General features: G+C 41.2%; 51 protein-coding genes (1 of these 51 running past the window's edge). 40 read left to right on the top strand and 11 right to left on the bottom strand.

The window, feature by feature from the left end:
• Positions 1–164: 164 nt before the first annotated feature.
• The gene (locus KR50_RS05160) at positions 165–551 is read left to right on the top strand and encodes an Imm41 family immunity protein (RefSeq protein ID WP_041055824.1); all 387 of its coding nucleotides are present in this window, start codon (positions 165–167) and stop codon (positions 549–551) included.
• A 287-nt stretch (positions 552–838) separates the two neighbouring features.
• Here the strand turns inward: KR50_RS05160 and KR50_RS05165 are convergent, their stop codons facing one another.
• Both KR50_RS05165 and KR50_RS05175 read right to left on the bottom strand, forming a co-directional pair.
• On the bottom strand, positions 839–1,369 hold the full coding sequence (locus KR50_RS05165) for a cupin domain-containing protein (RefSeq protein WP_084215505.1): 531 nt from the start codon (positions 1,367–1,369) through the stop codon (positions 839–841).
• 249 nt (positions 1,370–1,618) lie between these two features.
• Positions 1,619–3,037: an NAD-dependent succinate-semialdehyde dehydrogenase gene (locus KR50_RS05175; protein WP_041055829.1), complete on the bottom strand. Its 1,419-nt coding sequence runs from the start codon at positions 3,035–3,037 to the stop codon at positions 1,619–1,621.
• 146 nt (positions 3,038–3,183) lie between these two features.
• Here KR50_RS05175 and KR50_RS05180 point away from each other — a divergent pair, with 146 nt between their 5' ends.
• The 12 genes from KR50_RS05180 (at position 3,184) to KR50_RS05235 (ending at position 15,167) form a co-directional block, all read left to right on the top strand.
• A complete protein-coding gene (locus KR50_RS05180; protein ID WP_041055830.1) occupies positions 3,184–3,564 on the top strand; it encodes an FAS1-like dehydratase domain-containing protein in 381 nt (126 codons plus the stop codon).
• 64 nt (positions 3,565–3,628) lie between these two features.
• The gene (locus tag KR50_RS05185; RefSeq protein ID WP_041055833.1) at positions 3,629–4,141 is read left to right on the top strand and encodes a GNAT family N-acetyltransferase; all 513 of its coding nucleotides are present in this window, start codon (positions 3,629–3,631) and stop codon (positions 4,139–4,141) included.
• 29 nt (positions 4,142–4,170) lie between these two features.
• Positions 4,171–4,824: an MOSC domain-containing protein gene (locus KR50_RS05190; RefSeq protein WP_052476803.1), complete on the top strand. Its 654-nt coding sequence runs from the start codon at positions 4,171–4,173 to the stop codon at positions 4,822–4,824.
• 57 nt (positions 4,825–4,881) lie between these two features.
• Positions 4,882–5,937, top strand: a complete 1,056-nt coding sequence (locus KR50_RS05195) for a DMT family transporter (protein WP_232304248.1) — start codon at positions 4,882–4,884, stop codon at positions 5,935–5,937.
• Between the two features lie 113 nt (positions 5,938–6,050).
• On the top strand, positions 6,051–6,839 hold the full coding sequence (locus tag KR50_RS05200; RefSeq protein ID WP_041055836.1) for an alpha/beta hydrolase: 789 nt from the start codon (positions 6,051–6,053) through the stop codon (positions 6,837–6,839).
• A 74-nt stretch (positions 6,840–6,913) separates the two neighbouring features.
• The gene (locus KR50_RS05205; protein ID WP_041055837.1) at positions 6,914–7,948 is read left to right on the top strand and encodes a LytTR family transcriptional regulator DNA-binding domain-containing protein; all 1,035 of its coding nucleotides are present in this window, start codon (positions 6,914–6,916) and stop codon (positions 7,946–7,948) included.
• A gap of 143 nt (positions 7,949–8,091) precedes the next feature.
• On the top strand, positions 8,092–8,940 hold the full coding sequence (locus tag KR50_RS05210; protein ID WP_041055838.1) for an ABC transporter ATP-binding protein: 849 nt from the start codon (positions 8,092–8,094) through the stop codon (positions 8,938–8,940).
• Positions 8,937–9,647, top strand: a complete 711-nt coding sequence (locus KR50_RS05215) for an ABC transporter permease (RefSeq protein WP_041055839.1) — start codon at positions 8,937–8,939, stop codon at positions 9,645–9,647. The genes KR50_RS05210 and KR50_RS05215 overlap by 4 nt, the downstream gene beginning before the upstream one ends.
• Positions 9,648–9,841: 194 nt before the next feature.
• Positions 9,842–10,606, top strand: coding sequence for a MerR family transcriptional regulator (locus tag KR50_RS05220; RefSeq protein ID WP_041055840.1), 765 nt, complete (start codon positions 9,842–9,844; stop codon positions 10,604–10,606).
• 342 nt (positions 10,607–10,948) lie between these two features.
• On the top strand, positions 10,949–12,790 hold the full coding sequence (locus KR50_RS05225) for an LTA synthase family protein (RefSeq protein ID WP_041055842.1): 1,842 nt from the start codon (positions 10,949–10,951) through the stop codon (positions 12,788–12,790).
• A gap of 87 nt (positions 12,791–12,877) precedes the next feature.
• Positions 12,878–13,732, top strand: coding sequence for a DUF1206 domain-containing protein (locus tag KR50_RS05230; RefSeq protein WP_041055844.1), 855 nt, complete (start codon positions 12,878–12,880; stop codon positions 13,730–13,732).
• A gap of 751 nt (positions 13,733–14,483) precedes the next feature.
• Positions 14,484–15,167: a Na-translocating system protein MpsC family protein gene (locus KR50_RS05235; RefSeq protein ID WP_084215500.1), complete on the top strand. Its 684-nt coding sequence runs from the start codon at positions 14,484–14,486 to the stop codon at positions 15,165–15,167.
• Positions 15,168–15,366: 199 nt separating this feature from the next.
• On the opposite strand, the gene KR50_RS05240 is transcribed toward KR50_RS05235, so the two are convergent.
• Positions 15,367–16,437, bottom strand: a complete 1,071-nt coding sequence (locus tag KR50_RS05240; RefSeq protein WP_041055845.1) for an ATP-binding protein — start codon at positions 16,435–16,437, stop codon at positions 15,367–15,369.
• Positions 16,438–16,823: 386 nt separating this feature from the next.
• On the opposite strand from KR50_RS05240, the gene KR50_RS05245 reads away from it, so the two are divergent.
• A complete protein-coding gene (locus tag KR50_RS05245; RefSeq protein WP_041055847.1) occupies positions 16,824–18,203 on the top strand; it encodes a Glu/Leu/Phe/Val family dehydrogenase in 1,380 nt (459 codons plus the stop codon).
• A gap of 385 nt (positions 18,204–18,588) precedes the next feature.
• Here the strand turns inward: KR50_RS05245 and KR50_RS05250 are convergent, their stop codons facing one another.
• A complete protein-coding gene (locus KR50_RS05250) occupies positions 18,589–19,851 on the bottom strand; it encodes a S8 family peptidase (RefSeq protein ID WP_408606142.1) in 1,263 nt (420 codons plus the stop codon).
• A gap of 418 nt (positions 19,852–20,269) precedes the next feature.
• On the opposite strand from KR50_RS05250, the gene KR50_RS05255 reads away from it, so the two are divergent.
• Positions 20,270–21,283: a S66 family peptidase gene (locus tag KR50_RS05255; RefSeq protein ID WP_041055849.1), complete on the top strand. Its 1,014-nt coding sequence runs from the start codon at positions 20,270–20,272 to the stop codon at positions 21,281–21,283.
• Positions 21,284–21,344: 61 nt separating this feature from the next.
• Entirely contained in the window at positions 21,345–21,836 is a 492-nt protein-coding gene (locus KR50_RS05260) for a DUF1648 domain-containing protein (RefSeq protein ID WP_041055850.1), read from the top strand.
• A 658-nt stretch (positions 21,837–22,494) separates the two neighbouring features.
• Here KR50_RS05260 and KR50_RS05265 read toward each other — a convergent pair.
• The 4 genes from KR50_RS05265 to KR50_RS05280 all read right to left on the bottom strand — a co-directional run bounded on the left by KR50_RS05265 (position 22,495) and on the right by KR50_RS05280 (position 25,554).
• Positions 22,495–23,145: an NUDIX hydrolase gene (locus tag KR50_RS05265; RefSeq protein ID WP_052476806.1), complete on the bottom strand. Its 651-nt coding sequence runs from the start codon at positions 23,143–23,145 to the stop codon at positions 22,495–22,497.
• A gap of 405 nt (positions 23,146–23,550) precedes the next feature.
• Positions 23,551–23,751, bottom strand: a complete 201-nt coding sequence (locus tag KR50_RS05270) for a hypothetical protein (protein ID WP_041055851.1) — start codon at positions 23,749–23,751, stop codon at positions 23,551–23,553.
• A 194-nt stretch (positions 23,752–23,945) separates the two neighbouring features.
• Entirely contained in the window at positions 23,946–24,380 is a 435-nt protein-coding gene (locus tag KR50_RS05275) for a peptidylprolyl isomerase (RefSeq protein ID WP_041055852.1), read from the bottom strand.
• 205 nt (positions 24,381–24,585) lie between these two features.
• Positions 24,586–25,554 carry an ABC transporter substrate-binding protein gene (locus tag KR50_RS05280; protein ID WP_041055853.1) on the bottom strand — a complete coding sequence of 323 codons (969 nt, stop codon included), beginning with the start codon at positions 25,552–25,554 and terminating at the stop codon, positions 24,586–24,588.
• Between the two features lie 179 nt (positions 25,555–25,733).
• Between KR50_RS05280 and KR50_RS05285 the strand changes: the two genes are divergently transcribed.
• The 13 genes from KR50_RS05285 to KR50_RS05345 all read left to right on the top strand — a co-directional run bounded on the left by KR50_RS05285 (position 25,734) and on the right by KR50_RS05345 (position 42,760).
• Positions 25,734–26,753: a FecCD family ABC transporter permease gene (locus tag KR50_RS05285; protein ID WP_041055855.1), complete on the top strand. Its 1,020-nt coding sequence runs from the start codon at positions 25,734–25,736 to the stop codon at positions 26,751–26,753.
• The gene (locus KR50_RS05290) at positions 26,750–27,760 is read left to right on the top strand and encodes a FecCD family ABC transporter permease (RefSeq protein ID WP_052476807.1); all 1,011 of its coding nucleotides are present in this window, start codon (positions 26,750–26,752) and stop codon (positions 27,758–27,760) included. Before KR50_RS05285 ends, KR50_RS05290 begins: the two co-directional genes overlap by 4 nt.
• Positions 27,761–27,836: 76 nt before the next feature.
• On the top strand, positions 27,837–28,757 hold the full coding sequence (locus KR50_RS05295; protein WP_041055856.1) for a proline dehydrogenase family protein: 921 nt from the start codon (positions 27,837–27,839) through the stop codon (positions 28,755–28,757).
• 151 nt (positions 28,758–28,908) lie between these two features.
• Positions 28,909–29,475, top strand: a complete 567-nt coding sequence (locus KR50_RS05300) for a superoxide dismutase family protein (protein ID WP_041055858.1) — start codon at positions 28,909–28,911, stop codon at positions 29,473–29,475.
• A 655-nt stretch (positions 29,476–30,130) separates the two neighbouring features.
• Entirely contained in the window at positions 30,131–30,424 is a 294-nt protein-coding gene (locus tag KR50_RS05305) for a WXG100 family type VII secretion target (protein ID WP_041055860.1), read from the top strand.
• 155 nt (positions 30,425–30,579) lie between these two features.
• A complete protein-coding gene (locus KR50_RS05310; protein WP_041055864.1) occupies positions 30,580–30,819 on the top strand; it encodes an EsaB/YukD family protein in 240 nt (79 codons plus the stop codon).
• Between the two features lie 13 nt (positions 30,820–30,832).
• The gene (gene essB, locus KR50_RS05315) at positions 30,833–32,170 is read left to right on the top strand and encodes a type VII secretion protein EssB (RefSeq protein WP_041055868.1); all 1,338 of its coding nucleotides are present in this window, start codon (positions 30,833–30,835) and stop codon (positions 32,168–32,170) included.
• Positions 32,170–36,627, top strand: coding sequence for a type VII secretion protein EssC (gene essC / locus KR50_RS05320; RefSeq protein WP_041055870.1), 4,458 nt, complete (start codon positions 32,170–32,172; stop codon positions 36,625–36,627). The genes essB and essC overlap by 1 nt, the downstream gene beginning before the upstream one ends.
• Positions 36,624–39,437 carry a type VII secretion protein EsaA gene (gene esaA, locus KR50_RS05325; RefSeq protein ID WP_041055872.1) on the top strand — a complete coding sequence of 938 codons (2,814 nt, stop codon included), beginning with the start codon at positions 36,624–36,626 and terminating at the stop codon, positions 39,435–39,437. The genes essC and esaA overlap by 4 nt, the downstream gene beginning before the upstream one ends.
• Complete coding sequence (gene essA / locus KR50_RS05330; RefSeq protein WP_041055874.1) at positions 39,424–39,906, top strand: type VII secretion protein EssA; 483 nt, start codon at positions 39,424–39,426, stop codon at positions 39,904–39,906. The genes esaA and essA overlap by 14 nt, the downstream gene beginning before the upstream one ends.
• A 181-nt stretch (positions 39,907–40,087) precedes the next feature.
• The gene (locus tag KR50_RS05335; RefSeq protein WP_041055876.1) at positions 40,088–40,894 is read left to right on the top strand and encodes an ABC transporter permease; all 807 of its coding nucleotides are present in this window, start codon (positions 40,088–40,090) and stop codon (positions 40,892–40,894) included.
• Between the two features lie 4 nt (positions 40,895–40,898).
• A complete protein-coding gene (locus tag KR50_RS05340; RefSeq protein ID WP_041055879.1) occupies positions 40,899–41,678 on the top strand; it encodes an ABC transporter ATP-binding protein in 780 nt (259 codons plus the stop codon).
• Between the two features lie 14 nt (positions 41,679–41,692).
• Positions 41,693–42,760 (top strand): ABC transporter substrate-binding protein, encoded by a 1,068-nt coding sequence (locus KR50_RS05345; RefSeq protein WP_041055882.1) that lies wholly within the window; start codon positions 41,693–41,695, stop codon positions 42,758–42,760.
• A gap of 46 nt (positions 42,761–42,806) precedes the next feature.
• Here the strand turns inward: KR50_RS05345 and KR50_RS05350 are convergent, their stop codons facing one another.
• Positions 42,807–43,481 carry a GIY-YIG nuclease family protein gene (locus tag KR50_RS05350; protein ID WP_041055884.1) on the bottom strand — a complete coding sequence of 225 codons (675 nt, stop codon included), beginning with the start codon at positions 43,479–43,481 and terminating at the stop codon, positions 42,807–42,809.
• 177 nt (positions 43,482–43,658) lie between these two features.
• On the opposite strand from KR50_RS05350, the gene KR50_RS05355 reads away from it, so the two are divergent.
• The 7 genes from KR50_RS05355 (at position 43,659) to KR50_RS05380 (ending at position 52,141) form a co-directional block, all read left to right on the top strand.
• On the top strand, positions 43,659–44,105 hold the full coding sequence (locus KR50_RS05355) for a DUF4385 domain-containing protein (protein ID WP_041055886.1): 447 nt from the start codon (positions 43,659–43,661) through the stop codon (positions 44,103–44,105).
• Positions 44,106–44,285: 180 nt separating this feature from the next.
• Positions 44,286–45,431: an HD domain-containing phosphohydrolase gene (locus KR50_RS05360; protein WP_041055888.1), complete on the top strand. Its 1,146-nt coding sequence runs from the start codon at positions 44,286–44,288 to the stop codon at positions 45,429–45,431.
• 23 nt (positions 45,432–45,454) lie between these two features.
• Positions 45,455–47,332, top strand: a complete 1,878-nt coding sequence (locus KR50_RS05365; protein WP_052476810.1) for an adenylate/guanylate cyclase domain-containing protein — start codon at positions 45,455–45,457, stop codon at positions 47,330–47,332.
• 114 nt (positions 47,333–47,446) lie between these two features.
• The gene (locus KR50_RS18215; protein WP_084215501.1) at positions 47,447–47,599 is read left to right on the top strand and encodes a YpzG family protein; all 153 of its coding nucleotides are present in this window, start codon (positions 47,447–47,449) and stop codon (positions 47,597–47,599) included.
• A 178-nt stretch (positions 47,600–47,777) separates the two neighbouring features.
• Entirely contained in the window at positions 47,778–48,224 is a 447-nt protein-coding gene (locus KR50_RS05370) for a MarR family winged helix-turn-helix transcriptional regulator (RefSeq protein ID WP_041055889.1), read from the top strand.
• Between the two features lie 3 nt (positions 48,225–48,227).
• Positions 48,228–50,888, top strand: coding sequence for an MMPL family transporter (locus tag KR50_RS05375; RefSeq protein WP_041055891.1), 2,661 nt, complete (start codon positions 48,228–48,230; stop codon positions 50,886–50,888).
• 308 nt (positions 50,889–51,196) lie between these two features.
• Positions 51,197–52,141 carry an acetamidase/formamidase family protein gene (locus KR50_RS05380; protein ID WP_052476812.1) on the top strand — a complete coding sequence of 315 codons (945 nt, stop codon included), beginning with the start codon at positions 51,197–51,199 and terminating at the stop codon, positions 52,139–52,141.
• Positions 52,142–52,339: 198 nt separating this feature from the next.
• Here the strand turns inward: KR50_RS05380 and KR50_RS05385 are convergent, their stop codons facing one another.
• Both KR50_RS05385 and KR50_RS05390 read right to left on the bottom strand, forming a co-directional pair.
• Positions 52,340–54,034 carry a methyl-accepting chemotaxis protein gene (locus tag KR50_RS05385; protein ID WP_041055893.1) on the bottom strand — a complete coding sequence of 565 codons (1,695 nt, stop codon included), beginning with the start codon at positions 54,032–54,034 and terminating at the stop codon, positions 52,340–52,342.
• Positions 54,031–55,158, bottom strand: coding sequence for an ATP-grasp domain-containing protein (locus tag KR50_RS05390; protein WP_041055896.1), 1,128 nt, complete (start codon positions 55,156–55,158; stop codon positions 54,031–54,033). Before KR50_RS05390 ends, KR50_RS05385 begins: the two co-directional genes overlap by 4 nt.
• 222 nt (positions 55,159–55,380) lie before the next feature.
• Between KR50_RS05390 and KR50_RS05395 the strand changes: the two genes are divergently transcribed.
• The 4 genes from KR50_RS05395 to KR50_RS05410 all read left to right on the top strand — a co-directional run.
• Positions 55,381–55,713, top strand: a complete 333-nt coding sequence (locus KR50_RS05395; protein ID WP_041055899.1) for a four-helix bundle copper-binding protein — start codon at positions 55,381–55,383, stop codon at positions 55,711–55,713.
• 271 nt (positions 55,714–55,984) lie between these two features.
• Positions 55,985–56,335 (top strand): VOC family protein, encoded by a 351-nt coding sequence (locus KR50_RS05400; RefSeq protein ID WP_041055901.1) that lies wholly within the window; start codon positions 55,985–55,987, stop codon positions 56,333–56,335.
• 27 nt (positions 56,336–56,362) lie between these two features.
• On the top strand, positions 56,363–57,028 hold the full coding sequence (locus KR50_RS05405; RefSeq protein ID WP_041055904.1) for a VOC family protein: 666 nt from the start codon (positions 56,363–56,365) through the stop codon (positions 57,026–57,028).
• Between the two features lie 63 nt (positions 57,029–57,091).
• A protein-coding gene (locus KR50_RS05410; protein WP_041055907.1) for an MOSC domain-containing protein crosses the window boundary here: on the top strand, positions 57,092–57,671 show its 5' portion. 152 nt of this gene lie beyond the right edge of the window; 580 of the gene's 732 nt are visible here — the first part of the coding sequence; the start codon lies at positions 57,092–57,094; the stop codon falls past the right edge of the window.

Consider the following 57,671-nt stretch of genomic DNA (forward strand, 5'->3'; position numbering starts at 1 on the left):
GAAACTAGCACGTTCGGTGCGGAGCAGGGGAAAAGCTGGAGATAACTTCAAATGCTTACCTATTGCTAACTTTACTTCAACAGGGGAAGCAGTCAAATGCATGGTTACTCCTTATGGTGTTATTAAAATAAAGGGCTAGATAGTTTTGGTGGAGGTAATGTGACATGATAAATAATAATGCTGTTATCTACAACAACTCCATATTAAGAGAAGGGTCTTTTCTATGTTCCTTAGTAGAAGAAGCGACTTTTGATGAACATTTGTTCTGGAGGTATTACAACAGTGTAATAACTTTAACAGAGGAAAATCTTAATAAAGATTATGATTGGGAACTAGTTAAGCAAGTTATTTGGACTCATAATCGGATAATAAAGTGTTTTCTTTGGCATCATGATGAAAAAGATGTGTACGAGATGGAGAACTTTCCTCAAGAAAGGGAAATGGATTTTTTAGAACGCCTTGATTTCATGTTTGATGGCTTCATAGGGAAACGCGCATATTCAGAAAAGGGGTTCGGAGATGATTTAGTAAATCCAGAATATGTTGATTAGTTATTAAACTAACGGTGAGCTTTAGTTGAAGAAGACTAACAAATATATCAAAAAACGCTCAGAAATTTGAGTATTTTTATTTGCTCTTTATATTATTAAGGTTGTGTAGAGATTACCCTTTTTCTCACAAATAATTATAGCGCTAACCGCTTATGTAACCATTGAAAACCCACACGTATCAACAAAAAGAGACCTGCAAATCAGCATACAATTTGTAGGTCATTTTTATATACATTATGATTGTGAGTACTCAACAACAGAACCCATTGCTAGGACTATAATGGTGTTTATGGGTATGTTTGATATCCTTCTTCAGCAGCTATAGCATCTGCTTTAGTGGCATGCACGGTTCCAAATGGGTGATTTGGCGGAGCATAAATGGAGTATAGCTTCAAAGGAATGCCACCCGTATTAATCAGATTGTGCCACGTTCCTGCTGGTATAAAGATGGCGGAATCATCCATTATATTACTCTGAAAGTCTACATTATCTTTATTATTGCCCATTTGTACGACTCCCTGTCCTTGTTCGACCCGTAAGAATTGATCCAAATTTGGGTGCATTTCCAACCCGATATCTTCACCGGGGTTAAGACTCATGAGGGTCAGCTGTAAGTGGGTCCCGGTCCACAAAGCGGTGCGATATGCATTATTTTGCAGGGTGGCTTCGTTTATATTTACGACATATGGTGCGGGTCCGTAATCAGGCATACGATGCCAGTGATCGGTATAAGAAGGATAGTATGGGTCGTATCTTTCTGTCTGTGCGTTTCCTGGATATTGGTGAGGCGCATAGTTTCCATAGGGATTATAATACATGTTCATCAGTCCTTTCCCGGCTTTATTAGTATCCTATGCTGTAGTTTGTAAGAGGTACTTCAAATTGTATTATTCATTTTTAAAAGGGGACCGGTTCATTTCCGCTCCAGTCGGAGACTTTCTTACGTGGCGGGAGGTGAGCCCATTTGATGCTTACGCATCTTCAGAGTCCATTTTTCACGAATTAAAAAAACAAAAAAGCCGCCGTACATTCCATAAGGATGGAGTATACGGCGACTTCGTATGTTCTTAAAGTCCAAGTGATATATATTTTGTTTCTAAATACTCGTCGATGCCTTCGTGTCCGCCTTCCCGGCCGAGTCCGCTTTGCTTGAATCCGCCGAACGGGGCTTGTGCTGCAGAGGGAAGTCCATCGTTTAAGCCGACAATTCCATATTCGAGCGCCTCAGAGATCCGAATGCCGGTTGAGATATTCTCTGTAAATACGTAAGCCGCTAATCCGTATATGGTGTCATTGGCCCGTTGGATCACTTCTTCTTCTGTGGAAAAAGTGGTAATCGGCGCTAATGGGCCAAATGTTTCTTCATTCATGCAAAGCATATCGTCTGTAACGCCTGACAACACGGTTGGCTCAAAGTATAAGCCTTCTCGCACAGATCCGCCAAGCTCTATATTTGCACCTTTTTCCTTTGCATCTTTAATATGCTCATTTACCTTATCTACCGCATCCTGATTGATCAGCGGTCCAAGGTCTACGCCTTCTACAAGTCCATTTCCGAGCTTCAGCTTATTCACTTTTTGTGTAAACTTTTGCGTGAATTCTTTTGCAATGGATTCATGAACATAAATCCGATTGGCGCAAACACACGTCTGGCCGGCATTTCGGAATTTGGTGGCAATCACTCCGTCTACTGCTTTGTCCAGATTACTGTCTTCCATGACAATTGCCGGAGCATGACCCCCAAGTTCAAGCGAAAGTTTTTTTACAGTTTCAGCGGCCCCCTTCATTAAGGTTTTACCTACTTCTGTTGAGCCGGTAAAGGTTATTTTGCTAACTCGTTTATCCTGGAGCCATTCTTCGCTGATTTCAGACGACTTCCCTGTTACAAGATTGATAACCCCTTTAGGGATGCCTGCTTTTTCTGCAAGCTGAACGAGCTTGATCGCAGTGAGGGGAGTCGAGCTTGCCGGTTTAATCACAACGGTGCAGCCGGAAGCGAGCGCAGGTCCCACTTTCCGTGTAATCATGGCAGCAGGGAAATTCCAAGGTGTGATCACAGCCGTTACACCAACAGGCTGTTTGTGTACGAAAATCCGTTTGTTTTCCTGTGAAGATGGAACCATTTCTCCGTAAACACGCTTTCCTTCTTCAGCAAACCACTTAATAAAACTATTAGCATACGTGATTTCTCCCTCAGCTTCTTTAAGCGGCTTTCCTTGTTCGAGGGTCATTGTTTTACCAAGCTCTTTCGTTTCCTCCTCAATCAGGGCAGCCCATTTTAACAGCAATTCACTTCGTTCATAAGCCGTCTGTTTTGACCAGGTCAGAAAAGTTGCATGAGCAGCATCTACTGCTTTTTTTGCCTCATTTTTACCGCCTTGAGGTACAGAAGCAAACACTTCCTGCGTTGCGGGATTTACGACTTCTATGACAGGCAGATCCTGTCCTGTTTCTTTTCCGTCAATCGTTAAAGAATAGCGTTCCACTTATATCCACTCCTAAACAAGTTTAATTACTATATCAATACCCTCATTTAGTATTCTAAATCATTATAAAGTTCAGTGAATGACAGTTCATTCTTTTGAAAATGTGAGCTATACTTAAAAGAATAGAAGAGCAGGAGGGAAATAATTTGCCGGTGCATAAAGGGGATCAGTTTACATGGGAACGAACTTTCACAGAAGAAGAAATCCGGAAGTTTGGTGAATTAACGGGCGACCTCGGCATTCATCATACTGAAAAAGATGAGAACGGAAGATTGATGGTGCATGGTTTGTTAACCGCAAGTATTGGGACGAAAATTGGCGGTGATCTGCATTATATTGCAAGAGAAATGACAAGCAGGTTTCTGCGTCCTGTCTTCTCAGGAGATACCATTACGTGTGAGCTGCAGGTGACGGACGTAACTCAAAAGGAGGGCTTCAGTTTGGTTGAAGTAACGTCCATTTACAAAAATCAAAATGGAAAAGAGGTTTTATCTGCATCTAGTGAAGGTATTATACGAGACAAATAGACCGTTATAAACCCGGGTAGTATAGAGAATGTGTTTATCAATGGTTTAACAGGAGGTTTTCGCAGTGATTAGAAGAGCTGAGCGAGGGGACGGACTTGAAATCAGCAGGGTTCGAATTGAAAGCTGGCGAACGACATATCAAGGGCAGATTGATCAAGCTTTTCTTGATCAAATGTCCCCGGATCAATGGGCGGAAAATTGGGAAAAAGATTTTGATCAAGACGAGATTTTTACCTATGTAGCAGAAATAGATAACGAGATCGTTGGATTTGCGATTGCAGGTGAATCAAGCGAAGAAGACTTTCCGAATCACCCATATGAATTAATGGCCATTTATCTGTTAAAACAACATCAAAACAAAGGGATTGGTCAAAAACTCGTCTCTAAAATAATCGAAACATTCGCACTAAAAGGAGACGCAGGAATCCATGTGTGGGCGTTTGATGATAATCCTTATTGCTCCTTTTATAAAAAACTGGGAGGCACTCCGATTACACAGCAGGTTTTAAAAATACAGGGAAAAGGTTATAACGAAACGGCTTACGGATGGGAAAGCATACGCGACATTCGACTATAAGCGTACAACTTTTTATTTGGAGGAAATCAATGGAGCGCATCGGTTACAAGGTAAACTCCCTAAATGCGGGGAAAATAGAAACATTGACATTCGGCAAAAAAACCTTTGATTCAGCCATACGTAAACAAGCCGTTGAGAATCCGGTATGGGTTCATAGTCTAGGGATTACAGGCGATGAGCAGGCATATAAGGACCACGGCGGAACTGAAAAAGCACTTTGTCAATATCCTTATGAGTACTATGATTACTGGAAAGACCTGCTTGGACACATGAATCAGCAGTCACTTTTTGGAGAAAATCTGTCTACAATTGGCTTAACTGAAAAAAACACGCATATTGGGGATGTCTTTTCATTGGGGGAGGCACGCCTGCAGGTGACTGAACCAAGACAGCCATGCTATAAGCTTGCAGCCAAATATGGCATTCCGGATCTGGTGATGAGAATGCAGGACTCAGGCTACACAGGATTTATGTTCAGGGTGCTTGAAGAAGGATGGGTATCACGGGATGATGAGCTGATCTTACTTGAACGTGATAAAAAGCGAATCTCGATTGCTCAGGTGAATCAGGTAAAATGGAACAAAAAAGCCACGGCAGAAGAGATCGATACTATTTTATCCGTTGAATCGTTGTCGAAGACATTGCGTGAGACATTGATTAAAAGAAAGAAAGCAGATAATTGATCGTATCACCACAAAGCTTGATCTCCTTGCATCAAACAAAGGAGATGCAAGCTTTTTATGTGGAGGTTTCCTTTTATTAACACATGGGGAATGAAACATGGTAGGATGGAAAAATCAATTCGATTCGCAAAACGAAAGAAATCAGGTGTGAAAATGAAAGCTTCTAATGTATATATATGGCTTGTTGGCCTTATGGTAGTATGGGGCCTGAATGTGGTGGCTTTGAAGATCCTCGTTCAGTCCTTCGATCCGATTGCGATGACCTCGATGCGAATTCTGACAGCTGGCAGCGGCGTACTGCTCATCTTGGCTTTTATGAAAAAATGGAGGATGCCAACGCTTCGTGAATTTGTGGTGATTACCGGAATAGGCTTGTTTAATGTGGTTGGCCACCATTATTTTTTGTCAATTGGTCTGACTATGACATCAGCTGTTAACGCAGGACTGATTTTAGGACTCATCCCCATTTTAACCGCAATTGCAGCGATGATCTTTCTAAGGGCTAGACTTACGCCGTTAAAATTAATTGGCATAATCATTGGTTTTGCTGGTGTCGCACTGGTTGTCATGGCTGGGAGCCAAGGGGCATTTCAAATTGCAGCAGGGGATTTGTTTATCTTCATGGCTGGATTGACCCAGGCCATCTCCTTTGTGTTAATTAAGAAAACGTCTACTTCAATGAGCATTGTGCTTTTAACAGGATGGATGATGATGATCGGGTCTGTCATTCTGATGGGAATCAGTTTTGCAACAGAACCTGGAGGCTTTTTTTCCTTGCTTCAAGGAGAGGGGTATCAATATGCGCTGTTTTTCTCATCCGCTATTTTTGCTACCTGTATCGGTCATATGATTTACAACAATTCCATTCGTTTGATCGGACCGAGCGAATCAGCCGTTTTTACCAATCTTAATCTTCTTTTTTCTGTCGCTGGTGCCGCTATTCTATTAAATGAAGATGTATATATCGAACAGCTGCTTGGCTTTTTGTTTATTGTAGCAGGGGTAGTATCTGGAAGCGGTGCGATCGATCACTGGATCCGTTCACGGAAAACACGAAAAATCAAACTGCAGGAAAAAGATTATCAAACGGAAAAGCACCGTCACTACTCCTGATAGATACAGAACGTTCTCTATTATTATTTATAAAAATAATGCTAGACTCCCTTAGATTTCCACTCAAGGTTAAGATAAACTAAGAGTATAGGAAAAAGAAGGGAGTTTTTTTAATGGCATTGATTCATTGTGATTTTTTCTCTGAAGCACTTGGTCTGAATACATCAATGAAGGTGATCCTTCCTCAGGAAACAACAAACCAAATTGGAATGACGGGAAAAAAGGCGAAGGGCCCTTATCCGGTGCTGTTTCTTTTACACGGACTTTCAGACGATGATTCAGCTTGGATTCGACGGACTTCAATTGAAAGATATGTATCGGAAATGGGAATAGCGGTCGTTATGCCGCAGGTTCATCGAAGCTTCTATACCGACATGGAATATGGCCAGCAGTATTGGACCTTCATAAGTGAAGAGCTTCCAGCTGTTGCACGATCTTTCTTTCCGCTTTCAAATAAACGGGAGGACACCTTTACAGCCGGTCTTTCAATGGGAGGCTACGGCGCCTTTAAACTCGCATTGCGTCATCCAGATCGGTTTAGTGCTGCAGCCAGTCTCTCCGGTGTCATGGACATAGCCGGATTTGAGAGCCGGTCAGGAGAACCATATCATGATTACAAACTAATATTTGGAAATAAAGAGGTCGCTCAATCAGATGATGATCTTTTTACCTTGCTGAAAAAAGTAAATTCAAGCTCTGGAGAAAAACCGAAGCTTTTTCAGTGCTGCGGAACGGACGACCATTTGTATGAAGAAAACAAACAATTTAACAAAGCCTGCGCAGAAACATCGTTTGACCATGTATACGAAGAAGATGATGGGCAAGGACACACTTGGGACTATTGGGATGAAAAAATTCAGAAGGTCTTAAACTGGCTGCCGATTGTAAAGAAAGAAGAATAAAATAGAAGTTTCCGAGAGAAAATCAGTTTTCTAGAGAGATTTTTAACGGTATCAATCATTCGGGGTGTATGTAGATGATCAAAATCATTAACGCAGAAAAAAGCAGTCATCATTCAGTTATATTTCCTTCCTTCAGTATGGAGGTTCAAACCCATGAAGCAGCAGCGATCCATTCAAGTCTGAATGTCCGCACCGTTTTAATGGACCTCCTATCAGGAAGCGCATCCCTATCAGGCGGCAGAATTGAAGTCTGCGGTCATTCTATTTTGTCTGACTTAAAAAATGACAACACGCATCTGTCATTTCTGTTTTTAGATGAAGCATTGTATGAGCGTTTGACTCTAAAAGAGCATATCCTCTTCTGGAAAAAATTATTTATTTCTTCTGTCAATTCAGATGAAATTCTTCGTCGCGTTCAGCTTGAGCATTTAAAGAAAAAACGAATTTCTACCCTGACTTTTTCTGAAAAAAAACGTATGCACTTTGCCCGGATTCTGCTCGAGAACAAGTCTGTTGTTATCTTAGAGGAGCCTGATCAAAACGTGGACCTTGAAACCCGGCGAGTGATTAAAAAGCTGATGGAGGGACTTAAAAAGGAAGGGAAAAGCATTCTCCTATTAACCGGTAACATGGAGAGCGCTTTATTTATGACAGATTGTATCCATCGTTTAGATGAAAAAGGATTGCATCAACTCGACGTTAAACTCGAGGAGGATGAACCTGGAGAAGTAAAGGAGGAGACAGAAGAAACGCCTCTTTATCAGCCGGTTAAAATAGAAAAAATACCGGCAAAGGTAAATGAAAAAATCATTTTGTTTAATCCTCCTGAAATTGATTTCGTTGAAAGCAGTGATGGGCAGTCGAACCTAAGTGTTCAAGGAGAAGTTTATCCTTGCATCTTTACGTTAAATGATCTTGAAAAACGTCTGGTTCCTTTTGGGTTTTTTAGATGTCACCGCTCCTACATTGTTAACTTACAAAAAGTAAGAGAGATCATTACATGGACACGAAACAGTTACAGTCTGGTCCTTGAGGGTTCGGAAAGTATCTCGATTCCACTATCAAAATCTAAAATGGCAGAACTAAAAGAGATGCTTGGCCTGAAATAGGGTCCGTTCACTGCTCCCATGGCGCTATTCAACCCTGTCCTACCTCCTTTCATCGTTGATTTAATGCGGTCTCGTTCGGACTTTTATAAGATGGAATCAGGAAATGAATAACTGAGTTCATCTTAATAAGCAGGAGGCGTATTATGGAAAACATTATTGAGGTAAAAGGGCTAGCTAAAATATTTGGAAATGAAGCAGCATTAAAGGATATTTCGTTTCAGGTAAAAAAAGGGGAGACATTTGGTTTTTTAGGACCGAGTGGATCAGGCAAAACGACAACGATTAAAATCCTGACGGCTCAATTAAGAGAAACGGATGGAGAAGCATATGTATTTGGCGTCCCGGCCGAAGAAGTAAAGCAGAATAAATACCGTCGTAGAATGGGCATCTTAACAGACAATTCCGGGCTGTACAGCAGATTAAGCATCTGGGATAATTTAAAGCTTTACTGTGACTTATATGACCTTCCATACTCCAGAATTGAAGAAGTGATCGACATGGTGAATTTAAAAGGCGAAGAAAAGAAAAAGGTTTCAGCCCTTTCTAAAGGAATGCTGCAGCGCGTGATTCTTGCCAGGACATTTTTACATAAGCCGGAGCTCTTATTTCTGGATGAACCAACTTCTGCTCTTGACCCTGTTAACTCAAGACACATTTATCGGGGCCTTGAAAAATTAAAAAGTGAAGGAACAACCATCTTTTTAACGACGCACGACATGAACGAAGCAGAGCTGTTATGTGACCGGGTGGCATTCTTGAACAATGGAACGATTCAGCTGCTTGAGGAGCCGAAAGTGTTAAAAAGAAGATATGGCAATGACATGCTGAAAGTAGAATTGACAGACGGAAGAGAAGTCATGATTGAAAAAGGGCCTAAGGGTGCTCAGCAGTTGTTTGATTATATGAGCATGAACAAGGTAGCGGGTATTGAAACGAATGAACCAACTTTGGGTGATATTTTTATTGAGGTGACGGGGAGGAAGCTTTCATGAATCATTCTATAAAACGGACAATGGCCATTTTTCAAAAGGATTATAAGGATTTCACCAAAAATTTATATGTTTCGTCGATGGTTTTCCTGCCCTTGTTCATGGCAGCCATTTATGGGCGGATGGGTGTTCAAAGCATTGAGATGGTTTTTATGATTTTTAACTTAACCTTAACTGTCATTGCAGCCTTTACGCAGTCAGCCCTGATTGCAGAGGAAAAAGAAAAGAACACACTCCGCGGACTTATGCTTTCTCCGGCTGGTACTGGAGAAATTCTGATTGGAAAAAGCCTTGTCAGCTTTCTGATTTCCGCCATCATTCTTCTATTGTCAGCAGTTTTAATCGAATATCGCCCTGGAAATACTCTGTTGATTGCTGCTGGTCTCTTTGTCTCAATTCTTTTCTACTTGGGCGTTGGCACGTTGCTGGGACTGATTACACGATCCGTTATGGAAGCATCTGTAGCTATTCTGCCAGTTCTCTTGTTTTTCTCTTTTAGCTCTTTTGCGATGCAGCTTTCAGCGGAGTATCCGATCTTAAAAGCCGCAGAGTACCTCCCGAATACGCAGCTTGTAAATCTTGGACACGCCGTTCAAAGCGGAGCCGGCTTCGCGGATGGCTTGCCTGCACTGCTTATTATTACAGGTTGGACCATTGGGATCTCTGCACTTGTGGTTGTGGTCTATCACAAGAAAATGGTCGACAATTAATCCCGAATATAAAAAGTCACCTTATGTATAAGGTGACTTTTTTCGATTATTTTCCGGGAAATAATTCTTTTATGCAACCAGTTGTCAAATGTTCAGCTATTTTGCCTTTAAAAGGTTTTAACAATTTGCTTAATTCTAATTGACTCTCACGTAACGTAATACCTTATCATGAAAAATGAAGGGAGGAAGGCAGGATGACATACAAAGTAAAAGAAGTAGCTGATCTGGTCGGGATCAGTGTGCGCACACTGCATCATTATGATGAAATTGGATTATTAGTTCCTGACCAGATTAGTGAAGCAGGTTATCGTCTTTATTCAGAGGATAATTTGGAAACGCTTCAGCAAATTTTGTTTTTCCGAGAGCTTGACTTCCCTTTGAAAAAAATAAAAGAATTGATGAATCGTCCGGATTATGATCGGCAAGAAGCACTTGAGCTGCACAGGAAACTGATCCTGGAAAAACGCAACCGCCTTGACAAGCTTCTCGATTTAATTGATAAGACGATTCTTCATGTGAAAGGAGAAATCAAGATGAGTCAAAAAGAAAAATTTGAAGGATTTGACTTTACCCATAATCCTTATGAGCAGGAAGCAAGAGACCGGTGGGGGGACAAGAAGGTTGACGAAGCCAAAGAAAAAAAAGGTAAACTGACGGACGCAGAACAAAAAGAAATGCAGAATGAAATGGAAGAACTGTATAGGCAGATGGCTGCTCTTCGTCATGGCGAACCTGATAGTCAGCAAGCACAGAAGTTAACACATGAATGGTACCTTTGGTTAAACAAAGTAGGAAATTACTCTCTTGAAGCCTTTAAAGGACTTGGTGAACTGTATACAGATGATAAACGATTCAAAAAAAATATTGATCAGTTTGGTGAAGGACTGTCTGAATTCCTGCGGCAATCGATGGCTGTTTATGCAGACCGGGAAATAAAAGAACGATCAGACCGTTCATAAATACAGATGTTGTAAAATGACTATTTCAACAAAGCTTTTAATGAGAACTGGGTCATATCCGTGTCCGATGGGCGTTTTCACCTGAACCCTACCCTGATTTTAAATCCAAAGCTTTTTTAAACAAAAGAAGGGCCGCATGAAAGTAAACTCATGCGTCTCTTTTAATTTATACGGGATGATTTTTGTCCCAACCACTTTCAAAAAGGGGCTCGTGCTAACTTGTATGTCAAATTAACAGACCATTCCACAAAGATCTTCTTTGTAAAAAGATTTAATCTGCTGCACATAGTTTTTTCATGGATGTGGGAGGGTATTAGTAGGGCAGGAAGATAGGGGGATTTTATGAAAGAGTTTGACCTTAAATATGGAGATTATATTCTATATGTAAGCTTTTTACTAATCAAATTGTACTTATTCAGTATTGCGACTACTACATACTTTAGTTTTTATATGTTAATTGTCAGTTTAGGCAGTGCATTTCTTTTATCGTTTTGGATTTTATTGATTGCTCCAAAAAAGAGAAGATGGATGCTTGTTGGTTTCAGTGTGCTTATCAGCTTTTTAATTGTGTCAAACGGCTGGTATTATCGGTACTTTACCGATTTGTTATCTGTGTCGCTGCTGATTCAGGTGCCGCAGATGGATGCTGTCGGAGGAGGAATGCAGGACATTATATACTGGTATGATTTTCTGTTTTTCTTAGATGCATTAATCATTCTGGTATTTCATATAATGAATCGAAATAAGCCCATACCCTCGTATAATAAAAAGTCCAGAATTACGGCAGCTTCAGCAGCTTTTGCCGCTGGACTTGTCCTATTTATCACCCCTTTGATGCTAAAACAGGATGGGGAGCTAATTGATAAGAATCCCTTGTCTAATTTAAAGAATTATTATCAGACGGGAATGATCGGCTATCATGCTGTAGACATCGTCAACGAAGTGGATGAAGCCTTGTTTCAGAACACAGAGCTTACCAGTGAAGAAAAGGAAGAAATCCGTACTTTCCAGGAGACTCAACAGCAATCTCAGCAAGCAGAACAGGTGGAGGAGCAGCCCAATATCATTGTGGTGCAGCTCGAATCTTTCCAGGCCTCAGTCATCGATCAGGAGATAGACGGTCAAATGCTGACGCCGAACTTAAATGAGTTTAAAGAAGAGGCGATGTATTTTTCGAATTTTTATCACCAAACGCATGAAGGACGTACGTCGGATGCAGAATTTATTATTAATACCTCTTTTTATCCTTTAAAATCAGGCTCGGTTTACACGAGGTATCCGGACCATTCTTTTGCCTCTTTACCAGAGGAATTAAGCAGTGAAGGATATGAGACAGCTGCCTTCCACGCTTTTAGACCGAATTTCTGGAACCGGGATCAAATGTATGAGAATTTTGGTTTTGATGCATTTTACAGTATTGATGATTTTCCAGATAAAGAACAAATTGGTCTTACGCTGAATGACCGTGATTTCTTTTTATCAGGAGTTGAAAAAATGGCTGATATGAAAGAGCCTTTTTACAGCTTTATGGTGGCTTTGACGAGTCATACTCCTTATTCATTTCCGGATGAGATGAAGAAGCTGGATCTTGATTTGTTTGATGAGGAGATTCTGCGTAATTATTATCATAATGTCCACTATGTGGATGATGCATTTGGTTCAATGAAAGAAAAATTAATCGAAGAAGATTTATGGGATCGTTCGATGGTTGTCGTTTACGGGGATCACGACAGCGCCTTATTCAAAGAAGACAGGGAAATGGCGCAATATGAAAATGCAGAATCCGCTGTTGATTACATGGAACTGGGAAGAAAGGTGCCACTCTTTATTAAACCGCCTTCAAGCGAAGAAGGAAAAGTTGTTGAGAAAAGCGGAGGACAAATTGATGTAGCGCCTACGATTCTTGCTTTGGCCGGAATTGAGCCGGATTTCATGATGGGTACATCTCTTCTAGCTGAAGAAAAAGCGATAACCGTATTTCGGGATGGATCATTTGTATACGATGGTTTTTACTATGAATCAAATCTCTGGAATGAAAGTGGTAATGGCACATGCTATTCGCTGGAGACTGAACAGGAGGTCGGAAACGATAATTGTGCTGCACAAGTGACAGAAGCCGAAAATCACTTGAGACTTTCCGATTTGATTATTAAAAAAGATGGAATTAAACAAATTAATGAATAGAACGAATATTGATTATTTATTCCAATAGGTTTTCAATTGATGCAAAACGGGCATCAAATACTAGATAGAATGGGAGAGGTGAGCGATTTGAGAAATACAACTACTCAACAGGCTAAGAGAAAAGCAGATGACGCTGGTGAAGAAGTAAAACCATGGATTAGAAGGCTCGGTAGATTCGGCTACATGGCTAAAGGATCCGTTTATGGTTTAATTGGTATTTTAGCCGTCATGGCAGCTGCCGGAGCTGGCGGTGAAACAACAGACACAAGCGGTGCGCTTCAATCATTGGCAGGAATGCCATTTGGAGAAATACTGCTATGGATTATTGGAATTGGTCTTATCGGTTATATTATATGGGAATTTGTTCGTGCGATCCTGGATCCGGAGCATAAAGGAAAAGATGCGAAGGGGATCGTAACAAGAATCGGTTATTTTATAAGCGGAATTATCTATGGGAGTTTGGCGTTTACTGCTATTAAAATTGCCATGAATGCCGGAAGCGGCGGTGGAAATTCTGAGCAGACCATTTCTGCCAGGCTTCTTCAGGAGCCCTTTGGCCAATGGATCATTGGTCTTGTAGGAGTCGTTATTATTGGATATGCTGCATATGAATTTTACAATGGATTGAAAGAACGGTTTATGAGTAAATTTATATTAAAAGACATGAACCAGCATGAAAAAAAGATTGCCAGAAATGCAGGGAAACTTGGCTTAATCGCCAGAGGAATTGTACTTGGAATGGTAGGCTTTTTCTTTATTCAAACTGCCTACACAGCTGATCCCGATCAATCGAAAGGACTCGATGGAGCACTTTCAGAACTTGCACAGCAGCCATATGGAATGATTCTTCTCGGAATCGTTGCAGTTGGATTAATCCTATATGGTATTTACGAAATTATAAGAGGAAGATATGCAAGAATGAATTTCGGTAAAAATGAGTAGGACTAGATGATTCTATCAATCTGAATCATGATTACCACTTTATGCAACAGACAAAAAGATCTTTTCAAGTATCTTTACTCTATTACACCATTCTAGTAAAATAGAGATGTAGGAAAACAGTAGAGTTTCCGATACAGCTGAAACAATTAAATTCCATGCCTTAATAACTTTCCAATCATAATTATTTATATATCAATAGTAGGTAAAATGAGTCGAACATTAGAGTCGAACATAAGCCGAAAAGAATCCCTTAGATTCTTTTCGGCTTTTTTTATTTTCTAAATTTATACATATTTGATAGGAGTCAGTACAAATTAAGAACCGGATATAGAAAATCTGAAGCATAGAGCCAGTATAAAAATGACATAGGGGACAAAGGAGGAAGGGAACGAAATGAATTATTTAATTGATCACGAAACGAAATCTATTCATCGAACATCCTTTGCAGGCGACTTATGTGGATTTCATACTAGTTCCTTGGAAAATCGTGAATTTACTCAAAGTATCGCTTATGTGGATCAGCTTATCAATGAAAGCCAATACAGTAAATGCGAATTTTGCGTATCTTAACTGTTGGTTAGGTGTTTTTCATTTTTTCTGAGATAAAAGCTGAAAAAGCTATTCTCATCTTTATAAAAAAGGACTTTACAGGAGCTGTTTTCCCAGTTTCTATACATTTCTTTTTTTCACTATAATCTGTACTATATATTTAAGCTGATAAGATGCCTTTGTGTGCGAGAGGAGACTTTATTTGAAGATAGAAGCAGAAATTTATTCGGATATGGTCAGGTATGTGGGGAAACTCCTGAGAGATCACTTTGGTAAAGGACCTACATCCATTTATATTACGTATCAACATCCATTAATCACCATTCATTTGAGGGAGTTTCTGGCCCCGATGGAACGGGTGCTGATGGAACGGAATGAAATCAAACGTGTGGAAGAAACAAGAGATTTAATTATGGAGAATATATTGCCGGATATGAAGGAATCCTTAAATAAAATGCTGCCTGTTCATATAAACAAGCTTTATTTTAATTGGTCTCTTGAAGATCAGTCTGGCATGATTCTGGGGGTTATGGATAACGGGGAGGAATCTTCTGTTCCCTGGCCTGAAGAGATTGATAAGGAAGCGTTCAGACAGGAAATTAACCTGCTGACGAAAAAGGGCCAGAAAACACCTGAAAAAACAGAATTGTATTGGCTAAGTGACCGCACCATTGTTGCGAAAAGAAAAGGAATTCTTGTGCGTATTGAGAAGGAATTAATCTCAAATGGCTATACTGAAGAATTAATTCTGACAAAACGTCCCATGGAAAAGCAGTTAGTTCGTGAAGCAAATCTCGAAGACATCCTGCACAAAAAAATACAGCAAATATTTGTCGATTGGGATTTCGAAGATGATGTTGGCTATATTATCTTAGTAACCGATTAGACTTGATTCTAAACCTTACTTTAACGAAACACTCCTGCCTATGATGATGAGTCATGGGTTTTTGTGTTTAAGAATTTTTTATCTATTGGTTTTTATTTACTGGCAGTGAGGTCTGCAATTTTTTTGAGTTTATGTTTCATATTGATAGTGTTCCAATATAAAAAAGCACACTTCCAGTTTCCGGAGGTGTGCGTTGACATTAATGAGAACGATGATGTTTAGTGGGAAGTTGAATATGAAAGGTAGTGCCGCAATCTACATGACTATTAATAGTCAGTGTGCCCCCGTGATCAATAATTGTGGTAAAAACCTGTGTCAGGCCAAGACCGGTACCTTGTGTTTTGCTTGTGTAAAAGGGAGTGCCAAGCAGCTTTATTTTATCCTTTGGAATCCCTACACCGGTATCATGCATCTTAATATGAACAGTATCGCCCAATATAAAGTGTTCGATCGTAATTTTTCCGTTTCCTTCAATCGCTTCAATGGCATTTTTAAATAAGTTAAAAAAAGCTTTTAAAAACAAATTTCTTTTTCCCAGAATATATATCTCAGTATCCTTCAAAAAAAGCTCTACTTTAATATCATAAAAACGATCTTGAAAAAGAAGCAGCAGTGCATCAACTTCTTTACACAAATAAATTGGAACAATTTCTTCTTCATATAAATCGGGTTTTGACACATGTAAAAGGTTAGTCAAGGTGTTAATGGCGATATTAAGTTCGCTTTTCATGGTTGTTAAATAGGCATGAGGATGAGATTCCTCAAGGAGCTGAAGGAAACCTTTAACAGCGGTGAGAGGATTCTTTACTTCATGTGCAATGCCGGCTGCAATTTGCCCCACTGATGCAAGTTTATCCTGATCTTTCATCCACCGTTCAGCTTCTTTTCTTAATGTAATATCCCGAAACACGCTTTGTATGGCTTTTTGATTTCCGTACATCACTGGATTGCAATAAATCTCAACAGCAACCTTTGTTCCATCAGAGCGGGTAATAATATCTTCTATCTTTCGTGGCATTTCAGCTCCGTTCATCGTCTGCTCCACTCTGTTTTGTACCGTTTTTTTGGTACCTTCCTCAAATAAATCCAGCACGCAGGATCCGTGTGCCCGTTCTTTTGTACATCGTAAAAAATGCGTACAGGCTTCATTTAAGTACAGCACTTCACAATTAGTATGTATCATAATGTTCTCAATAGAGTACTCTAAGATTTGCCTGTACATTTCCTGTTGATTTGTGACAGCATCAGTCTTGCTAAATGTTTTTTCCATCTTTTATCCCCTTATTTGAAAGGTATCAGGTCTTGCTTCTTTAGAAAATCAGTTTGCAATGATCAAGAACAAACGGTTGCATTAACTTTTCCATGCTCTTTATTCATATACGCTGTTCAAGGAAGACATACTATATCAGGGAATGATCGCGGCTATTGAAAACGACTTTGGAGGGCACTTCTGTATTAAAAGCTCCGATTCAATGAAGAGTAAGCTTTTTCATATCTTATAACATTATTTAGCAATTATAAATATATTTCTTTTATTTCATTTAAATAAATAAAAAGGATCACCAACTGGTAACATAGAACCCGTTTCAATTTTGTAAGCGCTTATTTTATGATACACTTTGTTCAGAATAAAAAGAAAAAGGTGGGAGAAGCAGCATGCAGGAACAAACAAGATCCATTGTACAGCTTTCTTTAGACGCCCTGATGCAAGATCCAACATTTATTTCTGATTTAGAAGGAGAAACGAGAGAAAAGGCCTTTGTTTCTCTGGCGGCAATTCTGTCTACACCAAATAAGATACATAAATCATTTTTACGAATTCCACTTGAAGACGGTCGGGTGGTTAGAATTCCTGCTTTTCGGGTTCATCACAACGATGCACTCGGTCCTTATAAAGGAGGAATTCGTTTTCATGAGTCAGTAAATGAAGAAGAAGTTATTAATTTAGCTTTTTTAATGACGTTGAAAAATGCTTTGCACGGCGTCCCTTTTGGCGGAGGAAAAGGGGGCATTGTATTAAACCCAAGAGAAAGAACAGAGAAGGAATTAAATCTAATTTCGAAAAAATACGTCCAATATTTTGCAGATGTAATTGGACCTGATAAAGATATTCCTGCACCTGATGCCGGGTCAGGAGAGCGGGAAATGGACTGGATGATGGCAGAATATAAAAGCATTAAACCGGGCCTGCCCTACAGAGGAAGTTTTACAGGAAAAAGCGTTTTAAATGGTGGATCCTTAGGGAGAAGAGAAGCAACTGGGAAAGGGGTATATTTTACCTATCGCTATATGATGCATGATTATATTAATAAAAATAGAGAAGAGTTAGCTTCTTTAAATAATCCGTTTGCTGTAACTGCTTTGCAGGCTTCAAATCGACCGTTAAAAATTGCTGTGCAGGGTTTCGGAAATGTGGGGTCTGTTACGGCGCTTGAAGCCTTTCAGTGTCCGCTTCTTCAGAATAAAGTTGTAGCTGTCAGTGACCGGAACATAACACTTTTCAATGAAAATGGACTTGATATTCCTTCTCTTATTGAGTTTACAGCTAAAAACAAAGGGGAGCTGCCTTCTTCAGGTCATGCGCTGACAGAAAGCGGAGTGAGGGCTGAACTCTTGGGGCGAGATGATTTATTGACACTTGATGTGGACGTACTAATGCTTGCTGCGCTCGAAGACCAGATTCACAGCGGAAATGTTGAGGAAATAAAAGCATCTATTATTGTAGAGGGTGCTAATGCTCCTGTCACATCTGAGGCAGATGACTATTTGAATAAAAGAGGCGTTATTATTGTTCCTGATATTTTGGCAAATGCAGGAGGAGTAATTGTATCTTATTTCGAATGGCTTCAAGGCAGGGAAACACAGTTTTACAGCGAAGATCAAATCTTTGAAAAGCTTTTTGAAAAAATGCAGCACACCATGGACATGATTCTCCCCCGTTATTTCGGAGATCCTCATCCGTTGAGGCAAAATTGCTATATTCATTCTGTCATGAAATTATCGACTATTTTGTATAAGCAGGGAAAACTGTATTAAAAACGAAACGGCCGCCATTTTACAAGCATAGCTTGTGAGATGACGGCCGTTTATTTATAGGGAGGGGGGAAAACTTTGAAAAAGTAATCTGCTTTGACCTTGGCGGGGTCATGTCCTTTGCTTAGTAAAACGGTTCATTGTAACGGATTCTGTAGATCCATATGCTTAATGGTATTCAACTACTTTTGCGTAAATGTTTTCAAAATTCATGCGCTAGTGCCTCGAGGTTTCGGGGCTGAGCGAGCGCCTTCAGCATCTTTGGGCTAGTCGAGCTTAAGGCGCTAGCCCCTCGAGGTTTTAAGTCACCCTGACTAGTTGGCAAAGGGCGCCAACTTGTCAGTGCGTCTTAAACTTGTCGGGGCTGGACGAGCGCCTTCAGCATCCTTTAGTTCACTCTGGCGAATCCGAATCCTGATGCGTAGTCGTCGCCTGTTGTGGCTCCGTAGCCGCCTTTGATGTCAACGGATTTTGCGCGGTTTTGCAGGTTGGTGCGGAGCTGGGTGTTGGACCAGCCCGGGTTTTGTGCCCAGATTTTTGCTGCAAGTCCTGCTACGTGCGGTGTTGCCATTGAAGTTCCGCTGATTGTGTTGTAGCCGCCGTTGTTCCACGTAGAGTAGATGGCTGCACCTGGTGCAGAGATTTCAACATCGCCTTGCTGGATCACGTAGTCGCCGTCTGTTGATGCGTAGCCGCGTGATGAAAAGTTAGCTACTCGGTAGGTTCCGTTTTGCTGGGTATTTTCAAGTGCAGCTACTGCAATTGCCTGTGTTAATGCGCCAGGGTATCCAATTGTTCCTTGTGAGTAGCCTGAGTTTCCGGCAGCAGCAACGACTAGTACACCTCTGCTGTATGCATAGCTGACTGCGCTTGAAATTAAGCTGTCATTGCCGGCAGATCCTAGAGACATATTGATGACTGTTTTTGTGCCGGTACTTGCTGCCTGGTCAGCAGCGTGGCGGATGGCGGCTGCGATATCATCTGAGTAGCCTGATCCGTTATCTCCAAGTACTTTGTATGCCCAAAGATCCGAATCCGGAGCAACTCCATATACGCCGGCTTTGTCACTTCCGCCGTCAGCAAGGGCAGAACCTGCAACATGCGTTCCGTGGCCATTTGCATCATTACACGTGCCGTTTGTAATCGGAGTCGCTCGTGTAAAGTCTTTACATTGTTCTACTGTATTCGTTAAGTCATAGTGGTTAACGTTTACTCCCGTATCCAGCACGGCGATATTAATCCCTTGTCCGCCTGAAGTTGATGTTTGGTTCGCGTTATTGTAGATGGCTTTTATGCCCCATGGTGTTTGCTGGGAAGGGTATTCAGCCGCGCTCACTTCACTGTTTGAGGCTCTGACAGCTGTATCCAATGAGACTTTCTGGACACGTGTCAGTTTTAAGTTTTTATTTTTTTGCAGCGCATTAAATTGCTTTTCATTCATTTCAGTGGAAAATCCATTTTCGGTTAGTTCCCAACGGGGTTTGTGCTGGCTTTTTACAGTATTCTTGGCAGCTTTGCTAACTGCCTCTACATAGACTCGAAACTTTTCATTTTCAACCTGCGGGGCTGCTTCTGCATCGGACGAATAAGCTGGAATTACAAGACTAGCAGTTAATAAGATACTCATAAAAAGCTTGTTCGATCTTTTCAAATGTTCCACTCCTCTTTTTTTTTAATATTTTTTGTTCCTGAGACTATCCTATCAGAGCCCATTCTGTTTGTTTATCGGGAAAAATGCATGAGTTTAGGGAAGTAGGAGGGAAATTCAGAAGATAAAAGAAAGTATAGTTGATTTTAAAATATCTTAAAGAAGGATAGAAGGCGCATGACTTTTTAGGCATTTGACTAGCTAAAATTGCAGATAATTAGAGTTTAGGGACTTGGGAAATTTCAATAGAATTTGAAAAAATGGATGTATAAATAGTTTAAATATTTAGATTTTTATCATAATTATTGCGTTATATCTCTGTTTTTTGGCTGAAATTACTATTTTTCTTCATATAAAGGATTGAATAAGATAGACTAAAATAAGGAAAACACTAAAATACTAAGGAAACGGAGTGGTTGGAATGATTTATTATCCATTGCTAGCAAAAGGGGAGACAATTGGCATATCTGCTCCTTCTTCCGGTGCTCCAGAAGCCCTTCATTACGTTGTTAGAGAATCAACCCTGCGCATGAATAAACGAGGCTTTCAAACGGTTATCGGTGAAACTGTCTGGTCTCAAAACAAAGCAGCTTCAGCGCCTGCTAAATTACGTGCTAAAGAGTTTAATAGCATGATGAAAGAGCAGTCGATTGATCATCTGATTCCTATTTGGGGCGGGGAGCTATTAATTGAAATGCTTGAGTATACTGATTTTAAGAAGCTTGATAAAAAGTGGATTCTTGGTTATTCAGATACGAGTGTGCTGCTTTTAGCGATTACCTTAAAGACGGGACTTGCTACTGCTCATGGTCCTAATTTTGTTGATGTACGAGGGGAACAAATGGATGAAACCACCGCGAAATGGATGGAAGTCCTGGCTACTAAAGAAGGAGATTCTATTGTTCAGAAGGCTTCTTCCAAGTACCAGAAAGAATGGGATCATGCCAATCCAACTTCCTGTATTTTTCATTTAACTGAGAATACAGAGTGGAAGACGATCTCAGGAGAAGAGGAATCTTTTAACGGAAGGTTGCTCGGTGGATGCTTAGATGTAATTCGCCATTTGGTGGGAACTCCTTATGGAGATGTTGCAGGATTTAGAGAACAATTCACCTTGGGGGAGCCGGTTGTGTGGTATTTTGAGAATGATCAAATGAATACGACTGAGCTGAGAAGAATCCTTGTTCAAATGAAGCTCGCAGGCTGGTTCAATGAGTGTGCAGGAATTATGTTTGGCCGAAGTGCAGCGAATGGACCTGTAGACAATTATGAAGTCAAGGACGTCTATTTAGCACTCGCTGAAGAACTGGGGATTCCGATTGTGTATGACATTGACTGCGGTCATCAGCCACCGCAAATGACGTTTATTAATGGCGCGGTTGCCGAAGTAACAGCGGGCAAAGGAACAGGCAAAGTAAAGCAATCGTTTAAATAATTCATGAATCCTTATAACCCTCATCTTAAAATACTAATAAGAAAGAAAAGGAGGGGAAGACATGGATAAGCGGCCTATTTTAAATTTGCCGAAAACATCGCTCGAAAAAGGACTCAATGCTGTTGGGATCCTTGCCTTCATGGCTATGGCAGTCTACCTTGTACTAAATGCCTCTATGCTGCCTGACCAAATTCCCACCCACTTTAATGCAGCAGGAGAACCGGATGACTGGTCTTCAATAGGTTTCATTTTGCTGCTGCCGGCTATTGGTGTGGTTTTGTGGATTGGATTAACGATATTGGAGCGTTATCCACATGTGTATAACTATATTAGACTGAACGAAGACAATGTTGAATTTCAATACCGAAATGCAAGAATGATGATCAATGTGATTAAAAACCTTATCTTGATTCTTTTTAGTTATTTAACCTGGCAAACCGTGCGAGTTGGATTAAACGAGACAGATGGGCTTGGAGAAGGTTTTATCTATCTATTTAATGGATTGCTGTTTGGTGCTACTTTGTTTTTTGTTATTAGATCACTAAAAAAATGATGCATAGTGAAACTTATAAGGAGACCGGTTCATTTCCGCTTCAGTCGGAGGCTTTCTTACGTGGCGGGAGGTGAGCCCCTTTGATGCTTTCGCATCTGCCGTGTCTCACCCTTCCCGCTGCATCACGCAGGAGTCCCCGCCTTACGCTCCAATGAACCTATTCTTATATACACTGTATTCTAAAGAATAAAAAAAACAGAGCGAACGATACTGCTCAGCCAGTTTTAAGATAGGATATTTAATAGGAGACCGGTTCATTTCCGCTTCAGTCGGAGGCTTTCTTACGTGGCGGGAGGTGAGCCCCTTTGATGCTTTCGCATCTGCAGCGTCTCACCCTTCCCGCTGCATCACGCAGAAGTCCCCGCCTTACGCTCCAATGAACCTATTCTTTTATCCACTGTATTCTAAAGAATTAAAAAAACAGAGCGAACGATACTGCCCAGCCAGTTTTAAGATAGGATATTTAATAGGAGACCGGTTCATTTCCGCTTCAGTCGGAGGCTTTCTTACGTGGCGGGAGGTGAGGCGGATCGTCCCGTTTCATGTCTTTTGCTGCTATTATTCTAAGCTATCATATATTTGTGAGAAAACGAAAGAAGATCTTCTTGAATAAATATCGTTCATGAAGACCTTCTTTTTGTCTCAATAGTATTGGCTTTTAACGCTGTTTTGAAGCGGCAGAGCCTTGTGGATAAGTGTAGAGGTCTTCGATTTTTTTAATAATGTAACGGAAATATTCTTGATCATGTGGAACAAAGTCGTTCTTATTCACAGTTTTATCCACATTGTACCGGCCGTTCTCATCTTCTTCAAATCCGGAAATCCACGCTTCTTCTCTTTTTTCTTCTATTAATTCTTTGAATGCGTTTAATTCAATTTGAACTAGACCTTTTACTTCACTCATTTGAAGTGTAAATGCCCATTCATGCTTTATTTCATAGGAAAAAACTCTGCAGATTTCAGCGTCAGTTACGGAACCATGCACTAATTTTTCCTTTATTGTCCCAAGCGGTTGAAGGGAGGTGAAGGGAAGTTTGAGACCAAGTTCTTCCTCGAGTTCTCTTGCTCCTTCTTCTACTGATTCAGTTGCTAAGAGGTGCCCTGCTGCTGTAATGTCGAGCAGATTAGGATAATCCTTTTTCTCCGGGCTTCGGAGCTGAAAATAAAGAGAAAGCTGATTTCCAGTTTTTTTGATAAGCCAGCAATGAAATGTTTCGTGCCATGCTCCCTTTGCATGAACCTCGTGTCTTGGCAGAACTCCAATCTTTTCTTCGTTATCATTAAATACGGACAATAACTCTTCTTCCAATAAAAAAACCCCCAATGAATCAAACTGAGAAATTGCTAATATAATCAGTATATCAAAAGGAAGATTTTGCGATTTAGTTTAGTCCCGTATACACTTATGCTAATACGTTCTTAATCGAAGATGACTAAAAACCCAAACTTAAGATTGTACGCATGTATCTGGGGTCGGGAAAACCGAATGAAATAAAATAGGCGGAAAATCACTTTGCTGAGAAAAACGTCCGCCTACATCAGAATTAACGATGCTTAAAATGTGAAGGAAGTAGAAAGGGGTGTGGGTATGCTAATCGGAGGAGCATCGGTTCCAGACTGGTTTTATATCTTAGCAGTGGTCGTTCTGATCTGCTTTGTTATACTTGTGTACTGGTTTACGGATCCCAAAGAAAAATAGAACAGGGCTTCTCACTTACTGTTTTGAAGTGCTGCCTAAGGCAATGAGGAGAAGGATAAATAAAATGCGGATAAGCCTGTTGTCGGTAACCATCTTTAATAGGATTAAAAGGGTAATGCCAGTTAGAGGATCATCATCCACAAGAAGGATGACAAGTATATCGAGCAGCGCAAGGGCTGAATCAAGAGGATCTGCTGTATTTTCACTGTTAATCATACGATTCCCCTCATCTTTTGTATTACTATATTATTATTCGGATAGAAAGGTGTTAACAAAGCCAGTTGGATGACAATGGGTTCAACAAATAACGTGCAATTCCAGTGAGACAGACGCTTCCCTTTATAAGAGCTTTTTTAGCCAAAAAAAAACGCCATCACGAATATTCATGATGGCGATCTCTTCCTATCGTATTACTCAGAAACGCGAATCGAATTGATTCCTGCACCCTGATCCATTGTTAACGCATGCTCAAGGCCTTCTGTTACTTTGCCGAATACTGTGTGAACCCCGTTAAGATGAGGCTGTGGTTCGTGTACAACGAAAAACTGGCTGCCGCCTGTATCTTTTCCTGCATGAGCCATTGAAAGAGAACCAGCTACATGAGTGTGAGGGTTTCCTGCTGTTTCACATTTGATTGTGTAGCCTGGTCCGCCGGTGCCGTTTTTATTAGGGCACCCTCCCTGACTTACGAAGCCTGGAATAACACGGTGGAAATTAAGACCGTCATAAAAGCCGTCGTTCGCTAATTTTTCAAAGTTTGCTACCGTACCTGGAGCTTCCTCCGGATAAAGTTCAAATGCAAGTTTACTGCCGTCTGTTAATTCAATTGTGCCTGTTTTAGTCATGTATACGTCACTCCTTAAAAAGGTTTTCTATCAAAATACATCTTATCACGTTTTCAAAAAAGATAGAAATAAAAGACAGCGGATTCCTTGGAGTTTAAATGGATCGTACAACTAAATAGCTAACAAATGGGTTAAAAGGGGTAAAAGCACAGATCGATTGAGGACCTGTGCTTTTACTAGTACATTATATCAGGCTAGGAGCTGTTTAGCTTCCAAACTCAGCCAGGACATCCTCGATGGTCTTTCGGTTTGCAAGATTGCCTGTCAGATTCCAGTGACTTGAATCTGTGATGTTATATACCTGGTCATTTTGAACAGCCGGGAGACCCTGCCAAAGAGAACTGTCCTGCAATCGCGCCAGGCCTGCCTCTTCTTCTGCTGAAATAAGGAATAGATGATCTGCATCCAAATCAGCCATGGCTTCAAGTGAGATTGGATTCCATGCAGATTCCGTTTCCCCAAGGTCAGAGATAAAAGAAGGGACAGAAATGCCGAGATCCCCGTATAGAACATTCGCAGCATGACGCTGTTCTTCGAAGATATAGAACTGATCACCCATGACCCAAACCATGGCAGCTGATTCATCTCCAATCATTTCATTTACTTGATCTGCTGCTTCTGCCGCTGTATCTTCATAGTCGGCTAGTACCTCTTCAGCTTTCTCTTCGTTTTGTGTAAGTGTGGCGATTACGTCAATCTGCTTGCGCCAGTCGGCTCCTTCTTCATCCGTAAATACATATGTTGGAGCAATTTCTTTATAGTCGTCAGCTGAACCTTCAGACATTGCAGCCTCGGAGCTGAAAATCAGAAGATCCGGATCTGCTTCAATGGTCATTTCAAGAGGAAGGTTCCATTCAATGGTAGGGACGTCGGCAAGATCATCTTGAAGATAGTCTAAAACAGAGGTTCCAATCGCCCACTGAGCTGCCGGTGTAATATCTAGAGACAGGAGGCTGTCTTCCATATAAGGGGCGATAATCCGTTCAGCATCTGCAGGAATCGTTACTTCGCCAGTAGCATCTTCTAAGGTCACTTCCGTTGCTTGCTCTGAATCGGTGTTCTCGTCAGTTTCTGTGCCAGTATTATTCTCGTCAGAATTGGAGCATGCGCCCAAAATCAATGCAATTGATAGCAGGGGTGTAAAATAGAGTGAACGTTTCTTTAAACGATTCATTTTTCTTCCTCCAGCGTATATGATTAGATGGTTCAATGGTAATGATAATCATTTTCATTTTATGTGTCAATCCTCAGTGTAAGCGATGGGGCTTCCCATTGCACGCGGATGTATGACAAAATACGAAATGAGTGTACGTGAATTTTAAGAACTTTCAGGCTTTCGGGGGACTTTTAACTATGAAAAAAAAATCATCTAATAAAAAAGCGCGAGTAAAAACATTTTTTATTTTGCTTGTCAGTGTGGTGCTTCTTTTTGCTACCATGGTGGCTTCTCTTGCACTCGGGTCTGCTCACTATTCACTTGAAACCCTGCAGGAGGCTTTAATGTCTGGAACAGATACAAAAGAAGGGCAGATCATCTGGGATATTAGAATGCCCCGTATGCTTACAGCTTTGTTAGTAGGTTGCTTTTTAGCTGTTTCAGGTGCATTTATGCAGACACTGACCAGAAATGCTTTAGCAGAACCAGGCCTTCTTGGAATATCAAGTGGAGCCGCGTTTGTGCTGGTGATCGGACTTGCGTTGTTTCCGGGTATGACGGCTGCTGGAACGACTGCTGCCGCCATGGTGGGTGCAACCATTACCATGGTGTTAATCCTGGCTCTGGCTAACTGGACGAAAGGTGGTTCATCTCCTGTAAAACTTGCATTGGCCGGTATGGCGATTGGGATGTTTCTCACGTCCTTAACCACAGCCATTAGTCTTTATTTTGATGTCGCGAAAAGCATGAGCTTCTGGTATGCAGGGGCACTTTACACAGCCGGATGGGGAGATGTGAAGCTGCTGTCGTTATTCGGGCTGACCGCGCTTCCTGTCCTGCTTTACTTATTGCGTCCGATGACGATCGTGCGTTTTGGAGATGATGTAGCAAGAAGTTTAGGAGTGCAAGTGAAGATGGTGCAGTTTTTGGCTGTTATTACAATTCTCCTGCTGACAGGAAGTTCAGTTGCGGTTGCAGGGTCTATCTCTTTTGTGGGTCTGATCATTCCACATATTAGTAAGATGCTTGTGGGAGAAGACTATTTTCACATGATTCCTGTTTCCATCGTGTTAGGCGGACTGCTGTTAGTATTAGCTGATCTTGGTTCAAAATTTATGAACCCTCCTTTTGAAACTTCTGTAGGGATTGTGACAGCGTTAATTGGGGTCCCATTCTTTCTCTATTTAATTAAACGCAGAGGAGTGGGGATAAAATGATGCGACGCAAAAAACGGACCTTGTTTGTGACGTTTACGTTACTTTTATTGATTGGGGCTGTAGCGGTTGTCAGCTTCCATCTAGGCAATGTCACACTTACAATTGAAGAGATATTTCAAACAGTAATCGGAAATGGAGACAGTCGCAGTGAGCTTGTGCTGTTTCAGATTAGGCTTCCGTCTATCGTTCTTGCAATTTTAGTTGGCATGGCGATGGCCTTATCCGGAACCATTTTGCAGGCAATTACCCGCAACGAGCTTGCTGATCCGGGTATTTTGGGGATCAATGCAGGAGCTGGTCTGGCGGTTGTCATGTATATTACCTTCTTCGGCACGATTAGTCAGGGTCTTTCCGTCCTTGGTGCCTTTGTGATGCCGGCAGTTGCATTTGCAGGTGCCATGTTGACAGCCATTCTGATTATTATTCTCTCCTGGCGCAACGGCATGGAGTCTATACGGCTAATCCTAGTGGGAATTGCCATCAACGCAGGTCTGGGCGCTGCGTTAATTTATTTTCAGCTGAGACTGGACCCGCAGGACTTTATGCGTGCCACTGTCTGGCTCTCCGGAGATTTATGGGCGACGCAATGGGAATATGTATGGGCAGTTGTTCCGTGGTTTGCTATTTTGGTTCCCTATTTATTATTCAAATCTAATGTGCTGAATATCTTAAATCTACATGATGATCTTGCGAAAGGTCTGGGCCTTAAATTAAACGCTGAACGGTTAAAAATGCTTTTTTGCGGTGTAGCGCTTGCCGGAATCGGGGTAGCAGTCGGGGGAGGAATTGCATTTCTTGGACTCATTTCCCCTCACATAGCCAGAAGGCTGGTCGGACCGGAACATCGCGCACTTGTTCCAACAGCGGCATTAATAGGCGCATTTATATTGCTCCTTGCAGATACGATAGGAAAAAACGTATTGTCCCAGCTTTCTCTTCCTGCAGGCATAGTGGTTTCAATCATCAGTGTTCCTTACTTTATCTATCTTCTGCTGCGTGTGAAGTAACACAGTGAAAGGTTTCCGTGCGGCTAAAAAAGGGAAAGTAAGGTAATAAACACTGGTTTTTCTAAGGAGGATCTATATGGTTGAAGAGACAATGCGCGGATTTTTCACCTTTCTTGCCCACAATAAACCCCTGATTAAAATAGCGAGGAAAAGCGGTTTGACGCTTGGAGGTTCACATTTTGTCGGAGGTCAGGAAGTTGACGGAATGGTGGATCAGGTAAAAGAGTTTAATCAAAAAGGTCTTGGCGTAACCGTTGACTGTCTTGGAGAACGGATTGATGGAACAGAGGATGCAAAGGCAACCGTTAATCTTTGCTATCAGGCCATCCATGCACTACATGAGAATAAATTAAAGGGACAGATCTCTCTGAAGCTTTACTCCGTCGGTTTAGAATTAAGCGAGGAAATCGCCATTCATAATATGCGAAATATATTAGAAGAAGCAAAAGAACATAATGTATTTGTGACCATTAACATGGAGGAATACAAAAATTGCGGAAAGATCATTCAGATTTTTAGAAATCTTCGCAAAGAATATGACAATATCGGGATAGCGCTTCAGGCAAATTTATATCGTACAGAAACAGATGTAGAAAAGCTTGATGAGCTGTCACCAACCATCCGTTTTGTCAAAGGAGCATACAAAGAGTCACGAGACGTGGATATGGATGATAAATCTAATGTAGACTCGAATTATCAAAACCTTGTCAAAACAAATCTTTTAAAAGGAAACTACACACAAATCGCAACACATGATAACGATATGATTGATTTTGTTAAAAAAATTGTGAAAGAATATCAGATTCCGCTTGATCAGTTTGAATTCCAAATGCTGCAGGGAATGCGTGATGAAAAACAAAAGGAGCTTTCTGATGAAGGCTACAATGTTGTTGTGTATGTGCCGTTTGGACCTGACTGGTATACGTATTTTATGAAAAGGCTTGCTGAAAGACCGGCCAATGTCGGGTTTACATTAATGTCGGTATTTAGAAGATAATGATCTGTTAACCAGACAAAAAAAGGTGAAGAAAGTACCAAAGAAAAGCGGGCTCATTAAGTGCTCGCTTTTTTCTTTGCCTAAAAAAGGAATTAATTTTATCAATGATGGAAACCCTTCTAATGAAACAAATGAGGCAGGAGGGTGAAAAATGAAGATCAAATCAATTGGAATTTGTTTTTTTATCGGAGCGATGCTTGGAGGCTGCAATGCATATTCCCCGATCACGGGTGATGAAAAAACCGTACCAGTGAGTGAAGAAGCTGCCCCGATGATCGAAGTAATCATGAAAGACGTGAATGGTGAGTCCATGGGAACTGCTCTTTTAAATGAAACAGAAAAAGGTGTATCCATAGCCATAAAAGCAGAAGGACTTGAACCGGGTGAAAAAGCGATTCATTTTCATGAAAAAGGATCCTGCGAGCCGCCGGAATTTACTTCAGCGGGAGGACATTTTAATCCAGAAGGCAAGCAGCACGGCTTTGATAATCCAGAAGGCTTTCATGCGGGAGATCTGCCTAACCTTGTAGTGGATCAGGATGGGACGGTAGATTTAGAATTAGTGGTAGAAGCGGTCACATTGAAAAAGGGAGCAAAGAATTCGTTGCTTGATGAAGATGGCAGTTCACTTGTCATTCATGAGGGTCCGGACGATTACAAAACAGATCCTTCAGGAAAAAGCGGGAAACGAATCCTCTGCGGAGAAATTAATGGCTAATTTTACGAATAGCAGGTTTGCACAAAGCTCATTCATTAACGAATAAGGCTCATGTAACCTGTCTGCTGTTCATTAAAGCAGATGCAAAAATGCTTGAAGAAAATGGGGCTGAGACAAAAGTGTCTCAGCCTCTTTGACCGGTTCGCTGCGCTTCAGGCGGACGCTTTCCGCAGGGACGGCGCTGAGCCTTTTCAGGGCCTTGCCCTGTAAAGTCTCAGCTTGCCGTCATATCCTGCAGGAGTCGCCACCTTACGCTCCGCTCTCCTCATACTATTAATAAATACTACCTCATTTTATAACTTTTTTAGAGTTTTGTCCCAACCTCATTTTCTTTTTTTTGATGACAAAGCAAAAATAGAATAGATGATTGCTGTGGAGGAAGCGGAAAGGGTCAGACACAGGTAATTCAGCGGAATTGAACCTGTCTCCTTCTTAAATCACCAGCATCTAACGTGTTTCATATATGCAATTATACTTATTTGTTTTAATTTTACAGGTAAATAAGTCCTGTTTTTGTTCTAATTTTCTATTAATTCTATCATTTGTATCAGTCCTTTTACATATTTTATAGAAACTTCCGTTTAAAAATTGATATTTTCCAATTACTTGATACAATGGAAACAGGTAAAAAAAGTTAATAAAAGGAGAGATTGAGATGTCAGGAAATATTCGCGTTACGCCAGCAGAATTAGAAGCAATTGCCAGCCAATATTTACAGGAAAGCGGAATGGCTACAGAACAGGTTACCCGTTTAGACAACATGATCGATAATTTAATTTCGATTTGGGAAGGACAAGCTAGCCAGGCATTTGCTGAACAATTTGAAGAATTACGTCCTTCTTATGTGAGAATGTCTCAGCTTCTTGAAGAAATTTCACGTCAGCTTCGCAGCGCATCAAATGCTTTGCAGGAAGCCGATCAAAATGTAGCGGGACAAATCCGCAGCTAATCATCAACCAAACTTAATAAAAAAAGCGGCGCTGATTCTGTAAAGATGATAGCGCTTTTTTAGTGATTTAAGAGAAAATGAGAAAAATATAGCCATACATAGCTGCTGTCACAATGATTAGGTAAGACTTAGCGGCAATTGAGAGGTGTATAAGCATGTACATAGATGTAACGATTGATTTAAAACATTATACTGGCGAGGTTTTTGATCTGCGGCTGTCGGATTACTATTCAGCAAAGAAACTGGTTGATATTGTCTGGCAGGCAAAAGAGATCTCCATTCAACCGAAAGAAGGCAGTTGGATTCGAATTGCAAATAAAAATATTCTTTTATACGGCACTCATCAGCTTTCTGAAAAAGGCGTAACCAGAGGGGACCGGATAGAAATTTTATAAGGGAGCTAACGTCATGACAGAACCTTCACACTCATACCTTGAAGACCGGCTGGACGCCAGAGTGGAACATAAAAAAGACCATGTATTTACTTTTCAGCAAACAAAAATAAAACTTGTTAATGAAATTGAAATACATTTAATTAAAACGGTCCATCCTGAGCTTAAAAAAGAAATACTCTCCACAGAAGATGAAGTAACGATAACCGTGCAAGCACCGGATTCTTTCCATTCATTTTCTTCGCTGCACAAACAATCCGCGATAGCCCGCTGGACATTTGCTTTAAGACTTGTTTACTTCGCAGAACAAAAGCGATCAAAGCGGCTGCATCCGATCTATTCTCCGGATAATATCATTCTGGACCGCTCGAATTCACCCTACTTGCTTCACTACGGGGTCGAGAATAGCTTGCCTCCATATGAGAATGACAGGGAATTGCAATTTAATGAAGTAAAAGCAACTATTTTATATGCAATAGATTCCTCTAAAACGTTTAAAGATTATCTCAACCTTCATCATACAATGCAGCTGACACCCGTAATGAAGGAGCTGCGCGAAGCAAAAGATAAGGATGAGTTAAAAAAAATTTTAATTGAACAGATAGACCAGGAGGAAAATCTGCAAAAAACGTTTACAAACGTACCCAACAAAAGATGGAAAAGAAGAAAATTCAGTTTAGTGGCTCTTATAACTTTATTAATTCCCTTGCTTCTTTTTAGCTTTTATTCAGCTTTTTTTATCCAGCCAAGACAGGATGCTTACATAGCAGCGAATGAATCTTTTATGAATAATAATTATAGTAATGTAGTAGAAGAACTTTTACCGCATGAGCCTGAAAACATGCCGTATGGCGTGCAATATCAACTCGCAACAGCCTACGTAAATAATGAAAGTTTGGGAGATAGTCAGAAAAGCACGATCTTGGATGGATTGACACTGGATACGGATCCTCAGTACTTTTTGTATTGGAGTTATATTGGCAGAGGACTGGTGGAAGATGCGATTGATGTTGCCCGATCGCTTGAAGATCGAGATTTGATCATGATGGCCTTGCTGCAATATACAGAAGTAATCAAAAGCGATCCTGACCTTACGGGGGATGAAAAGCAAATGGAGCTCGATCAAATTGAACAGGAGCTCGATGAATACGACCAGGAGAGGTTAATGCAGGAACAGGCAGAGCAAGAGGAAGAGGAGCAGGAAACTGAAGAAGAAGAACCGTCTGAAACGGAAGAGGATGGAGCAGCCGATTCCCAGCAGGAAGAGGATGAAAATGCTGAAGAAACAGATGAGGATGACAGTGATGATCAGGCAGCGGCAGATAAAAGCGTGAGCGAAAATGAGGTGGTGTAATGGAGCAGATAACCGTATATTATAGCAATCATTTTCAACGGATTGAATTTGATCCTCACTCTTTTGACCGGATCACAGTGGGCCCCGGCAAAAAAGACACATTATCCATTCGAACCTTGCAAGCAGCTTTTTACATTAAAAAAGAAGACGATCAAATGGTCCTCGTAAAAGACAGAGAAATAGTCAGGCTTGAAATTGGAGCAGTCCATTCATTTACATTGGGAGAAGTGAAGCTGCGCTTGCTCTGGGAGGACGTACCAAGAGTAAAAGCGTTGTTCTATATTGGCGGAGAACAGGAAGTGCTGGTTGCTGCTAAACCAGATATTCAGGCCCATTTACAAGTGCTGGAGGATAAGCTGGCTAAGAGCTCAACTTCAAAGTGGGAAATCGCTCAAAACGGAGCAGGGTGGGTTCTTCTGCCGCAAGGAAAAGATCTTTATGTTAACGGAACTCTTCAAACCACCCCAATGAGTCTTAATCAAGGTGACATCCTTAACTGGGGCAGTGTACAGTTTGAATTGTCAGCAGATGACAGCTTAACGGTGAGAAGCAATGAAGAAGTGAAAAGTACACTGCCGCAGCTAGTGGAGCCTACTACTCAAATGAAGCAAAATTATCCCATCTATAGACGTACACCACGCATGGTTTATGATATGCCTGAAGAAAAAGTACAAATGACCTTTCCAAGTCAAGAAAGTGAAAATAATAATCGCGGACTGTGGATGATGGTCCTGCCTCCCCTAATGATGCTGATGGTTATGGTGATTATTGCCTTGATACAGCCAAGGGGACTCTTTATCGTCATATCCGCTGTCATGTTTATGACTACAATTGTCACTTCGACCGTTCAATACTTTAGAGAACGGAAAAATCACAAAAAACGAAAGGCAAAAAGGCTGAATGTGTATACCACCTATCTTCAACAAAAGCGTGAAGAACTGAATACGCTTGCTTCAAAACAAAAAGAAGTTTTGCGGTTTCACTATCCTGACTTTGAGCAAATGAAATATTTCACTTCTCATATTAGCGATCGAATTTGGGAACGCACGCTGACGAGCAATGATTTTCTTCATTTGAGGCTTGGAATCGGAGATGTTCCTTCAAGCTATCAAGTATCTCTCAGCAATGCAGATTTATCCAATAGAGAAATTGATGATTTGCTCGAGCAGGCACAGCAGCTTGAACAGCACTATAAAGAAGTGAAAGACGCGCCTGTCATTATCAATCTGGCTGAGGGAGCGATCGGGTTGATCGGCAAGCAATCCGTTATGAAAGATGAGCTTCACCAACTAATCGGGCAGCTTGCCTTTGCCCACAGCTACCATGATCTTCGTTTTGTGTTTATCTCTCATGAGCATGAATATAAAGCGTGGGAATGGATGAAATGGCTGCCTCATTTTATGCTTCCAAACTCTTTTGCCAAAGGTTTTATATACAACGAGCAGACGCGCGACCAGCTGCTGTCTACGATTTATGAATGGCTCAGGGAAAGAGAACTGGAAGAAGAAAAAGAAGCGGTTTTCGTCCCGCACTTTGTTTTTGTTGTGACCAATCAGCTGCTGATTTCTGAGCATGTGATCATGGAATACCTAGAAGGGGAATATTCGCATCTTGGGATATCTGTTATTTTTGCAGCTGAATCCAAAGAGAACTTGAGTGATAATATCCACACACTGGTCCGCTATATTAATGAGCAGGAAGGGGATATTTTAATTAAAGAAAAAAAAGCGGTCCGCATCCCCTTTGTGATGGATGAAATGAAAAAAGAAACAAATGAGCGCTTTGCCAGAACGCTTCGTTCTCTTGACCACCAGGTAGGTATGACCAATTCAATTCCTGCTTCTGTGTCGTATCTTGATTTGTTCAAGGCAACAGATACAGCAGAGCTTCAAATTGATCGGCGCTGGCTAACCTCTGAATCTGCTAAATCATTATCAGTTCCAATAGGCTTAAAAGGAAAAGAAGATCTAGTTGAACTTAATTTACATGAAAAGGCCCACGGTCCCCATGGGCTGCTTGCAGGAACAACGGGTTCGGGTAAAAGTGAATTTTTACAAACGTATATTCTTTCACTTGCCGTTCATTTTCACCCTCATGAGGTAGCCTTTCTATTAATCGATTATAAAGGGGGAGGAATGGCTCAGCCGTTTAAAAATATGCCTCACTTACTTGGCACAATTACGAATATTGAGGGCAGTAAAAATTTCAGTGCACGTGCGCTTGCCTCCATTAAGAGTGAACTGAAAAGGAGGCAGCGTCTGTTTGATCAGCATACGGTGAGTCATATTAATGAGTACACAAAGCTGTATAAACAAGGCGATGCAGAAATCCCAATGCCTCACTTATTTTTAATTTCTGATGAGTTTGCTGAATTAAAAACAGAAAAGCCGGAATTTATAAGGGAGCTTGTGAGTGCTGCTCGAATCGGCCGAAGTCTGGGTGTTCATTTAATTCTTGCGACACAAAAGCCTGGTGGAATTATTGATGATCAAATTTGGAGCAATGCCAGATTCCGGATTGCACTGAAGGTTCAGGATGCAAGTGACAGCAGAGAAATTTTGAAAAATCCGGATGCAGCGAATATTACTGTCACCGGAAGAGGGTATCTGCAAGTGGGCAACAACGAAGTATACGAGTTGTTCCAATCTGCCTGGAGCGGTGCTGCTTATCAGGAGGAGACGCTTGCGAATGAAGATGAAGTAGCTCTCGTTACCGATCTGGGACTCGTTCCGCTGTCATCGATTTCCACTGAGGAAGAAAAACCTTCCTCTGGCATAACGGAAATCGACGCCATTGTAGAGGAGATTGCGCGTGTTCAAAAGAAACTGAAAATCAAGCAGCTTCCGAGTCCCTGGCTGCCTCCACTGCCTGCGAAACTGGTTTTGCCATCTGACAAGCAAGATGCACTTGAATTTGCTTTAGTGGACGAGCCGGAATTACAGCTGCAGACACCTTATGCATACAAATGGATGGACGATGGGAATATAGGAATCTTTGGATCTTCCGGTTATGGGAAGTCTACAACAGTCCTTACTCTTCTATTAGGACTAGCACGCAGTCTATCACCTGAGGAACTCCATTATTATGTGTTTGATTTTGGAAACGGTGCACTGCTTCCAATCAAGCAGCTTACTCATACGGCTGATTATTTTCAGGTAGATCAGCCGAAAAAAATTGATAAATTTCTGCGCCTGATGAAAAAAGAGCTGAATCGCAGGAAGCAGCTGCTGCAGAAAAAAGAGGTCAGCTCGATCAAACTATACAATGAATTAAGTGAAGAAAAGCTTCCATTAGTGTTTATCACGATTGATAATTTTGATCTTGTAAAAGAAGAGCTGCAGGACATTGAATCTCAGTTCACGCAAATTTCACGTGATGGCCAATCACTTGGTGTGTATCTTATTTTAACAGCCACGAGAGTCAACGCTGTTCGTCAGGCGCTGCTCAATAATTTAAAAACCAAAATCATTCATTATCTAATGGACACGAGCGAGGCTTACACCATTATTGGAAAATTGCCGTTTGAGCTCGAATCGATACCCGGAAGAGCCGTTATAAAGAAAGAGAAGTCTCTTTTTACGCAGGTTTCTCTTCCTGTAGAAGGAGAAAGCGATTTGGCGCTTTTTGAGAACATCAGAGAAGAAGTTCAGCAGATCAATCGATACTATGAAGCTTCACACGTTCCGCCAGGCATTCCAATGCTGCCGAGTGAGTTGCCGCTTTCTTTATTTACAGAACACTATGTTGAAGAAAGAAATAGAGGGCTTATCCCTATTGGACTTGATGAAGAAACGGTTAAGCCGGTTCATATCGATGTGGCAAAAGGAAATCATTGGCTAATCATTGGCTCTTCTCAAAAAGGGAAAACGAATGTGTTACGGCTGCTGCTTCATGATCTGCTCAAAGAAAAACAGCTATCCATTGGGTTGTTTGATTCAATTGACAGGGGCTTATCCCGTTATTCAAAAGAAGAACAGATTACGTATATGCAGACAAAGGATCAAATAGAAGATTGGCTAACAAATGCGGAAGGGCTCTTTAAAGAAAGAGCAGACGAGTATGCAGCAGCTCTTGAAGGGCGTTCAGCAGTACCCGTTTTTACTCCGGTTGTACTTGTAATCGATGGAGTTGGCCGTTTTCAGCAGACCATAAATCCCGCCCTGCAGGATAGAATAGCCGGATTTATGAAGCAATACAGCTACTTGGGCTTCACGGTTCTTGCAGCAGGCAACAGTAATGAAGTATCAAAAGGATTTGATTCATTAACAAGTGAGCTGAAACAAATTCGTCAGGCTCTTTTACTCATGAAAAAATCAGATCAAAATCTCTTTACACTTTCCTTTACCCGTAATGAAGAAGAAGTGCTTCCCGGGTTCGGCTATTTTATCAAAAACGGTAAAGAAAAGCGGATTCAAATCCCATTATTTGAAGCAGCAGAAAGGACTGTACCAGAATGACAGATCAACGAAAGCATCTGCTGAAAATGCTCGGCACAATGGTCTATATTATGCTTCTTCCTGTGTTGTTTTTCACCTATATTGGGGACAACCCTGAACAGGTAAAGGAACAATCCACCAGAGAAATTGCCATTGTCAACGAGGACAGCGGGGCGGAACAAGAGGGGCTGTCTCTTAAATTTGGACAGGAAGTGTCCTCTTTAATTAACGAATCCTCCAGTTTCAACTGGACCGTAGTTGGACGAAGTGCTGCAGAAAACGGCTTGGAGCGACAGGTATATGATGCTGTTTTTTACATTCCTTCCGATTTTTCAGAAGCGGTATTGAATTTTAAAGACAGTTCGCCTGCCAAAGCTTCAATTGAATTTGAACTTCAGCCGCAGCTGAATGCAAAAAACAGCGAACAGGTTCAGCGTGAGTTAGAAACTGCTAGAAATAAAATCAATAGTGAAATGTCTACGATTTACTGGAGCTACATCGCTCAGGAAATTGAAAATGTGAAGCTTGCTTTTGGGGATATCCTTGAAAAGGAAATTGATTTTCAGGAAGCGATGAACTCTTTTTACAGCACCGGTTCCCAGACGCTTGCAGAAGAAATAAGCGATCAAAAAGATATGCTTGTTGGGTTAAAAAGCTCAATTGAAGAGGGAGATGAAAACTCTCTTGAGCGGATCCAAACGGTGGAAGAAGCAGACGAAACGCTTACTGCTTTTGTTGATAATGTAGAAGCATATAAAGAGTATCAGCAGAGACAGCAGTCCCTGTTAAATGAAACGCATGCTGAGAGTCAGCGTTTGATTGAGGAAAGCTCATCTCAAATTTCCGTCAATCAAAATCAGGCGATGCTCTCGTATGCCGATCAGCAGGCTTCAGTCTTAGAAAATGTTGATGAGATTAAAGAACAAATTAATGTAACGACAAACATTGCAGACAGCTTAAATGAAGAACGAACAGGAGCGGTCGGAAATCAGCTTCAGGAGCTTGTTGATTTGCAAGCGGTGCTATTAGAATCCTATAAGCAGGATCTTTATGTAAGAAGCTTAAATCAAGTTCAAGAGATCCTAATCCCATTAAGAAATTCCGTCGTAGCAGCAGATGCTCCTCAAGAACCAGTTGAGCCTGAGGAGCCTGCTGACGACGATGTCCCGGAAGTGCCGGAAGCGGCACTGGATACTATTGAAGACGAACGGGCGGCGCTTGGGGAAACGGTGCTTGAAGTTGAAGAAATAACGGAAACGATTTCGCTGATCTCCCCTGATCTTCTTCCCGAATCAGAAGAACTTGTGCTATCGCTCGGTGAGATTACAGCCTCCCTTCAATCAATTGATGCAGGACTAGCAGAAAAGCAGCAATCAGACTTAGTCTGGCAGGAATTATTTAACGAGCTTGCAGCACAAATAGGAGAGGTCGAACCGCCTGTTGAGGAAGAAGAACCAAAACCAGAACCAGACACATCATTTAGAGATGCCATTTGGGCAATTGAAGCAGAGATTCTTTCTTCTAACGTGCTTTCTGATTCCAGAAAAGCTGAGCTCGAAGCTGTTTTTAACCAGGGCATGGAATCGACAAGCGGGTCAAAGCTGATAGCCTATGCCAAAGCACTTGGGCAATATGCTCAGCTTGTCAATGAGATCGGAAAAGTGGAGGATCCAGTCGCTGAAGAATTGCTTGCCAGTGGAGATCTCATGCAAAGCTATCAATCTATTCTAGCCGTAGGTGAGCAAGAACGCCTGGGATGGGAGGCGCTAAGCGGGTCAGTAGCTTCGGCTGTAAGCAATGTAGATAATTTTTCTGTACAGGCAGATAATCTGATGGCAAACTACGCATCTATTATTGAAGAGCAGCAAGGTCTGATACTGGGAGAATTGGAAACGATTGTAGCAAGCTCTCAAAATCTTTCCACCACTCTAGCAGAAGTCAATGCTGAAGAAGCCGCAATGCAAAGCGGTGAAAGCAATCCGCTCACAAGAGGCTCAAGTGCTCTTACCTATCAATCTCAAATTGGAAGTGAGATTGTATCGCTTAACGGGCTGATCACCTCACTATCTGATCGGCAGGAAGGGGTGATCTCTTCTACCAGTGTTATGCAGGAGGAAGTGGAACGCGTTCAGCTTGAATCCAGTTTACTCAATACAAACTGGGAAGAAAATGTTTTATTTACACAGAATGTAGAAGAAGATCTGAACGAAATTTTTAATAATGCAATTGTTGACGGACAGGACAATGGATATGTGTATGATTTCCTTTCTAACCCTGTCGCAATCTCAGGGGAGACAATAGAAGAACAAGTAGTCAATCTTCCGCCGGTCGTGATGCTTGTGATTCTGCTTGCGAGTGCGTTGCTGATTGGTTTTTTCACCCAGCATTTTGCTCTGTCACCTTGGTTTATCCAGCTTTCCTTATTTGGCTTGCTGAATGTTGTAGTTGGGCTGATGATCAGTGTTTTCGGACTAACCATTTACCCTATGGAAAATGATCAGTCTATTATGTGGTCAGTATGGACCGTTCTGCTTTTAATCGCTGCATCCGGTCTGGTATTTGTAGCGTTCAGTTTCAGTACGACGATCGGCTGGATCGTAACAGTGCTATTAATGTTATTGTTCACAGCGCCATTGCTGGATCTGATTCTGCCAAACTTTACATTTGAAGATCCTATAACCAGAGTGTATTTATCCATACAATACGGGGCTCAAAGCTTATTCCCAATGGCAGTCATTGTGCTCAGCATTATCATTGTTGTATTGGGTTTGCTGGCTTTTACCCGAAAGACTCTTACCTCGAAGGAAACAGAAGATCATGAAGCGGCCTAGTATTGCGCTGTTTTTCAGTCTGCTGATCTTTAGTTTTTGGAATGCAGCAGAGCTGACTGAGAGAGCATCGGCATCTATCGTTCAGCCAAACGAGTATGAAGAAAAAGAAATTAACGTAGATACAAATTATCTACAAGATCCATCGAATCGTATGCAAAAAGAATCGCTTTCAGAAGAAGTACTCAAGCTTACTTTTGACGGTAAAAAAACGACAAATTTTGATGAACTAAAGGCTGGTCTTTTTCTTTCTCCTGCAAAGGAAACGAATACGATTGCCTCAAGGGCTCAGGAAATGGAGCTTTTTTCTGAAGAGACGAGCCCGGGTCTTCCGTATACAGTCGATTCACAAGAGCCGGGTATCAATTACATGATTATGATCATTGGAGGAATTATACTCGGGTCTATACTCCTAATGATCTTTTTACTCTTCAGGTTTACATCTAATGGGGGGAAATCTTCAGCATACTAGTTAACAAAGAGGAGCCTGCTCTCAATTTCTACAACCGCTTTCCACTTGGAGAGCGGTTTTTTCTATGCGAAATCAGTCGCTGCTTAAAAGATGAGAAAAAGTGCTGTGCTAATGATGCTTGATTGGGTCAGGCACACATCTTAAAGAACTAACATATTATTTTCAAGAAGGGGTGGTGACGTTGAAGGAGCATAACAGCCCAATTGAAACTGAAAAAAAAGAATGGCAAAAACAGCAAAGTAAAAATAGAGCAAAAACAATATTGACGATATTTTCTCCCGTCTGTCTTTTATTGATCTGGGAATTCTTATCTCAGAGCGGATTGATCGATGCGAGATTTTTCCCTCCTCCCACTTCCATTGTCTCGACTTTTTTTACACTGCTAATAAGCGGAGAGTTATTCGCTCATATAAATATCTCTTTGTTCCGTATATTCCTTGGTTTTCTGCTTGGTGTGATTCCGGCGATTATTATTGGTCTTTGCATGGGCTTGTATGCCCCTGTGAGGCATTTCGTTTCACCAATTATTATGGCATTAATGCCGATTCCAACGCTTGCTCTACTGCCAATCATCCTCATTATTTTTGGTATTGGCGAAGTATCGAAAGTAGTAACCATAGCGGGAAGTGTATTTTTCCCCGTTGTGATCAATACAGTAGCAGGTGTTATATCCATTGAAAAAATTTATCTTGATGTAGCCAAAAACTACGGAGCAGGCAGAAAGGATTTTTTCTTGAAAATTGCCTTACCAGGTGCTCTGCCAGTCATGCTTGAGGGAATTCAAATGGGCCAGGCGATCGCTTTGCTGACCATTGTAGCCGCTGAAATGATGGGGGCAAGGTCAGGAATCGGGTACTTAATCTGGACATCCTACAGTGCTTTTTTGTTAAAGGAAATGTTTGTAGGGTTGATTCTAATTTCCTTCTTTGGGTATCTTTTTTCACTAGTTCTAAGGGGTCTTCAAAAAAAGCTGCTTCCGTGGAGGTGACAAGGTGGATCAATCGTCCAAAATTTCGATTCGCGAGTTAACAAAGGTGTTTTATAAAAAACAACATAGTGTTACCGCAATTGAGAAGATTTCTTTAGAGATTAAAGAAGGTGAGTTTGTTTGTCTGGTTGGGCCGAGCGGGTGCGGGAAAACAACATTACTTCGTATTCTGGCCGGTCTTGAAACGCAAAGCACAGGCGATTTTACAATCCAGCAAAGCAAAAAGGACCGCCCGAGTCAGTCGATGGTATTTCAGGAAAAAGGAATTTTGCCATGGCTGACGGTTGAAGAAAATGTTGCGTTTGGTCTCGCCATGCGGCACTTGCCCAAAGCTTTCGTAAAAGAGCGGACTTCCTATTTTCTAAATAAAGTCGGGTTGGAAAAGTTCGCAAATATGTATCCGAAAGAACTGTCAGGCGGGATGAAGCAGCGGGTAAGCATCGCGAGAGCTTTTGCTAATGATCCGGAAATTTTGCTGATGGATGAGCCATTTGGCGCACTTGATGAACAAAACAAATATATATTGCAGGAAGAATTGCTGTCTATTTGGTCTGAAACGAAAAAGACGGTCCTCTTTATTACACACAGCATCGATGAAGCACTTTATTTAAGCGACCGCGTGCTGTTAATGAGTGCGCAGCCGGGTAGGATTATTGCTCAAATGAAACTGGATCTTCCACGTCCAAGGAAGCTCGAGGATCTTCGTTCAGACCCGAAAATGGCGGAAAAGTTTTTAGAAATATGGCAGCATCTTCAAAGCGAAGTGCAAGGATCAAGGAAGTAAAGGAGGAGAGTTACGTGAAAAAGTGGATTGGCATCGCGGCGCTTTTATGTTTGTTGACAGGATGCTCTACTCAGGGAACGATTGACGAGAAAGACGAGGGCAGTAAAGAAAATGCTTCAGGTGATCTGTCTCCACTAAGTAAAAAAACGACAGTAGTAGTCGCTGAGGATGGGGCTGCTTCAGGAGCAGGCTTTTATATTGCGAATGAAAAGGGCTATTTTGACGACTACAATATTGAAATCGAGTTTGCCACCTTTGCCAACAGCGACGATATGCTGCCTGCTCTTGCATCGGGGGAAGTAGATATTGCCGGCGGAATTTCTTCAGCTTCTTTCTTTAATGCCATTGCACAGGGAATCGATGTAAAAATCGTGGCAGACAAGGGGCATAATGTAAAAGGAAAATCATATTTTACCTTCGTAATAGGTGCCGATAAGCAGGATGAAATAAAAGACTACACCGATTTGAAAGGAAAGAAGGTCGCTGTTTCTTCTCAAAATGCTTTAGATGAATTTATATACTTTCAAATGCTCGAGCATGCCGGATTAACAGAGAACGATGTAGAATTTGTACTCATGCCTGATTTCGGGAACATGCTTGCCGCTATTGAAAATGGTTCGATCGATGCAGCTCTACAGATTGAACCGCTTATAACACAGGGAATCGCCAAAGGCATCCATGTGCGTTTTGGGGATGCAACAGACTTTGCCCCTGACGCTCAAATCGCTATGGTTTTAGGTTCACCAGATTTTATAGGCAAAGAAAAGGATGTATCTCTCCGCTTCATGACTGCTTATTTAAAAGGCGTCCGTGACTACAATGATGCTTTTAGAAAAGGACAGGACAAAGAAGAAATTATTGATATTATGACTCAATATACTGCTTTGAAGGATGCAGCGGTTTGGGAAGACGTGTTCGTAACGGGTCTTAATCCAAATGGGGAAATGTATGTCGATAATATTCGGGAGCAGTACGAATTATATAAGAAAAATGGAGCGATTCGTGGCGAGATAAATTTTGATGAGGCAATTGATACGGATCTTACAGAAGAAGCCGTCGAAATTTTAGGGGAATATAACTAAATAATCATCGAGGCTTTGCTTCTAGTTTGAGCAAAGCCTCGATGATTTATTTTGGTTTTAAAACACCCTGCTTTACGAGATTAACTAATGCACCTTTATTTTTGTACGTGAAATAAGCGCTTAGACGATTTAAATCAGCTGTTGTTAAAGAAGAATAGTCCTTAACAAGTGTATAATCATTTTCTAATTTACTTAACATTGTTTTAGCATAGTCCAGCTGCTTTTTAGTCAGCAAAATCTGTTCACTGTGGTCAATCGACTCAGAAGATGAAGCTGACGGATTTCCCTGGTGAATAGACTGTGAGATCACATTGGAGTAAAAACCATTTTTCAACCAGTCTATATCCTCCTTTGATAAAGAAAACCATTCTCCTCCGAGTCTTTTTGCAGAAAAATGATTGTGAAAGGCCTGTTCAGTTCTATGGCGATCGCCTGTTTTAATTAGATGGATTAGCTTATTTTCAAATGGCAGTTTCACGCTGAAAATATTCATACGCTTATCAATATTTTTCGTTTTCCCGATTTTAAAAGTTCCATTCATATATTCCTGAACAAAGTAAACGTAACCTGGCGCTCTTCCTTCTATAACCTCTGATTCCATGACCCTTTTGATCGCCTGTTCGTTTGGCTCATAAAGGAATACTTTTTGCTGCTGTAAAATTACCTTCCGATCTTCGGATGGAGGGGAAGTAAATAGCTGATTTACAAATTTTCTAATCATAAAGTCACTTCTTTCTGTATGTAGTAAGTGTATGTTTAAATAACTAGTTCTATTATACTATATATTCAAATTTATGGAATTGCTAATTTTCCAAGTTTCGATTCAATCCACTACATATGCTTGTGGAGGTTAGGCAAACATAGAAAAAGGGTATTGCTTCGTAAAGGAGTGAGTACGATGCCATTTGATTATGATCTTGATTTTGAAAAGATAAATTTCCGTGAGCAGCCGGAACTCTACCGGGTTGGCCGCGGGGAGCAGGGCGTACTATTGGTGGAGCCGTATAAGGGTGAAATTTTACCGCACTGGCGATTTAAAACACCAGATATAGCAAGAGAGTCATCTGAAAAAATTTATGAAATGTTTCTTGATTATAAAGAAAAGAATGATTTTGTAGGCATGGATATGGCCAGAAAATTTATTCAGATGGGACATACCCGCGCCAGGCGCTATGCCAACTATAAGGGCGGCAGCAAGTACGATAAAGATGGAGAAATAAAAGACCGTCAAATAAACGACGAAAAAGCAGAATCCGCAGCGATTTTCGAGAAAAAGTGGATTAAGGTAAGAGAAGATGAAGAGTATTTAAAAGCTAAAAAAGAACATCAGAAAAAGTATGGATAACAAGAAAACTTGCAGAAATTCAACTGCAGGTTTTTTATTTTATCCTCAATTTATTCATATGGGTAATATTACTTATTTTACGCCAGCATGGTATAATTAAAGCATTATTTATCCGATTAAAAAATGAGAATATGTTCTTATATCAGAGGTTTTAATAAACCTCTCTTTGGAGGATGGGACATGAACTGGGAAACCTTATCCGGAAATAAAAAACTGACAGAGCTGCAAGCGGAAGAAATACTTGAAATTATGTTTGATTTTGCTGCTAAAATTGCGCACGAAAATAACTTAAATAAACTTCATTTGTTAATGGCCGACTTAGGCAAAAAGCTGATACAAGCTGACCGTTGTACACTCTGGCTGGTTGATGAGGAAAGGCAATTGATGTGGGCAAAAGTTGCGCACGGACTGGATAGAATTGAAGTGCCTATAAATGCTGGCCTTGTGGGATATGCACTTTCCACGGGTGATCCGGTAGTCGTAAATAATGCGTACAACGATCCACGATTTAATCCCGCTGTTGATAAGGTGACAGGGTATGTGACGAAATCAGTTCTTTGCATCCCCATCCGAAATGATAAAGGTCAGCTGATCGGCGTGTATCAGGCTATTAATAAACTGACCGAGCAGGGAACTTTTACTGTAAAAGACGTAAAGCACCTATCTCTTGCTGCATCTTATACTGGTCAGTCGATTGAAAAAGCAATGCTCTACGCGGAAATGATTGAAACGCAAAAGGAAATTATTTTTACTATGGGTGAAATTAGTGAAAATAGATCTCAGGAAACCGGTCAGCACGTAAAACGGGTAGCTAAATACTCTCGTTTGCTGGCGTCTCTATATGGTTTAAGTGAAGAGGAATGCTACATCATTGAACTTGCTTCTCCTATGCATGATATCGGTAAGGTTTCGATTCCAGATGAAATATTAAAAAAGCCCGGCAAGCTGACACCGGAGGAATTTGAAAAGATGAAAACTCATGCAAGTGTGGGATATAACATTTTTAGGGGTTCAAAACGAACGATCTTACAAGCTGCTGCTATAATCGCTGAGCAGCACCATGAAAGATGGGACGGCAGGGGCTATCCGAATGGGCTGAGCGGAGGCGACATTCATTTGTATGGAAGAATCACGGCTTTAGCTGACGTCTTTGACGCACTCGGAACAGCCCGGGTATATAAAAAACAATGGTCCATGGAAGCGATCCTGCGTTTAATAAAAGAGGAGGGTGGAAAACATTTTGACCCTGCACTGGTGGATTTATTTTTAACAAATTTTCATTTGTTTCTAGAAATAAAGAACAGTTATAAAGATGGAAATGCATAGTTGAGCAAGAGGGAGAGAATCCTGTGGTAAAAGATAAAATGTATGTTTTTAAAAAAATCTACCCTCTCAGCCGGGAAAAGGTATGGGAGCTGTTATCGAATACAGAGCATTTAAATCGTGTTTCCGGCCTTTTTTCTGTCCATTTTTCACCTGCTCAGTTTTTAGACGGCACAATGTTCCGATGGGCAGAGGCAAAGACAATGGGAATTGTGCCGCTGCGGTGGAGAGAGTTTCCTTTCGAATGGATAAAAGAAGAAGTTTATTCTATTGAAAGGATTTATGAAAAAGGACCGATTAAACGGCTGCTGTGGAGCATTGAGTGTGTCGATCATCGGTTAGGTGATGGCACAACGGGTACAAAAGTAATCGGCAGAGCGACTTTTACGCCGGCATCGATTGCAGGGTATGCAGCGATTCCGCTTGCTGGTATTCGACCGATAAAAAGAATTATGAACTATGTGGATCTTTACCTAGCCTCCTACAAAGGCGAAGTGAGTAAACAGCTTCCTCAGGTGCAGAAGTCCTTTCATCTGGACCAGGATCGTCTTTTGCTTATTTGCAATGAGCTTTTAGATGAAATGTACAGCGCACATCTAGTGCAGCTGCTAAAAGATCATTTGGTTTTAAGCGGGGATGATGAGGTACTGCAAATGAAACCATATTCCTTGGCTGACAAGTGGAATGAGGACCGTGAGCAGGTGCTGGCTTTATGTCTTCATGCAACCCAAAAAGGACTGCTTACCCAATCCTGGAGCTTGATGTGCCCCAATTGCCGTGTTCCGAAAGTGGCGGTTTCCACTTTATCCAGCGTATCCAGTCAGGTGCACTGTGATCTATGCGGAGTTGATTTTAAAACAAACTTTGATCGGTACATTGAAATGCGTTTTTCTGTTCATCCTGCTGTACGAAAGGCTGTGGATCAATCCTATTGCATGGGCGGCCCCATGACATCTCCACATATTACCGCTCAGCACCGGATCAAACCGTTCGAGCTTAAAAAAGTAAGAATACCTCCCTTCAAAAAAGAGATGAGATTGAGGGTCCTGAAGCATAACAAGATGGTTTATCATCACCAGAAGTCTTCGGATGCGGCATTAAAGTTTGGTCATGATGGCTGGAATAGAAAAGAGATGCATTTCCCTTCATTTGGCGGTTTAATTGAAATGCAGAATCTAACAGAGAATGAAATCATCGTCGTATTTGAGGAAACGTCTTGGGACGAGACGGCGGCTACAGCAAAAAATGTGACGTCACTGCAGCTTTTTCGTGACCTGTTTTCAACAGAGGTGCTTTCTCCTGAGCAACAAATTGGAATCGAGTCTTTAACCGTTTTGTTCAGTGATCTCCAAGGCTCAACTTCTCTTTATCAGATGATTGGAGATGCAATGGCGTATCGTCAGGTGGATGAGCATTTTAGTTATTTGAAGCAGCATATTTCAAAAAATAAAGGCGCAGTTATTAAAACGATCGGAGACTCCGTTATGGCAGTCTTTAATCGATCAGACGATGCACTTTCAGCCTCACTTTCAATACAGGCGGAAATAGAAAGTTACAACAAAGAAAAAAATACCTCCCTTACAATTAAGCTGGGACTTTTTACAGGCCCTACCATTGCTGTAAATGCCAATGATCTGCTTGATTATTTTGGCCACACAGTTAATGTCGCTGCCAGAATTCAACAACAAAGTGAAGGAAATGATATTATTCTAAGCAACAGCGAGTGGCAGATGCTGGCTCCGTCCATTACTCATTTTCAGTACGATTTGTCGCAGATGAATACCCAACTAAACGGTATTCAACAGGAGATATCGCTTGTTCAATTAAAGAACATCACCTGTATCAAATCCTCAAAAGACGCTGCAGGTCTATCTATGATGAACCATACTGGAATGCCAGTTTAAAGCAGCTGTCTGATTAGAAATTGTGTATCATAATATTCTATAGATGAACGCATACTACGAAGGATACGCCTACAGGGTGTATCCTGTTTTTTATCCTGCTAAAGAGGTGAGTCGATGAGCACACAAGATCAATTAGATCCGCAATCTCAGAAATTCCACCACAACTGGACAAGACCGAAGCATGCTTCTTCGCAAGTTAATGGTCATACAGAAATGTCCCAGCATGATATTAAACTGCGAAGAGTACCGCGATCAGGTCGCAGGTAAGGAGCAAGACCCGGGTGTTTCTCCCGGGTCTTTTTCCTGTAAAAAATTATATTTTAAAGATCTGATTTTTCCTGCAGCCAGCTATAGAAACTATTAACCAAGAGTAATAGATTCCTATTGACAGAAAACAGTTCACCCCCTAAACTAACTAGGTAGATTAGTTTAGGGGGTAAACTAGATGGATAAACGACTGATTGAAGCTGTCGAACTATTTGAGGACGTTATGGTTCACGGGACCGAACGAGTGCTTAAATCAGTGGATTCGCCTATCTGGCAGGAGTATTCGCGTGAACAATTACAGGTGCTGAAAATGATCAGCAAAAGCGGCGCAATGCCAGCTGGAAAAATAGCATGCTTACAGGGTGTACATAAAAGTGCGGTGTCGAGCCGGATTAAAAAGCTCGAAGAAAAAGAACTTATTCAGATCATAAAATCCTCCGAAGATCAGCGGACAAAGCTGATTAAGCTGACTAAGACCGGAGAAGAGGTTGTACGGCAATCAGATCAGGCCGTGTATGAATATGTGGAAAAGCTATTTTCAGATCAAATGACGGATGATGAACTTGATCAGTTTGTCTCTACATTTAAGAAAATAAGAGAAATTTTAAAATGGGAAGGTGTTTAATTCGTGAATCAGATTATTAAGTGGAGATGGCCAATAGCTATTGGTCTTGTCGTTTTAACGGTTATTTTGTTTTTGATTTCACCTAACCTTACAGAGCAGGCAGAGGAAGCAGGTACTTTCCAGCTGCCGGATGATGCTGATTCACAGCGAGCTGCTGAGATTTTGCAGAATGCCGGAGCATCAGAAGATACAATCTCACTTGTTTTTCCTTTAGAGGAAGAGCTAAATGAGTCTGCAAGAGAAGAAATCAGTTCAGTCGTTGAAGAGCTGGAGCAGCTTGGAGATCCTGTTACGGGTATTTTAGATCCGTTTGAAAGTGAAGAAATTGAGGACCAGCTTGTTTCTGAAGATCAACAAACGGTATTGTTGCCTGTTACGGTTGAGGGAACAAATGAAGAAATTATTGAACTGGTTGACACGATTCGCACAGATATCATTAGTGATGAATTCCCGGCTTATCTTACGGGAGAAGCTGTTATTAACAATGATGTGAACCTGAGTGCACAGGAAGGACTTGAGCGGACTGAAATCATCACAGTCGTTTTGATTTTCGGTTTACTGCTTGCGGTTTTCCGCTCAGTTGTGACTCCATTTATTCCACTTGTTGCAGTAGGGATTACGTATTTAATGAGTCAATCGATCGTTTCATTTTTCATTGATTGGTTCGGATTCCCGGTTTCAAACTATACTCAGATCTTCCTTGTAGCCATATTGTTTGGTATTGGGACAGACTACTGTATCCTGCTTTTAAGCCGGTATAAAGAAGAACTTTCAGCTGGCCACCCTGTGGAAACAGCGATTGTGAATACGTATAAAACAGCAGGAAGAACGCTGCTAATCAGTGGACTTGCCGTGTTTATCGGCTTCTTTGCAATTGGATTTGCAGATTTCCCGATATTTAAATCAGCTGTAGCAGTTTCAGTTGGAATCGCGGTGCTGCTGCTTGTTTTGTTTACCATCGTGCCATTCTTTATGGCCGTGTTGAAAGAGAAACTTTTCTGGCCGTCTAAAAAATCTGTATCACACAATGACAGCAAGCTATGGACAAGATTGAGCGGATTGTCAGTCAATCGTCCATTGATTTCCATGGCAGTGGTGGCGATTATCACAATTCCATTACTTTTCACCTATGACGATGATTTGTCCTACAATACAGTGGACGAGATTGGCAGTGAATATGAATCTGTCAAAGGGTTAAATGCCATTGAAGAAGGATTTGGAGCAGGTGATTCCCTTCCGGCTCAGGTGATTATTTCGAGTGATGAAGATATTATTTCGGAGGGTACAGTACCCTATATTGAACTCATCAGCCGCGAGATCGAACAGGTAGAGGGAGTAAATTCTGTTCGTGCGATTACGCGGCCGACTGGTGACATCATCGAAGATTTTTATATTGACCAACAGCTTGCTCAACTGACTGAAGGGCTGGAAGAAGCGCAAAGTGGTCTTGGCGAAATCCAGAGCGGACTGACTGAAGTGGAAGCTGGCTTGAACGAGATAACTGGTCAGATTCCTTCAGGTGAAGAATCTCAGGAAGGTGCTGGAGGACTTGGCGAAGCAGCGGGAGGACTCGGGCAAATAAATGAGCAGCTTGGTCTCGTTTCACAAGGACTTCAGCAATCTCAAAACATTCCACAGACCGTTGAACAAATTGCTGCGATTCAACAGCAGCTTGGTGCAGTCCAGGAAGGAATCAGCGGCGCCGCAGGACAAATTGAAGCTCAAAGCGGGCAGGCTGCAGGTCTTGGAGAAGGATTGTCCCAGCTTGCTGAGGGTGTAAGTGCTTCAAATGAAGGTCTTGCTCAAATTACAGAAGGACTTGAGAGTGCCGTTTCCATTATGGCGGAAATGAGTGAAAGTGAGACTGTTCGTGATACGGGCGTCTTTATCCCCGAAGGCACACTTGAAAGTGACGATTTTGTTCAAGTACTTGACCGGTATACGATCGGTGAAGAAACCGGAACAAAACTCGAAGTGATTCTAGAAGATAACCCTTATTCTCCTCAGGCAATTGAAACCGTGGAACGAATTAAATCCACAGTAGATCGGGTTGTGGTAAATACCCCGTTTGAGGATGCAGATATTGCTTATGGAGGGATATCAAGTATAAACAGTGACTTGGACGTGATTTCATCCAATGACTTTACTCAAACGGTCACGATTATGCTGATCAGCTTATTCATTGTACTGGCATTTTTATTCCGTTCGTTTATTATGCCGTTGTATATGATTGGCTCTCTGCTATTGACGTATTATACATCCATTGCCTTTGCAGAGTTAATTTTTGTTAATGTTCTGGATTTTGATGGTATCAGCTGGGCAGTTCCATTTTTCGGCTTTGTCATGCTGGTGGCATTAGGAGTGGATTATTCAATCTTTCTGCTCGACCGTTTCAGAGAAGAGGCGCTTCACGGTTTGAGTGTTCGGGAAGCAATGAAGATTTCGATGGCCAAAATGGGCACGGTCATTATTACCGCTGCGATTATCCTCGCTGGAACATTCGGCGCGATGATGCCTTCAGGCGTGTTAAGTCTTGTGCAAATCGCAACGATTGTTATCACAGGGCTGCTGCTTTATGGCTTAATCGTCCTGCCGCTGCTTATACCTGCTATTACCGTTTCATTTGATAACGGTGTATGGTGGCCGTTTAAAAAGAAAAAATAACAGTGATCGGGCCTCAAAAAGGTAATTAGAATAGAGAATATCTGCCGGTGGAACTTTCGAAAGGAAAGTTTCACCGGTTTTTTAAATAAACGCTGTTTATGCTTGAAGATTGGAATCGCCGTCTATCACTAGATTAAACAACACCAGCACGTTACAGGGAATATAGAGGTGACAGTGGATTTTCCTAGTTCAAGTGCTTCTTTTTACCTGAATTTATCTGGTAAGGATTTGAAAAAATTAAATCTGGGTAAATGAAAAAAGAACAGGTTTTATGCAGTAACCCCATTTTACCTGGAAGGATGAAATTTATGTCAACTACACATCGATTAAAAGCGAAAAACGACTTTTTGCATGGTACATTTTCGAAAGATTATGAACCGATTATGTCTATTCAATCAGGAGATTCCATTGAGCTGAATACGATTGGACTCGAATGGGGCTACACATACGAAGACGGCAAAGAAGTAAAGTTTCTATCCCGTGAAAATGAAGAGGGGCTGGGTCACCCATTGATTGGCCCGATCAGAATTGAAGGGGCACAGCCCGGGATGATGCTGGAAATTAAAATAAACGATATTATCCCGAGCTGGTACGGGTGGAATGTAGCAGGCGGGGCAAATGTCTGGCACAATTCGATTGTCGGTTTAACAGACGTGCCCCAGCTTCGTGTTGATTGGGAATTGAACCGTGACACGATGATTGGGAAAGCACAAATAGGCGGCCGTTCTTTTTCTATTCCACTTGCCCCTTTTATGGGGATTATGGCGAACGCTCCTGCAGAAGAAGGGGCTCATTCTACGATTCCCCCAAGAATTTGCGGAGGAAATATCGATTGCAAAGAACTGGTGAAGGGAAGTACTCTCTACTTGCCGGTTGAAGTGGAAGGAGCTCTGTTTTCAGTTGGTGACGGTCATGCAGCACAAGGAGATGGAGAGGTTTCCGGAACCGCAATAGAATGCCCGATGGATAAGGTGGACTTGACCTTTACTGTGCATGACGAGCCGACACTTACCATGCCTCATGCACACACCCCTTCCGGATGGGTCGCATTCGGTTTTGACGATGATCTGAACAAGGCGACAGCGTATGCATTAGAAGGAATTCTGCAAATTATGCAGGATAAATACAGCTTAAACAAAACAGAAGCAATGGCTTTAGCGAGTGTTGCTGTTGATTTAAGAATCACCCAAATTGTCAACGGTGTAAAAGGGGTCCACGCGATCTTGCCTCATAATGTTTTAACAGAAGCATAGAAAAGGAAAATGACTTATGCAGGGTACTGAGGTATAGATTGAAGGGGCGGGGATCGGCTAATTCAGGACAGTTAACGTTTACAGCTTAACTTCATAAAGTTCTTTCTATACAAAAAAACGAATGTCCTCACAAAGTTTCTGTTTGTGAGGCATTCGTTTTTGTAATTAACCAGTCGTTTATTCTATTCCTTGCAGGCTTTAAAGCACAAATTTCTTTACTAGATCATTTAATGAATTTGCCATTTTCTGCAGTTCGTGGTTTTGCTCTTGAAGCATCTCCACTGTTGCATTTTGCTGCTGGGAAGAAGCTGAAATTTCCTGAATGGTCGCAACGCCCTCTTCAGAAATCGCTGCAATTTCATGGATGGATTTTGTCGATTCCGTTGATGCATTATTTACATCCTCCATGCTGTTCACAATCGTGTCTACCTGTGAGGTCAGCTGATTAACAGCACGGAAAATCTGATCAAAAAGTTCTCCGCTTGCCGTTACTAATTCCACGCCGCTGCTTATTTCTGCATTATCTTTGTCATTTGACTGAAGCATGACTGAACACTGATCAGTAATGTCTCTGAGAATCGCCGTAATGGTTGATACCGTTTCCTCTGTTTGGCTGGAAAGTTTTTGTACCTCCTGTGCCACAACTGAAAAGCCTTTACCTGCTTCCCCCGCTCTTGCTGCTTCAATGGAAGCGTTTAGAGACAATAGATTTGTTTGATCTGCTACAGCTTTAATCAGCTTAATATCTTCATTAATCTGACTGATCTTTTCACTCAGCAGCGAAATACGCCCGGAGCTGACATGTCCATTCTCTTGAATTCTATTAATTTGAGTGGAAATTTCTTTTAGCTGAGTCGATCCTTTTTCAGCAATCTTTCCCGTTTCCTTTGTAAATTGTTCTATATGCAGCGTTTGATTTGTGACATCTTCAATTTTATTTGCCATGACGGAAAAACCCTGCGAGATTGTATCAATATGTTGAGTTCTTGTTTCAGAGGCTTTTGCTTCCTCCCCCGTTCCGACTGCGATTTGAGAGGAGGCCTCAGACAACTCGTCGAATGCCTGTACCAATGTTTCGCTTGTTTGATTGATTTGAGTTGAATTTGTTTTCACACTTCCGATGATTTGGACAAGACTCAGACGCATGTCTTCAAACCCGTTTGCCAATGTACCAAGTTCGTCTTTGCGGTTTACTGTAATTTCCTCTGATAAGTCGCCTTGACTAATCTTCTTTAATGACAAAAGAAGGGTGGTGATTGGTTTATTAATCCTTTTGCTCATCAAGTAGGCAATCAGACTGCCGATGAGAAGAGAAGCGGCAAACAAAAGTAGCTGAAAAGACAAAACCATTGCCTCAAGATCTTTAATAAAGGTCGTATCCATATCAATCCCAACAATGGCATCCGATCCTGGCAGCGGGAGAAAGTACGACTTATGAACACCCCATTCATCCTCATAGATGGAAGTTAAAACAGTTTCCTGAGAAGTGTAAGCTTGTTGTTGTTCAGGCGTAAACGGGGATTCAATCATCGCTTCTTCACTGCCATTTAAGGCAACAATATAATCCGTACCTTCTTGTTTTGACAGGACGTAGACATATTCAATGCCTTCTTTTCCAGTAATAAAAGAATTTAGAAAATCGGTTAACTCTTTACCGGATTCATCCGGATTTTGGATGGCAGCAGTAATAAGTGATTGATCTAAGTCTGTAGCCAGATTTTGTCCGTTAATTTGAAGGATCTGATCAAATTGAGGAAGAACATGGTCCTCAACGATGTAATTTGAAAGATAATGAACAAAACCAAATACGATCAGACCTAAAAAAATAAATGGACCAATAAAGCTCAAAAATAATTGAGTTCGCAGTGATTTCCGTGGATCAAGCTTTTTCATTTTATAGACTCCTTAGACGGCAGTAATTGAATGTATTGGGTTAAATCAAGGTTTAGCAAATGATGAATATCACTCATTTCCATGGATTTAAAGAATATAACCGCAAATGTCCGATCCACTGAAGCGTTAATTTCGCGGTATTCCAGAATGTGTTTAAACTCATTTTTAAGCTTTTCATGATGGATGGTATGGATCAAAGATTTGCTGACGGAGGATGGAAGCTCCGCACAGAAGAATCCGTAGACGGAATCATCTTTTTCATCCAGAATCTGTGGCCACTGCGGCTCCATATCCTGAAAGTAATGCTCAGCACCGTTGATTCCAAATGCATGATAACTAACATCTGTTGTTCCTGCCCCGGCAAATCTCAATGGATTTAATTCGATCGGAACAATGCCCTTTCTGCTATCTCTGACTTCTAAATGGAAAGGATAGTTTTTAATATTCATTTGTTTAGTTAACTCAATTAAGTAGTCTGTAATTGCTTCTTTCATGTTCAGCATGATGTTGGCGGAAGTATAATAAATCCGGTCTGAAGTGTCATGTTCATCAGCAAACATGCGCTTTAATATATTCAGAATGACGGGCTTGCCATCATGGTTGATATAGCAGTCAACCGCATATTCGTCTCCATCAATCCACTGTTCCACAATAATCTCTTCTCCATCAAGCACCGTATTGGAATACATGCTTTTAGACAGCAGTAAATCAGTATACAGTCCTTTAACAGCCTGATCCCACTCTGACTCCTGGTGGACAATATAAACTCCTACACTCGAGTAGCCTTTATTTGGCTTAATGACAACAGGAAAAGGAATGTTCTTTTTATCTTCAGCAAGAAGCTCTTCCATGGTCAATAACGCAAAATAATAGTCAGGATTGACCGCTGAAGCAAATTCCCGGAAGGCTGCTTTATTTTTCATAAGCTTTGATGTAAGGGTATGAGCATGTTCAGGATACTGTGCTTCAAGAATAGAAAGACAGCTTTCAGAATTGGTTAGAATTTTTTCATTTGAAGAAAGTACAAGCTCTCTTATATCACTGCTGTAGTAAATGGGAACGCTGTGATCGATTGCTGTTTCAATTAAAATAGGTGATACAATTTGACGATCTAGTATAAGCAAGTAAGATACCTCCAGGATGTAGTACTTATTTCATCGTCAAAGAATATAAATAGTTAATATGAACTATAAAAGTACATTTATTCAGAACATTTTAATTATAAGTAATATGAAATTTAATGCATTTTATAAATCGAAAGTTTGTTATTAGAATATTTGTTTAATTCTAATTCTAAAGGTTATAGTATTACTAAATGAACGAAAGATACGAGGAGGGATTTTTTAATGACACATGAAAAATATGCAGAATTGCTGAGGATTGTGCATGATTGTGCAGCGGCATGTAACCATTGTTTTGTTGCATGTCTGAACGAAGAAGATGTAAATATGATGAGCGGATGTATTCGTCTCGACAGAGAATGCGCTGATGTCTGCGCATTTATGGAACAGGCGATATCAAGAAATTCCCCGTTTATAAGTCAGATGGCCGCATTGTGTGCAGAGATATGTGAAGCTTGCGGAAATGAATGCAGCACACATGCTGATCACCATGATCATTGCCGCCGCTGTGCAGAAGCATGCTTCAAATGTGCTGAGGCATGTAAAAGAATAGCTTAAAATCAATCCTAGATAATTAGCTGCCTGCAAGTGCCCCGATACTTGCAGGCAGCTTTTGTTTATTCTTCAGACCATTTTTTCTTAAGAAATCGGGAAAGAGAAGGAAGACCCCGCTGTTAAAAAGAGTGTAAGTCACTTTATCCGTTAAGTTGTTCAGATCTATCATATATAATGTGAAAATTTAGAATCAATTGTTAATGAAAGACGCATTTACTGATATGATGGAAATATGAAAAGCATTAACTGAAAACATGAAAGGATGATTTGTTTGATGGGAAAAGTGATGGGGTTTGAGTTAAATAGCGAGCATCCTGAAAGATTAATAACCTTTTATTCAACGGTTTTTGGCTGGCAGGTGGGAGATAGCAGGTGGGGCTACTCTCCGGTGCAAACAGGCAGTGAAGAGAACCGTGGGATAGACGGAGGCATTGCCAAGGGACCGGAAGAATTTCCTCACGGGACACGAATTCAGGTTCAAGTGGACTCCATTGACAGTACCTTAGAAGAAGCGAAGCGTCATGGCGCCCAAAACATCTCGGAAAAAATGGAATTTGAAGAATTTTATCTTGCTTATTTTACAGATCCTGAAGGGCTGGGCATTGGATTAATAGAAAAAAAGTGACTGAATACTGGACAGGAGGAAAACAGCGTGGAAATCTCTAAAGTGGAAATCTTTACGAGTGATCTAGCAAGGTTGAAAGTGTTCTACTCAGAGACTCTTGGATTTTCCATCATTGAACAGGAACCGGAAAGGTTTTCTGTAAAGGCCGGTAAAAGCGAGCTCATGTTCAAAAAAGGGAACGGAAAACCACTTTATCATTTTGCTTTTAATATTCCTTCTGCTGCTTTTTATCCAGCAAAGGAATGGGCTCGTGACAAGGTAGGTTTAAATAAGGAAAACGGGGAGGATGAAGTGTATTTTCGGGCGTTTGATGCTGATTCCTTCTATTTTGAAGATCCATGCGGGAATGTTATAGAATTTATCGGCCGGACAGGAAACAATGGAGAATCCTGTGAAACTTTTTCGGTCGACCAGCTGCTGAATATCAGCGAAATTAATTTAACAACAGACGATGTTTTAGAGGCTGCCGAACAGTTACAAAAAGAAGGGATTTTAGCTGAGAACAAAACGATACATCCACAAGAGCTGAATTTTGTCGGGGATGGGGAAGCATTTATTTTGCTTGGTCCTCCGGAACGCACTTGGTATTTTTCATCGCATCAAGCCGAGATCCACCCCGTAGTAATTGAAATTGATCAAATGAAAAGAGTGGAACTTGATCAGGATGGAAACGTCGTGATCAAAAGTATATAAGGATCTAAACACACCCCATAACATAGTATAAAGTAACATTGCACACACGAGAGGGTGGTTACGTTGTTAATTGGCTACGTGAAAGAAATTACCCGGTATCCGGTAAAGTCATTTCAAGGTGAAAAAGTGGAAAAAACACAAGTCATGGATTATGGACTGTATGGAGACCGGAGCCATGCATTTAAAGATGAATCGAGAAAAGATAAATTTCTCACGATAACCCAATGCCACCCAATGGCTCAATACAAAGCAGAATTTTCAGGCGGTGAACCACTGGATTTCTTTCCTCCGCTAACAATTACCATGCCGGACGGAACAAAAAAGAAGTGGGGAGATCCAGAAATTCAGGAGGGACTTGAAGCTCTGTCAGGCCGTCCCTTGAGCCAAGTAACGTATTCACCCGCCCATGTTCCAATAGGGGCAATTGAAGAAGCTCATTTACTTCTCATCACCAGTTCTTCACTTGATCGTCTATCTCAGGTGAAGGGAGAGAGCGTGGACGGGAGAAGATTTCGTCCCAACCTCGTCATCGATTTGCTTGATGATCTGCCCTATAGTGAAGAAAATTGGGTGGGGAAGACGCTTGTTATAGGGGAAAATGTTCAGATTCGTCTTACCTCGACCTGTACGAGATGTATGATCA

The sequence above is a fragment of the Jeotgalibacillus campisalis genome, assembly GCF_000829515.1.
GTDB classification, from domain to species: Bacteria; Bacillota; Bacilli; order Bacillales; family Jeotgalibacillaceae; genus Jeotgalibacillus; species Jeotgalibacillus campisalis.

Coding starts and splice junctions, on each gene's coding strand:
- KR50_RS05160 (WP_041055824.1), top strand. CDS start 165: ATGATAAATAATAATGCTGTTATCTACAACAACTCCATATTAAGAGAA.
- KR50_RS05165 (WP_084215505.1), bottom strand. CDS start 1,369: ATGTATTATAATCCCTATGGAAACTATGCGCCTCACCAATATCCAGGA.
- KR50_RS05190 (WP_052476803.1), top strand. CDS start 4,171: ATGGAGCGCATCGGTTACAAGGTAAACTCCCTAAATGCGGGGAAAATA.
- KR50_RS05195 (WP_232304248.1), top strand. CDS start 4,882: ATGTGGAGGTTTCCTTTTATTAACACATGGGGAATGAAACATGGTAGG.
- KR50_RS05200 (WP_041055836.1), top strand. CDS start 6,051: ATGGCATTGATTCATTGTGATTTTTTCTCTGAAGCACTTGGTCTGAAT.
- KR50_RS05205 (WP_041055837.1), top strand. CDS start 6,914: ATGATCAAAATCATTAACGCAGAAAAAAGCAGTCATCATTCAGTTATA.
- KR50_RS05210 (WP_041055838.1), top strand. CDS start 8,092: ATGGAAAACATTATTGAGGTAAAAGGGCTAGCTAAAATATTTGGAAAT.
- KR50_RS05215 (WP_041055839.1), top strand. CDS start 8,937: ATGAATCATTCTATAAAACGGACAATGGCCATTTTTCAAAAGGATTAT.
- KR50_RS05220 (WP_041055840.1), top strand. CDS start 9,842: ATGACATACAAAGTAAAAGAAGTAGCTGATCTGGTCGGGATCAGTGTG.
- KR50_RS05225 (WP_041055842.1), top strand. CDS start 10,949: ATGAAAGAGTTTGACCTTAAATATGGAGATTATATTCTATATGTAAGC.
- KR50_RS05240 (WP_041055845.1), bottom strand. CDS start 16,437: ATGGAAAAAACATTTAGCAAGACTGATGCTGTCACAAATCAACAGGAA.
- KR50_RS05245 (WP_041055847.1), top strand. CDS start 16,824: ATGCAGGAACAAACAAGATCCATTGTACAGCTTTCTTTAGACGCCCTG.
- KR50_RS05255 (WP_041055849.1), top strand. CDS start 20,270: ATGATTTATTATCCATTGCTAGCAAAAGGGGAGACAATTGGCATATCT.
- KR50_RS05260 (WP_041055850.1), top strand. CDS start 21,345: ATGGATAAGCGGCCTATTTTAAATTTGCCGAAAACATCGCTCGAAAAA.
- KR50_RS05270 (WP_041055851.1), bottom strand. CDS start 23,751: ATGATTAACAGTGAAAATACAGCAGATCCTCTTGATTCAGCCCTTGCG.
- KR50_RS05275 (WP_041055852.1), bottom strand. CDS start 24,380: ATGACTAAAACAGGCACAATTGAATTAACAGACGGCAGTAAACTTGCA.
- KR50_RS05280 (WP_041055853.1), bottom strand. CDS start 25,554: ATGAATCGTTTAAAGAAACGTTCACTCTATTTTACACCCCTGCTATCA.
- KR50_RS05285 (WP_041055855.1), top strand. CDS start 25,734: ATGAAAAAAAAATCATCTAATAAAAAAGCGCGAGTAAAAACATTTTTT.
- KR50_RS05290 (WP_052476807.1), top strand. CDS start 26,750: ATGATGCGACGCAAAAAACGGACCTTGTTTGTGACGTTTACGTTACTT.
- KR50_RS05295 (WP_041055856.1), top strand. CDS start 27,837: ATGGTTGAAGAGACAATGCGCGGATTTTTCACCTTTCTTGCCCACAAT.
- KR50_RS05300 (WP_041055858.1), top strand. CDS start 28,909: ATGAAGATCAAATCAATTGGAATTTGTTTTTTTATCGGAGCGATGCTT.
- KR50_RS05305 (WP_041055860.1), top strand. CDS start 30,131: ATGTCAGGAAATATTCGCGTTACGCCAGCAGAATTAGAAGCAATTGCC.
- KR50_RS05310 (WP_041055864.1), top strand. CDS start 30,580: ATGTACATAGATGTAACGATTGATTTAAAACATTATACTGGCGAGGTT.
- essB (WP_041055868.1), top strand. CDS start 30,833: ATGACAGAACCTTCACACTCATACCTTGAAGACCGGCTGGACGCCAGA.
- essC (WP_041055870.1), top strand. CDS start 32,170: ATGGAGCAGATAACCGTATATTATAGCAATCATTTTCAACGGATTGAA.
- esaA (WP_041055872.1), top strand. CDS start 36,624: ATGACAGATCAACGAAAGCATCTGCTGAAAATGCTCGGCACAATGGTC.
- essA (WP_041055874.1), top strand. CDS start 39,424: ATGAAGCGGCCTAGTATTGCGCTGTTTTTCAGTCTGCTGATCTTTAGT.
- KR50_RS05350 (WP_041055884.1), bottom strand. CDS start 43,481: ATGATTAGAAAATTTGTAAATCAGCTATTTACTTCCCCTCCATCCGAA.
- KR50_RS05355 (WP_041055886.1), top strand. CDS start 43,659: ATGCCATTTGATTATGATCTTGATTTTGAAAAGATAAATTTCCGTGAG.
- KR50_RS05360 (WP_041055888.1), top strand. CDS start 44,286: ATGAACTGGGAAACCTTATCCGGAAATAAAAAACTGACAGAGCTGCAA.
- KR50_RS18215 (WP_084215501.1), top strand. CDS start 47,447: ATGAGCACACAAGATCAATTAGATCCGCAATCTCAGAAATTCCACCAC.
- KR50_RS05370 (WP_041055889.1), top strand. CDS start 47,778: ATGGATAAACGACTGATTGAAGCTGTCGAACTATTTGAGGACGTTATG.
- KR50_RS05380 (WP_052476812.1), top strand. CDS start 51,197: ATGTCAACTACACATCGATTAAAAGCGAAAAACGACTTTTTGCATGGT.
- KR50_RS05385 (WP_041055893.1), bottom strand. CDS start 54,034: ATGAAAAAGCTTGATCCACGGAAATCACTGCGAACTCAATTATTTTTG.
- KR50_RS05395 (WP_041055899.1), top strand. CDS start 55,381: ATGACACATGAAAAATATGCAGAATTGCTGAGGATTGTGCATGATTGT.
- KR50_RS05400 (WP_041055901.1), top strand. CDS start 55,985: ATGGGAAAAGTGATGGGGTTTGAGTTAAATAGCGAGCATCCTGAAAGA.